Consider the following 55,688-nt stretch of genomic DNA (forward strand, 5'->3'; position numbering starts at 1 on the left):
CCACAGCCCACACGAGCGCATATGAGGAATGATGTAGCGGCGTACATGCATTATTACAACCTGGAAAGATTACATACGGCCAACGGTGATCGGTCACCGGTGGACTATGAAAACGAGCTGAGAAAAGTGTCCGGTTTTAGTTGACCAGTACAATCCACGACCATTTCATATGCGTATTTTTCGTATGACAACTCAACTTCAGCACCTTTCTTTGGATTTCCATTCTTGAAGCAAGCATGCAGACTCAGAAATTCATGGTCACCAGATAGCTCCGATTCCACATGCCAACCAAGCTCATCGAATAAATTGGCTTTTTCTTCGAAAAAATAAGACAAGCTCACATATTCAGATTTCTGCTCTTTCCCTTTCTGCCATTCATCCCCCTTTTTCGCAAAACCAACGATCTCAACTTTGCTTATAGCGAAAGTTTTGACAGCATCGGACGAGTAGCATCGAGCTCTTACCTTGCCGTCATTAACAGAAATTGGGGCAATCTCGCGAAGAGTGCCGGGTTGGCTTCCCCCGTGATATCGAACTTTAAGAACCTCGCCTGTTTCAATAGCTGCTTTTAAAGACATCTCAGCGTTCATCTAAGCCTCCACAAAAATATAACGCCTCAATAACCGGCGCAGCTTTGCTGCGTCCGGCGCCGTAGGCGCGTAGTTTATTGACTTGTTACATTCACTTTCTAAATGAATCATCTGGATGAATTGAGCTTATACCACCCTTTGATAGATAGCCTTCAAAGCGCAATAGCTCATCATGTGCTAGATCAGTGGGGGAAAAAGCGTGTGAAACGTAAAATTCATGATCCCAAGGGATATATCCCGAGGCTTTGAAGCAGTTTAAGACAAATTCTGAGCAGAATACTCTCTCCTCACTTGCCTTATCATAATTCGGTTTCTTATCACCACCATGAATATATTTTCGATGTTCTTTCCTAAGCTTTGGTAAAGCTAGAGCTCCACTCAAATCATACTTTATGCTCTTGTCTTTACATTCGTAAGTATATGACACCATCTCGGCAATACGATCTTCATTGAGGTATTGGCACCTTGAAATCACTATATATGTGTAGGAACCAATAAATTCATCGATATCTATATGCCTGACGGCACCACCGGCAGAATCTGCGACTAGGTCATTCCCAATATATAATCCGCAATGGACATATATACCTTTGGTGAACTTTTGAATCGCTTTTGTTTTTACTTTTCCCTTAATTTCATTAGGTGGGCTCTGACAACAAAAGAGAACATCTCCCGGCTGTAAAATATTTTTATCAACTAGCTGGGGATAGCTCTTGCATAGAATTAGCCCATCAATTAAATGCTCATTACCGTTTTGATCGAATTCAGAGATTTTTGCCATTAACTTCATACCACGTGAGGCTGGGAATGTAACGCCGTTGTTCAGCGGCAGACTTGGCAGAGCGAAGCGGTGACAAGGCTGTCCGGTGGAGGGCCATTCGGCCCGGAACGAACTGCAACACTTGGTTAGGCTATATGCTACAGATCCGATTCATGGTTTATACCGTCACTGACCGGAACATTATCGATATCATGGGGGTTTACGCCCGCCAAACACCCAACATTAAACCCATAAACATTTGGATTAGAGCGTGTTTGGTGGTGGGTGTAAATACCACAGTTCGAACAAAAATAGTGCTTTGCGACTTTTGAATGAAACTGATAGAGCTTGAGTTGCTCCGCGCCTTTAACGACACGTAGACCACTCAATGGCACATAGGCCATAACTGCGCCTTTGCGCGCGCAAATGGAACAATTACACCTTTTCGGATCCACAAGACCATCAGGCAGGTCGAGCTCAAGTTGCACCATGCCACAATGGCACGTAGCCCTGTGCCTGAGTTGTATCTCAACTCCGCCTACTTGTTTGAGCATTGCCATGGCCTCTTTTTAGCCTAACGCCCGCAGCACGCGCGGCTTTGTAGTGGAGGCGAAGCCGCAACGAAAAAGCCGTCGCTTTGCCTGCGATTGTTATATTTGCCTGACTGCATAGTTTTCAGCCTGTCTGTACGCGTCACGCAATGACTTAGGCAAAACACTTAATAGAGCTTCTTTTAGAAAAGATTGCGCAACATCGCTACCCTTTTTATCACTAAACGACCATGCATCTGCATTGTCATTGCTTGCAGCATACCGGATGATACTTTCCATCAGAGACCGAACCGAACTGAAGGCTTCATCTTTTTTCATTTTTTCCAGATTGCAGACCAGTGCAGTGTGTATATTTAACTCTTCTAGATTATCAGATGGCGTTACGTCTAAGAGCAAAAGCTCGTTTTCCCCACTGTACTGCCAGTTGGTTTTTGCTTCAAAAGCTTCTACTGCAGACACGAAGGAATTGTCACTGTAGCTCCAGCCTACACCGTCAATTTTCGTAACAGCCTGAAGATCAGGATATTTATGCTTAGGCCAATAGGCTCCATACCCACAACAAAATATGTCTATATGCTCTTTTGAACGGTGATGAAAATAACTAAGGGAACCTAGTATTTCAGTCTTACAAAAATTGGTATTCGGGTTACAAAAAAGAACTGCAACAAGGCAGCGTTTTTTGATCTTTGAATTTATGTCTGCCATCGCCTGTGACGATGCAGGGCTGACTCCGTCAAAAACAACCACCCGCTTTGGGGCTGCATTGAGTTTTTTATTCACGGAGTCAGCAATATCCTTGTACTGGATAGCGTCAATCATTGTCTCATAATCTCCAAAATATAACGTAGAGCTAACCGGCGCTGCGCGGCTTTATCGCGCAGCGTCCAGCGACTGAAAGGAGCGAGGTTGAGCGCCGGGTTAGGCCTCGGACAGTTGAGGGATGCAAGCATAAGAGTCAAAGGACTGTGCCTCGGCCTTAAAGGATTGATGAAGTGGGAACGACCGCCAAGTATCGGTATATGCCAGATTCAATATTGTGGTCAATTCGACATAGGTAAATACTGTGTCGAATCCTTCGCTGGCGATTGATTTCGCAAAATTCCACGCCCAAAGCTGCCAGGACGTAAGCCCCGCAGTTTTGCTTGGAAGAGGAACGCCCCTAATTTTTAGAAATGCCATCCAATCCATGTGAATTCCACCATTCAGGTCTCTTTGACGCTCACATTCGTACAGAAGGCGCTCAAAGCCCGCTCCGTAGGAAGAATTTATGCGCCTCGTGACGAGCGCGAGGCGGATGAAATAGGTAGTGTGTTCCCTCGTGAACCTTGATGACGGGTGCAGATGATCAACTTGCCAATCGGCTGATAGTGATGTCGGTTCAATTTCGTAGTACTTGTTTAGGAAGCGTCGAAATGCCTGTCGATAGCCTCTATAGCCATTTCGAACCCACAGTTCAGGTTCCAGATTTTCCTTCGTAACAACCAAAGCCGAAATCGGGCTAATGCGACCGATTCCTTCAATGGACCAGTTGTATTCCGTCGAGTGTCTCTGCAAACGTTCGCGTGTAGTAGCGATTAAGCACGTACCCATTCGATCTCGAAAGTCTTCAAGGACACTTTTCTGTTGAAGCTCCAAGAACCGACGAACATTTGCGGAAATAGTCATGGGAGAGGCCTAACGTTTGGTTAAGGGGCGGGCTTTAGCCCGTCCCAGTGAGCGAAGCGAACGATTTGAACCAGTTGTTAGCGGTTCTCCGAGAGTTCCACTGCTTTGCCATCACCGAACCCATCATGTACCCATACTTTCGCTGGAACAGCGTAACTCCAACCTCCAGCTTTCCACCAGCACTCAGCAAACCAATATTTTATAGTGTTGGCTGCCAAGGTGAGGCCGTTAAATTCTTCGTCAGAGAAATACCTTTCGTCGAATGGCTCCATATTTTCTAAGCCAACCGAAAGCTCCATGGCCCTGCCTGGAAAAATGGATGGGTCGCTGTGGTCTACTTTGTTATTTTCTCCACGGTAGTAGATCCACGCCGTTGGGATATCAAGACCATCTTCACCAAGAAATATTTGAACCTCTGCATCTTTCACAGAGTTTGGAACGGAAATAGAAAAAAGTTCTCTTAGTTCGTCAATAAGGTGTTGAGACGTACGTTCTAAGCAGCGACGGTAGCGTGCTTGAAATTGTTCTTTACTGAGGCCAAATGGAATCATGTGTTGATACCGCTAACGCCTAAGCACACGGGCGGCCACGTAGTGGACGTCCCAGCCGCCAACGGCGGCGACGTGCTGCGACTGGTTATGGATGCTGGAGTGGCACGATGAAACGGTAATTTGCATAGCCAGCCCCTGGCACCCTGATAAAAATACAGATGCCGATATTGGCAGTATCCCTTCTTACTGGCAACCCACAATACGAAGTACGTTTTGTGACTTACCTGCTAGCAGCACCGGAACGGAACTACTGAATATTGATACTTGGTGTTGCGCTAAAAAGGTAGTGAAGGTTACACATACTTACCGAAGCAAACGTTCACGATGCCTTGCAGCCATAACGCCGCTCAGCACGAGCGGCTTTGTAGTGAAGGCGAGGCCGAAACGGAAAAGCCGTCGCTGTGCCTGGCCTGGTTAAGTTGCATGTTGCTCAATCTTTAAATGAATGAGTGCCACACGGTCTCCGTTGTAATCAACCCGTTGCTCAATGCCGTAAGGCTGGAAACCAAGCTTGGGGTAAAAGAGCAAACCTGCTACGTTTCGATTAAAGCATGACACTGAAACTGTTTTCGCGCGATGCTTCTCGAACCCCAGTTTGAGCATATGATTGATTAAATAGCGACCCACCCCAGAGCCTCTGGCTCCAGAAGCTACAACAACGTTACCGATTGAGCATAGCCCTTTCTCCCACCGATAAAAATTCGCGAAGGCAACAACCTGCCCAGCGACTTCGACTACGGTTGAGTCTGAACGCTTTTCAATGCTCTGTCGCACCTCAGCTTCCGACAATGGGAAGGCAGCACTCGGATAGCAGTAAAAAAGTTCTTCTCGTGTTTCCGAGAGCTTACAAATCTCAGGAATGTCAGATTCAGCCACTTCTCGATGATGCACTGGATCCCTCCATGCAATTTAACGCCGCCAACACGCGCAGCTTTGTAGTGAAGGCGAAGCCGCAACGGAAAAGCTGTCGCCGTGCTTGGCTTGGTTATAAGCCAATGTATTTAAGGGCTGCATCAGCTTCAGTATAATCCTGAATAGATTGAGAGCTGGAAATGCGATCTCCGACTGAAACAAAATTATATCCCAGTGTTTCAGATGCCTTTTGATCCCAAGGGCCGTCGCAAAGTAGGTTATAGAATCTAAATGCTTAATACCTGCGGTCTTTTCGGCCAATCGCATAATCTCAGTCCTGCTATAGTGGTCCGAAGAAGAGACCAGCGGTATTGACGAGAAGTTTATCCCGGCAGCTACAAGCTTCATCCGCGCCGATTCACTCCAACCACCAGTCGCAAAGGCTACCGTGACATTTTCACGCGCGATGAGTTGGGATAAAAACTCATGTGCACCGGATATCGGGGCTACATCATGACACGCGATGTAATCTGCTACGCGACTCACGAACTGCTCTTTAACTTCCGTAGTAATTCGATCAGCGTCACTTTTGAGATCTAGTTCATCTATCACCTCGGCAAGAATACCGGAATCAGTCACATGTTTGTAGCGACTCCAATCAGGCCCTACCGTCACACCCAACACATCCTCGACAGCGGCTTGAAAGCACTCCGTATCGAAATCGTATGACTCAACCAATGTTCCGTCTATGTCAAACAAGACTAGGTTCACTACCCCTCCATCTTGGCTTATAACGCCGCCAGCACGCGCGGCTTTGAAATGGAGGCGCAGCCGCAATGGAAAGCCGTCGCCGTGACGGGCCTTGTTAGGCGAAGACTCATGAAACTGGGTCAAACAATACATTGAAAAATGTGCTCTATTGGAGTGGCTGTAACAACACCTGCTTTTGAAGATGCTCCCCACACAATTCCAGTAACTCGCATATCATTCACGCTCCAATTTCGACCCTGTTCTGAAACTTCTTGGTACCGAGTATTCCAGAGAACCGAGCCGCTTAGCCCTCCAGGAACCGAAAGGTGCGTCGCTGCCTCTGTAAGCGATGTAGCGTTGGCTGGATTCCAGGCCATGCAAATGTGGTATCCATCTTTAAAAGGTGGGTGTTCAGAGAACAGTTCTGGTGGTGGGTCTACTTCATGCAGGTAAGCACCTAGACCTTTTACATTATGTTGGCCCCACAAAGCCTGTGAGTCCGCTCCAGGAAACCCTTGTAAGTAAAGATACTCTCCCTCGACCGGCTGATGTTTTTTGTCAAATGAAGCTAGTGGTATGCTCTTTCCGTTATGTGAAATTCGGTTCCATGTTCTGGATGCATCTGCAATTGCAAAGTCGACTGGATGAGCTTTCAGTAAAAATGGGCGCCCGACATTTATACCGCAATCACCACCAAAAGGCGCATACCCTATCTTTCCTTTAGCCTGAAAATTCGCAACATGCTCGCATGTACAAATCTGCACAGCTCCATGCTTTTCAACAAACCAGCCAGTTCCATGATGGTCGCCAGGCGGGGTGCGATCATCTCCATCTGGAATAAAAAGTATCGGGCATATGAACTGGTCTACAAAATCCCAAGCCTGTTCAATAATGCCTTTAGGTGGAAGATGGGTTTTCAATTCATAGTTCCTTTGGGGCCAAATTTTTCAGTCAACAATACGCCTAACGTCTGAGCTAAGCGGCGCGGCTTTAGCCGCGTCCGGTGGAGGCCCGAAGGGCCGGAACGTACTTGAGCGACTTGTTAGGCTCATGCATCTCTACTGGCAGGCACTGGTCCGTTGAGCGCCATATCTGGCTTGGGCCTGTGTGTAACCATCTCCAGCGTCTGAAGAAAGCTGTCTAATGAGGCCGCTGCAGGAGAAGCCCTGAATACTTAGGTACTGTTCTGCAGATCTAACCGCCTGCTGGTTCCAGTCCACGTTCAGGCTATCAACGGCAGCGGTTGCATCTGCCTGCTATAGCCGTCGCCGAAATCGGAGGAAAGCTGTTTGATGAGGCCGCTCCGGGAGAAGCCCTGAAAGCTGAGGTACTGCTCGGCTGATCTAACAGCATTCTTCTGAGGGCCCGTAAGGTTATCGGCCCATGTAACGGGGACTACAAATACGAAAACAATAATAGCTACTTTGAATAGCTTCATGGTCATCTCTCCCTTTTTGGCAGTTGAGCCTAACGCCGCGTTCACCGGCTTGTCCGGTGCAACGCTTGGTTAGCGATCAATGTTTTGCACATAAATATAGCTGATGCTGGGCACAGCCCAGTGAACTGAGCCGAATTTGCTATAAAAGTCGGAGCTTGGCTTCTAGGTACAACCTCATAACCAAGCTGTGGAAAAAAATCGGCTGCCGTAGTTGTTAGAAGGTACAAGGAGTTAATGCCACTTTCACCTGCCCATGCTTCCGCTTTAGCAACTAATTTCTGGCCACAACCTACCTTGCGATAAGCCTTGCCCACGACCAAGGAGCGTAATAAACCAACATTCTCGTGTGACTCTATTCCAACAATGCCGATGATGCGACCATCAACGCGCACCCCGAATATTTTAGCTGATCGGAACTACGCAGGTCTGAAACAGGAAGTCCCTCGCCTACCAGAAGCGCTTCAATTTCATCATTCAATTCGATTGGTTCTATATTCATGACTTTTGACCGCTAACGCCGCAAGCAAGCGCGGCTTTGTAGTGTAGGCGAAGCCGCAACGGAAAAGCCGTCGCCTTGACTTGCATTGTTAAGCACTGAACCTCACCTGAAATCCTTGCTTGCTAGGGCTAAAACCTGAAGACTCGTAGAACCTATACGTCGCAGGATCTTTTGAGCCGGTCATAAGCCCAACTTTATAGCAGCCAGCCCGTTGCGCGAAGGCTTGTGCGTACTGCAGGATAGCTTTGCCCACACCCTGCCCTCGATATGCTTTAGAAACGATGACGTTTTCTATGATGGCGTAGGAGCGACCGGACCAACTCAGATTAGCGCAAATGTTCACAGTGCAGGTGCCGACCAAACCTTCTACGGCAAAAGCACCTACAACACACCCACCAGACTGGAGTATAGAAGCGAAGACGTTTTGTACTTCATCGTCGGTAGGTCTCGGTGACTTGGGTCGGTCATATTCGTCATATAGATCCAGCACCTCAACAATCTCTGCAATCTGTACTTGCCGAATCTCCATAGTGGCTCTCTTCATGCTTAACGCCTAAGCACACGGGCGGCCACGTAGTGGGCGTCCCAGCCGCCAACGGCGGCGACGTGCTGCGACTGGTTATGGATGCTGGAGTGGCACGATAAAACGGTAACTTGCATGGCCAGCCCCTGCCACCCTGATAAAAATACAGATGCCGATATTGGCAGTAACCCTTCTTACTGGCAACCCACAATACGAAGTACGTTTTGTGACTTACCTGCTAGCAGCACCGGAACGGAACTACTGAGTATTGATACTTGGTGTTGCGCTAAAAAGGTAGTGAAGGTTGCACATACTTTCCGAAGCAAACGTTCACGATGCCTTGCAGCCATAACGTCCCAAATCAGCCGCGCGGGTTTTGCGTCGGCTGAATTTGGTTGTTATGCGAATCTGTGCTGGAACCCCAAGAAGAAAAATCAAGTAGGGGCGGCAACTTGATCAAGCCAGCTTGAACCATAGCCATAAACACAAGCAGAATGGTTAATGAAACCATTTTTCTTTGTAGTTTCACAGCCTCCGAGTGCCTGCGTTCCTCCTCTTCGTACCTTTCCAGGGTACTGATAGCTTTTCCTGTCACCACGTACTCATGATTGAGATTGTTCAGCTCTCCTGACTCAACCAAAGAATCAAGATATAGCTCTAGTTTTTGCTGTTGTTCGTCAGCTGATGGATGAAGTACCCAATTCGTGGAATAGAGCTTCGTCATTAAATCGATTATTCCAATTCCATTATGTTCGCGATCGAGCTGATCATTCATCATAAACTCAAGCAATTCCATTCTCTTTTTCGTAACCAGCTTTCGCTTGTTGAAGAAATATTTATGGGTGGCTTCTATATACCGGACAACACTAATTTTTAGGTATTCGAGCCTTGACACGTGGTGGAATGCAAAATCAAATATGCTGTCATACGTTACAGTTGCAAGACCATAGTAGTGAGTTATTCTTAGCTCGTAATCTCCAATATCCTCCAAGGAAACCGAGTGTTCGTCTGAATACGAACGACCATCCCAGCGTAACCCGCTAAGCACATTTGCTTCGTATGCCGTTGCGATGAAGAATGGCTCGCCGTTTGTGTCCAACGATACAACAAAACAATTTACACGCGCTCCAGCATCTCCAGAGCGTGGAATTCTCGACTCACATGCTCTCGACAACAGTATAGGAAGCAACCAACGGTAGAAAATATTTCTAATCAAGCAAAATTCCCCACATATCCGAACTACTGCGCATAACGCCTTGCTCTGGGGCAAACCGAAGCGAAGCGTAGGTTTGAAGTATATTGACTTGTTATGCATTCGAGTCATAGTAAATATCGAATACATAAACACGAACCTGAATTAGCCGACTATCATCATCTTTAGACATAAATTCGTAGTGCCATTCACCCTCACTAATATTTTTCATATGCTTTTTAAATCGAGGATGAGATTTAAGTATTTCAGGCGTTTTCTCTAGTAGTTCAGTGAACTTTTTGTTGTGCTTATTAAATATAATGATAGAGGCTTTGCAGTCTCGCCAAGTAAGGTACCCGAGCAGTTGGTCTATCGCTTTGCTCAGCTCGGATGCGCCTCTCCATATTTTACACTCAGCGATAAATGCTGCTCTATTATCGCTTTCAATTTTTATATCTGTTTTTCCTAACTTTCTAAAAGCTTCACCAGTAGCTGCGCCTTTATAATGCCCATTTAAATGAGCAAGAATTATATCCCGTAGCTCTTCTTCATCATGAACGGCGTACGTTCTTGGAGTTGCCTCAAAGGTTGCGCCTTCATGTCTTATAACCGAGAGAATGTGCTCATAATCATCTACTGTTATTCCAGGCTCAGCTTTATAGCCAGATTGAGGAGGCGGAGGCAACGGTTTCACTAGGTTTTTCTTTATATCTATAGGCTTAAAGCTAGGTGCCGAGCTATTTCTTTTCATTGGAATATTAAGGAAGTCAGCGAGTCCATCGCGCTTATTCAATCTTTCTCTTCTGGCTTCCACAAGTTTTCTGACATTTATTTCAAGAGCTTCGTTATGCCCTTTAATCTGAGACAATTGGCCATTTATATAAAAACGAACCCCATCTAGGACATTGTCAAGATGCGCTTTTATTTGTTGTTGTGGCTCGTCGACAGGTTGTTGTATGACTATATCAAGATATCCAACACCATTCCTGTTAGGAGATCGAATATCTCCATGCGGAATAGTTGACCTCCACTGATTCGGCTTTAATTTCCATAACGAAGGATCTCCCGTATATGGAATGGATATAGTTACCTTAATTCCTGGCACCATTATTGGACCGCTGTCACCAAATGGATTTCGGTTACGATTATGGCTTACGTCAACCCTCACTTCTTGCTGATCCATTTCAGCTCTATCTTCATGCAGCTCTATAGGTCGAACATACAAATCATTAACAATGTGGGCTACTACATCATCAATGGGGGTTGCTAAAAATTGATCCTGACCAATAGCGTCAACTTTGTCTTTGGCTGTTCTTGCATGATGATCTAGGGTCGCACTAAGGTCACCATCCCAAAATAATGTGTTTTCCCTGCCTCGTCCGTACATCTACTTTTGAACTCCGTGTTTATGCATAACGCCCAGCTCACGCGCCGGTTTGTAGCCGCCAAGCAGCGTAAAAGCGGTCGCTGTGCAGCCGATTGTTATACAATCACTCAGTATTATTTTTGAAAAAAGCAGTGACTTTTTTCAAAACATATATATATATAAAAACCACCAAAACAATATAAGCACAAAGAACGACACCAATAACTAATTTATTGCTCAAGTAGCTTAAAAGAACAAAAATTCCATAGATAGCAAGGGCCCAATACAATAAACCCAAAATCTCATCAATCAACGTGAATTTTGATATGTAATATGCCATTTTCTCTTCTGCATATCAGATGCCTCATGTCTCGTGGGATCAGTTTAATTCATATTTTCTGTTGATCGCATCCATGAATTCATCATGATTTCGTTCAGCAGTAGATATAGCCTGAACATATTTTTCCAAGGGTTTTTCCAGTAGAAAATATAGCAGCTGCAAATCCCCTTTTCTTTGTAGGATGAAGTAGAGTTGCGGACTCTTCATTCGAAGTCTCATGGCTGCATGTGAAGAGCGCTGCATTAGCCCTTGCATCATAAGCAGACCGATGGGAGTGCCTATACCTGTAGCTGATGCACCTGCCGATACCCCAATACGTTTTGCAATCTGTTTATATGCTGCACTTGCTGCAATGGCAAAAGCAATTCTAGTAGCTACTGCCTCAGCAAGTTTTTTACCTATCACCATTCTCCCGGCTGTATAGCTAGCGCCTATACCCGCCTGCTCTGCCAATGTCGCAATCGCGTCTTCAGGAAAATATGAGTAATAGTGCTCAAGAACATAAACAATACTTTTGTAAAGAGGACTCCTTCGATCACTGGAGCCATACCTGAAAAAGTCCTCGAGCAAAGATACCATTGCCCTATTTTCATAGCCAATGTTAGCTATTCGACTATCGTTACCAAGCCCAAGTCCCTCTCCTGTTCGTTGTATGCCAAAAGCAACATCTTGCCCTACAGAGTAAACTCCTTTACCTAGAGCTACGGCAACATCAATTGAACTATCCATAAATGACATGACTTTCTCCCTTTTTGTATCATTTATATCGTGGCTTCAAAGACCACTTCGCTAAGACTACAATCCCAGCCGATTAATTGAACCCCGGCTAATTCAAAACCCAGGGCTTCTCCATCGTCTCTTGCATCCATGGCATTCATACCCGATAGGCAAACTGATCATGCGGACCACAGTCCAAGAATAGGCTTTATGGAGGGGGATCATAAACTGGTCGCCAGTTTGATGTGATGTCTATTTTTTTTGCTGCAGGCAGGCTACCGCAGGGCCGGTGCTCCATCACAGCTGTAGAATATGTCCAGATTGTCTGTAGGAATTAAAACAAGCAAAGTTGAATATTGCAAGACTTGCATGCAGGTGTGAGCTGTGAACTATTAGGGTTTGTGTGGTGTTTGTTGTGATGATGGTGCCCCGAACCGGACTCGAACCGGTACAGCCTTTCAGCCGAGGGATTTTAAGTCCCACAAATTAAACTTTTGCCATGCTTGATTACCCTTGATACAATGCATATAAATCAATGATTAGGGTCATTTATATATACAACTAGCATTGAACGGGATTGATCATTTTTTGGATTTTTCTCTTACATCTGCCGTTACATACCTAGCGATGTAAGAAACGAGGTACAGCATGGCTAAGGTATCGTTTACAGCAAAACGCATCAGAGAGCTCACTTGCCCAGCCGACAAGCGGCAGGCGTTCTTATGGGATACTACAGCGCCCGGGCTGGGCTTGCGCATCACGCCAACCGGAAAGCCCGCCTATGTATTCCAGAGCGTTTACCAAGGCAAAACCCTACGCATCACTATTGGCAGCCAGAGGCATGGTCGATCACCGACGCTCAGGGTAAAGCTCGGGAATTACAAAGACTGATTGATGAGGGGATCGATCCACGCGAGAAAAAACGGCAGACCCTGGCAAAAGCGGAAGCGGCCAAGGCAAGACAGACCGCCGAAGCCGTCACCGTGGCCGAAGTGTGGAAGGCGTATATTGCCGCCCGTTCGCATAAATGGGGAGAACACCACAAGAAAGACCATGCACGGCTGGCGCGCTCACCTGGCACCACCAAGACAGGCAAGCCAACCAATGCCGGTCCTTTGCATTTTTTCATGAGCAAGCGCCTAGCCGAGCTTTCCCCCACCATGATTGAGCACTGGGCATACGATGAAGGCAAGACCCGCCCCACAGCAGCCCGGTTAAGTTGGCGGCTACTCAAGGCGTTCTTGACGTGGTGCAGCAATCAGGACGAATACCAAGCCCTGACGCCTGACAATCCCGCAAGCACCAAGACAGCACGCGAATCACTGGGCACACCACAGGCCAAGACTGACTCACTAGAAAAGGGCCAGCTACCGGCGTTCTTTACCGCAGTGCAGGGCCTGAATAATCCGACCATCGCCGTCTACATTCAGAGCCTGCTACTCACTGGCGCAAGGCCCGGGGAATTGTTGGCGCTCAAATGGGCAGACGTTAATGGCAAATGGCAGAGCATTACGATACGGGACAAGGACTCAAGCAAAGGCGGCATTGAAGGCACCCGCACCCTACCCCTCACCCCTTACGTTCATCACCTGCTGGCAAGCTTACCCAAGCGTAGCGAATGGGTCTTTTCCAGTGCTACCAAGCGCCAGCCAATAAACCCACCCCATACCCGCTTAGCCGAAGCTGTGCAGGTAGCTGGACTGGATAGTCTGACCCTTCACGGTTTGCGGCGTTCGTTCGGCAGCTTATCAGAATGGCTAGAGCTACCGGCTGGCGTGGTGGCGCAAATCCAAGGTCACAAGCCTAGCGCAACAGCGGAACGGCATTACCGTGTTCGCCCGCTCGACCTGTTACGAGTTCACCATGAACGCTTTGAGGCGTGGATTCTGAAACAAGCGGGTATCGACTTTGAACCACAGCAACAGCCCGGCGCGTTGCGCGTGGTGGCAGGCGGGGAGTCGTGAGTATGCGAGCGCCCTATTTCCTAAAGACACCACGGCTTTTTGATGACGTTCCCGAATACACACCAAGCGTCAGCAAGGAAGAAGTACAACGCGCCATTAGAAATTATCGCGCCATTGAAAAGGCAGGCGGAAAACCCAGCGATAAATTAAAGCGCTTTGCTGATGCGGTATTTGATGCCATTGCAAATAATAAGTTTGATCACAAACCAGAACCGCACCGCAAGGATGCCGCAGACTCTGAGGATAATATTACTCTTGGGTTGCACGCTTGGTACTTGCGAGAATTCGACCCCCAGATAAAGGAGCTGTCTTGGGGTGCTGAGCGCGATGTTAGTCCCGCGTATATAGCCATAGAAGAACGGTTAAAAGGCGAATGGAAAGGTGTGCTCAATGATCATGAATTTATCAAATATTTCGGGACAAGTACCAAGACATTAGGACGCAAAATAAAAACAGCCTTGGAAGAAGGCTTTTATCATTCAAATGACGAGAATGCCGATTTCGTAAATTTGCAGGTTGCTCGATACCTTTGTCAGTGGGTGGGAATACCCGACAACGAGCAAAAGGAAACCGCCTGCAATATCGTGAGTGGATTTAAGGAGCGTTCCGGCCTCACCACTGCAATATCCCCCAACGCTATAGAGAAGCTTTGGCCCGAGCATACGGGCAGCGACTGGTTACCAAGAACGTGACCTAGCGGACAAGTTCGACTTTACGACTTGTCCATTATCGTCGAATACTGCGCATTCAATATAGCTCCATTGATTACTCAAGTGGAGCCAAGACCATGTTGCAGAACTATACCCCGCTCGACCAAGAGAGCCGCTCGGCCATCACCACACGCGAAGCGGCTTATCACCTAAATCGTCAAATGCAGACGCTCCATATATGGCTTGCAAGGAGAATGGCCCTGTTCGCCCCATTCGTGTTGCTGGCCGATTAGCCTGGCCGGTTGCTGAGATTAAGCGCGTTCTTGGCATGGGGGCGTGATATGAGAAATAACAAAAAACCCGGCTTTGGGGAAAGCCGGGCTCAGAAGAAATTTACCAATTCAGACAATCTTCATAATAGCACCATACCTGCCAGCATACCAACACTCGGCGAGATTATGAGTACCCGGGAATCAGCCATTGCACACCTATTCCCAGTAAAAGCTAAAAAGTGTGCCGAGTGCAAAAAGCCGCTTAACAAAAGAACTAGGCGACGAGTGGTTATATTTCGCACAGTCAATGGTCATCCGTGTTTGAGTGCATTCCAGTTGTGCAAAAAATGCAGGGCACAAGCAGAGGCCGACTCATCCAAGACGCCGGTTATATTACGTGATATGGCAGCGGCTGATTATATATTTACCAACGACAGTGTAGACGGGGTGCACTAATATGCGACTCCCCTTCTACTCTACCGTCACCTGTACCAGACCGGCTAAAAACATAGGTCTTAATGACTTATTGGCAATGGCTAGCGCCCCAAGCATTGGCCCCAAGAATGCCGCGGCTGCTATAACGCCGTTTCACTCTGACGGCAAAACCAAGGATCATGCTGAATCCGCACTTTATTCGTTATTAGTAATCGATCACGATAATGACCACTTAAATCGGGATCAACTATCAGGACGTTATGATGCTTTTGAATGTGCCTATTTGGCTTTTACAACGTCGAGTCATTTACTAGACGGTAAAGGTCGTCGCTGGAAAGTCATCATCATTTTAGCCGAAGCTGTTACCCATGCCCAATACATTGAATTGGCTGGAGGGCTGGCGCTAATGATGGGCGCTGATGACGCCCAGGCACGTGGAACACAGGTCTTTTACGCGCCTAATAAACTGTCGGCCAATTCGCCTTATGAGTTTATCGACTGCACAAATCGCCCCGCACTGGAGTCTAACCACTGGCTGGCAGAAGCCGCGATGGCATGCATGGAAGCGGCGAAGCCCCAAACCCCTGCTAAACCCCAACCAAAGCCGCGCAATGTGAGCGATGACAACGGCATCATTACCAAGATATGCGCTGCGTACTCCATGAACGACCTGCTTGAGAGCGCAGGCTATAAGAAACGCGGATCAAAATACCTAAGTCCTAACAGCAGCACTGGCGCGCCTGGCGTTGTCGTACTAGAGCGCGATGGCAAAGAGCTTGTCTATAGCCATCACAGCGCTAGTGATCCGCTAAGCCGTGAGAATCACAACGGCCATGCGCTAGATACGTTCGATGTGGCCGTAGCGCTTTTCTATGGTGGCGATGATCGGACCGCGCTTGCTGCTGAGGCCGCGAAGCTAGACCCCCAAGGGCAAAGGGATCGCCAGCGGGCTTTCATGGCTGAGCAGAGAGCGGCCGCGTTTGGCACACCAGCAGCGGCACCGCAAACCGACTTAGACCTAGCACACCAGTTAGCAGCCGAGATCACTCCAGAGAACGTGCTAACCGATCCGGTTGGCGTGTGGTATTGGTCAAATAATGGCGTGTGGTCATGTCAAGATGACCGTGCAGTTAAGCAATGGGTACAGAATTTTATTACGGGTAAGGTTGATCGAATCGGCAAGAGTAAAGTTGACAGCATTGCTGACTTATTTAAAAACCATACCTATAAAAGCCATCACGAATTCGATATTGGCCCTCCTGAATGTGTCAACGCTATTAATGGCGAGATTACGTTAATTAATGGCGCGTGGTCGGTACAGCCTCATAACCGTGAACATTACCGTACAACACAAATCCCTGTCAGTTATAACGCCAATGCTCCCGCGCCAAGATTCAATCAATTTATGGTTGAAATTTTTAATGGTGATAATGATGCATCTGATAAGCGTACCGCGCTATTAGAAATGATTGGCTATTCCTTAATGGCACATTGTCGACACGAGAAATTCATCATCCTAGTGGGCAGCGGTGCTAATGGTAAAAGCGTTTTATTAGCCGTTCTTGAGGCGCTGCTAGGCAGTCGTAACGTCGCTGGTGTTCAGCCTTCCCAATTTGGCCGCAGTTTCCAGCGCGCTCATTTGCATAGCAAATTGGCAAATATTGTTACTGAGATTAGGCAGGGTGAAATAATTGATGACGCAAGTTTGAAAGGGATTGTGTCAGGCGAACCAACGACCGTAGAGCATAAGTTTAAAAATCCCTTCGTTATGCGCCCATTTTCTACTTGCTGGTTTGGCACTAACCACATGCCACACACCCGAGACTTTTCGGATGCGTTGTTTAGGCGTGCCCTGGTGGTGGAGTTCAACAACCGCTTCAAGCCAGCGCTTGGCAACTGCGACCCACAACTAAAAGACAAACTGCTAGATGAATTACCGGGCATTTTACGCTTGTCCCTGGATGCTTACGCCAAAGCTGTAGCCAATGGCTTTACTACGCCAACGAGTTGTCAGAGCGCTAAAGAGCGATGGCGCTTGGAAGCTGATCAAGTCGCACAGTTTATTGAGTCGGAATGTGAGCCGGTAGCTGGGGAGCGTATTCCACCACAGCAGCTATTCAATGCATACCGCGTTTGGGCCGGTGATAACGGCATTCAGAAAAAGCTTACACAGCGCTCATTCTTAGATCGACTTGTATCACTCGGATACGAAAGGCAGAAATCTAGCGGCATCAGGTACATCTGTGGCCTTAAGTACCTTCGTGTCATTAGCCATTCTGGTGTGGTCGATAGGGACGGGAGGGACGCAAGGGACGGTGAAAGCGAGATAAGTATTAACTTTGAAAATCAATAAATAAAGGAATTATAAATTATGGAAATGAATATGTGTGTAGTAGGGGTAATGTCGGTTCAACCGTCCCTTGCGTCCCTTGCGCCCCTCTATACACACCTACCTAGACCGGCTAAGGCAACAGGGAAATACTATTTGCTCATAAATGCATATATACGAGCCATGTAAAAAACCATGCTGAGCAGGCGTGGCATGGCAGTTTGAACAAATCACACTGGGGTACTTGTGATAATTAGCGTGAACCAACCAACACTAAACGAAGGTGAAACCATGAACGAAGTAGAAAAACTAAACCAGAAAATCAACGATGCTAAAAACGCTGCGCGTGTTGCTGTTGAAAACGCCGCACAGGCACAGCGCGACTACGACGATGCTATCGAGACCGGAGATATTAGCCGCGCTGATGAAGCTTTGCAGGCCAAGGCCGCAGCCGAGCGCCAGCAACAGATTCACTCTGACCACGCCGCGGCGCTGGAGAGCCGACGCAAGGAAGCCGAGCGCACCGACCTCACGCCCGTTGCGCTGGAGGCCATGGACACCGCCCGCAATGCCGTCGATGCCGAGCGGGAAGCGTATCACCGTTTCACAAATGCGCTAGGCGAATTGCAAGGTGCTTCGGATGCGTTACGCAATGCCTATCGTGCCGGTGACAACGCACTAGAGAGCGCCAAGCAGGCGCTAAAGGATGCGCACCTATATGAGCATGATGCAGTGGAGCGTCCGCGCCTGGAGGTCAATATTGAGGCCATCCGCGAATTGGCTCTAAAAGCACCGCAAATTAAACAACACCATGAAGGCATTCAGCATATTGACCTTGCCTCTTTAAGGAAGCCATGGACACCACCCCACACAACAGAACCGGTTAAGGAGTATTGATATGGGTAAGCGATCACAGCGAGTAGCAGCAAGTAAACGAGCAAGCGCTGATAGTGGCCGTAAAAAGGCTCTCCACTTGTGGGAGACACAGCAGAGCAAGCCCAAAGGCAAAGGTTGGACGATGTGCTAGCCCAGCTCTCAAAGCGACAAAGTAAGCCCACTATGATGATGGACTGTGCCAGCGACCGAATACCGTTTGGTACCGTGCCGGACTCTAGCCCCGCTGCAACGAAACGACGACTATGGCCCAATGCATAAATGCCAAGCCGCCCAATTGAGGCGGCTTTTTTTTGATAATTCTCTTACATCTGCCGTTACATACCACTGATCGATAAAAAGGGCAGCGCAGAAAGATATATGTAAATGCTTGATTTTATTGGTGCCCCGAACCGGACTCGAACCGGTACAGCCTTTCAGCCGAGGGATTTTAAGTCCCTTGTGTCTACCAATTTCACCATCGGGCTGAACGTCGCTGGAACTGTGCCGGCGATTATTTTGTGGCATGGTGCAGAAAAGAGAATGGAGGCTGGAGTCGGAATCGAACCGGCGTACACGGAGTTGCAGTCCGCTGCATGACCACTCTGCCATCCAGCCTTAACTCTCTTTGCTTTATTACTTTAAATCAGACAAGTGTCTGATTTGGAGCGGGAAACGAGACTCGAACTCGCGACCCCAACCTTGGCAAGGTTGTGCTCTACCAACTGAGCTATTCCCGCAACGCAATCAAGTGGGGCGTATTATAGAGATGTGAGCCTAGGTGTCAACTGATTTTAGTAAATGATACTGCTTAAAGATTAACCACTTATATATCTTCACTCAGCAATGGCCAGGCCGCGCGCAAATACACAAACATCGACCAGAGTGTTAACAAAGCGGCGCCATAAAGCGTCATTATGCCGACCCAGGACAGGATTGAAAAGGGTGGTACCGCAATCAATACCAGGATTGCAATCATCTGCAGGGTGGTTTTTACCTTGCCGATCATCGATACCCCTACGCGGGTACGCTCACCGATTTCGGCCATCCACTCACGCAGGGCTGATATAACGATTTCCCGACCGATAATCACTACCGCTGGAATGGTCACCAAAGGCGTGGCGTAGGTTTCAACCAGTACCACCAGGGCCACTGCAACCATAAGCTTGTCGGCGACCGGATCCAGAAAGGCACCGAAGGGTGTATGCTGATCCAGTCGGCGTGCCAGGTAGCCATCCAGCCAGTCGGTCAGTGCCGCCAATCCGAAGATAGCCGCGGCTATCCAGGGTGACCAGAAGCCTGGGATGTAATAAATCGCTACAAACACCGGTATCAGACAAATTCTGAGCAGTGTCAGCAGATTAGGGATTTTCATGGAAAACAGCATGGATGCTGGTCCTTTTCAACTGTCGGGATGCAGGCACAACCAGATTTCCTGTGCCAACTTAGCGCTTATGGTAGAGACTTTTGCAATTTCTTCAATACTTGCATTCTCTATCTCCTTGATACTGCCGAAATATTTTAACAGTTCACGGCGGCGTTTCTGCCCAATACCGGGAATATCCTCCAAAAGAGAGCGTTTACGTACCTTGGCACGTCGTGCGCGGTGGCCGGTGATGGCGAACCGATGGGCTTCATCACGGATATGCTGAAGCAAATGCAGTGCGCCAGAGTCAGCCGGTATGACCGATTCTTCGCCTGTCTGGCCATTCACCAGAAACTCAAACCCCGCTTTGCGGGTGGTGCCCTTGGCGATGCCTATCACGGTCACTTCGGTGATCTGTAAGGATTCGAGTACCGTCATCGCCTGAGACACCTGGCCTTTACCACCATCGATAATCAGTAGATCCGGTAGTTTGCCCTCGCCTTTCTTCAGCCGGGTGTAGCGACGTTCCAGTGCCTGCTGCATGGCGGCGTAGTCATCACCGGCAGTAATACCCTCTATATTGAAATGACGGTAATCGGATTTGAGTGGTCCATTCTCATCGAACACCACACAGGACGCCACAGTGGCCTCCCCTGAGCTATGGCTGATATCAAAACACTCCATGCGCCGGATCGCCGTGTCAAAATCAAGCAGATCCTGCAGCGCCAGAAAACGGTTGCTGATGTTCTGTTTGCTTGCCAGGTGGCTGACTAACTGTTGATTGGCATTGGTTTGCGCTAAGCGCTGCCAGCCCGCTCTATCACTGCGCACCTTGTGGGTAATCTGAACCCGCTTCCCGGTTTTTTCAGTGAGTGCCTGGCTGATTACATCGGCATCTTCCAGTGCGAAGGGCAAAATAATACTGGCAGGTACTTCCCTGGCGCCATTCAGGTAGAACTGGGCAATAAAGGATGACAACAGCTCACTTTCCGAGCCTTCCAGCGACAGCTTGGGGTGGTAGGCTTTGCTGCCGATAATACGGCCGCCGCGAACAAACAGGGCATGTATGGAGATGCTGCCGGAGTTGATTGCACAACCAAACACATCCGCTTCCCCGCCGCTGCCGGATACATACTGCTGTTCCTGCACCTGGCGCAGCGCCGAGATTTGATCACGCAGTTCGGCGGCCAGTTCAAAATTAAGGCTGGTGGCTGCTTTATCCATACGCTCGGCCAGCTCAGCGGTTACCGCCTGGTTTTTACCTTCCAGAAACATGCTGGCATGGCGCAGGTCTTCGGCATACTGGGCTTTATCTATCAAACCCACACAAGGAGCGGTGCAGCGTTTAATCTGGTGCTGCAGACAAGGGCGCGAGCGGTTGCGGTAAAAACTGTCTTCACACTGGCGGATTTTGAACAGTTTCTGCAACAGATTCAGGCTTTCACGTACCGCGCCACCACTGGGGAAGGGGCCGAAATACTGGCCTTTGGCTTTTTTGGCGCCACGGTGAAAACGTACCGCCGGAAAATCGTCTGTCGCCGAAATAAATATATACGGGTAGGATTTGTCGTCACGCAGCAGAATATTGTAGGGAGGTCGCTGCGCCTTGATCAGATTTTGCTCTAACAGCAGGGCTTCGGTTTCGCTGTGAGTCAGGGTGACTTCTATACGACGGATATGTGAAACCAGTGCGCGGGTTTTGGTACCCTGCCCTGAACTGCGAAAATAACTGCTGACGCGGTTTTTAAGATTGCGCGCTTTGCCAACATAAAGGATTTTATCGTGTTTATCATACATTTGATAAACACCGGGTCGACTGCTCAGGTTAGCCAGAAAGGCTTTACTGTCGAAACTGTCCTGTTCCTGTTCCTGATCGGTAGCGCTCATCGGCTCAGGATTTTAACGCCAGACGCTTGTTGGCATTCATGTGCACATGCGTGGCTTCCTTGTGAATTTCCTGTAACTGCTCACGGGTTTCATCGGTAATACCGGCACCCCTGGACAGGGACACTTCAAGAAATACCCCGATTTCGGCGTAATAATAAATACGGGCATTAAATGAACGCGCCCGTTTCAACTTGCTCAGTGACATCTGCGCGCCATTCACCAGAATGGTATTGATATCGTTATCTGACAGTAACGGATGACGTTGCGCATCAACGGGGGGTGTTTCGGTCTGGCTGAGTCTTTTAGATCGATGCATGGATTGAATCCCGGGGTTGGTTTGTCACAGACCGTTAATCTGACACGGCCTGCAACTTTTTCAGCAATTACTTATCGCTTGCGGCCGCTGCATCTTTGGCAATCGCCTTTTTCAGGAACAGGCTACCAAAAACAGTAATGGCCACCACACCGACAATCACGGCCAGGCTGGGTGCAAGTGAAATCATGCTGTATTTATCAATGAACGACATAGAAAGTACCTTTGCTTTTTTAATGAAATGAGCCGGGTCTTGTTGCCCGTTGGGTCGCGATTATAGAGTATTAACGACCAGTCTCAAATCTTTTCAGCAAGCTGGAGGTATCCCAGCGTCCACCACCGCGCTGCTGCACTTCAGCATAAAACTGATCTACCAGGGCGGTAACCGGCAGTTGTGCGCCATTATTTCGCGCTTCATTCAGGGTGATGTTCAGATCTTTGCGCATCCAGTCCACGGCAAAACCAAAGTCAAACTCGCCTTGCAGCATGGTTTTATGCCGGTTGCTCATCTGCCAGGAACCGGCGGCGCCGTGCTGAATAACATCAAACACTTTTTCGCCATCCAGGCCAGACTTCTCAATAAAGTGCACGGCTTCTGCCAGGCCCTGCACCAGACCGGCAATACAGATCTGATTAACCATCTTGGCTAGCTGCCCTGCACCTGGGCCGCCAATCAGTTTTTGTGATTTGGCATAGCTGGCAATAACCGCTTCAGCTTGCTGATATACCGTTTCATCACCACCGATCATCACACTGAGTACGCCATTTTCTGCACCCGCCTGACCACCGGATACCGGCGCATCCAGAAAACCTATGCCTCGCTCTGTCGCCGCTTGATAGAGTTCCCGTGCTACTTCAGCCGAGGCGGTGGTGTGATCTACCAGAATCGAGCCGGCTTTCATTCCTGCAAGCACACCGGTTTCAGCCAGTGTGACTGAGCGCAGGTCTTCATCATTGCCGACACAGACAAACACCAGCTCAGCCCCTTCAGCGGCTTCTGCTGGTGTTAGACCTGAACGGCCGCCATGTTGCTTAACCCAGCTTTCCGCTTTAGCGGCAGTGCGGTTATACACACACACATTGTGACCTTTGGCGGCCAGATGTCCCGCCATGGGAAAGCCCATCGTGCCCAGGCCGATAAATGCTACGTTTGCCATGCTGTACCCCTGTTTAATGCTGTAACACTGCCACAATCGACTAAGCTGACTGTGTTGCTCCATGATCGGCAACAATACCGCGGATAATCGCGCTGACCATATTGGCCGAGTTAGTTGCAGCTGTTTCCAGAAATTCTTTGAAAGAAATATTCGACTCTTTACCAGCGATATCAGACAGCGCCCTGATAACGATAAACGGAATTTCAAAGCGATGACAAGTCTGAGCTATCGCTGCAGCTTCCATCTCTACTGCTTTGATTTCCGGGAAAGTTTTTCGCGTAGCTTTGACCCGCTCAGGCTCATCCATAAAGCTGTCGCCAGTGGCGATCAGACCATGCACGGTGGTCACACCAGCAAATTCATTAATGCATTTTTCCGCAATAGCTGACAACTCAGCATCAGGAATAAACGCCGGCGGCATACCCGGCAGCTGGCCAGGTTTGTAACCAAACACTGTCAGGTCGGCATCATGGTGCAGCACCCGGTCAGAGATCACCACATCACCCACTTTGAGTAATGGATCAAAGCCTCCGGCGGATCCGGTATTGATCACACAGTCAGGGTTGAATTCATGCAGCAGGATAGTCGTACCTATGGCAGCGTTGACTTTGCCTATGCCAGATTTCAACAGAATGACTTCCGCTCCATGAAGTGTGCCTTTGTGGAAATCGTAACCGGCCTGGTTAAAGAACTGCAAATCCTGCATGGCACTTTTCAGCAGTTCAATTTCCTGATCCATGGCACCTATAAGGGCGATGCGCAGGGGTTTGCCAGACTTGAGCCGGTTGGTCAACGTACGGGTAGTGCTTGGCTGATTTGTCATGTTGTATGCAAAGTATATTCTAGTTAATTATGCCCTCATGCTACCACGCACGGCAGATTTCGCAATGAATTCAGCACAGCATCTGTGGGTTTTCGGATAAATCAGCCAAACACCTCCAACCCAGCTTTTCAAACAACGTCAGAACCTCTTCATCCGGTGTTGCGGTGATATGAACTTTGCGCAATTCCTTAGGGTGTATCACCCTGAGTTCAGTTGCCATGAGTAGCATTCTATGTATTGAAAAATGTTCACGAAATAGCCGGTTATGTCGCCCTTCGCCATGATTGGTGTCGCCCACCAGCGGGTGCATAATATGTTTCATGTGCCGACGTATCTGGTGCTTACGCCCGGTTTCTGGCTTAACCTCTAATAATGAATACCGTGCTACCGGGTAGCGCCCGACCGCAATGGGCAACTCTACCTGCGCCAGAGTTCGGTAATGGGTGACCGCATCTCGCGGCGTTTTATCTTCATTGGCAAAGGGTTCCGAATAGCGATCCTTTTCATAACGCAGTGCGTAATCAATGCTACCCTCGGCTTCAGTCCAGCCGCGCACAACACAGAGGTAGGTTTTGCTGACCTGTCGATCAAGAAACTGCTGATGCATCACCTTGGCGGCTTCTTTGTCGTTGCGCACAAACAAAATGACCCCGGAGGTGCCCCGATCCAGTCGGTGAATCGTATGAAAGGTATCCTCTGGATAGCGTTGTTTCAGCATGCTGGTCAGATTGGGTGTGCTGGCTGGTGAAATCCAGCTGGGGTGAACCAGCAACCCGGCAGGCTTATGTAGCGCAATTAAGGTATCATCTTCATAGAGGATGTCGGGAAAGCAACTGATAGTATCAATACACACATTACAACTTCTAGTGACAGGGTTTGCGATAAATTGGAATTATTCCACATCAATCAGGTCAAAAACTTGAACTCAGGGTAATTTACCCTGATTATTAACCTTGTTCCAGATTCTAAAATAATGAGGATGACTATGGATAAAGTACAAGAACTGGGTTACAGCTCACAAGAGTCGGTAATCCGGACCAACAAGATGATCCGCAACACCTATATGTTGCTGGGTATGACGCTCGGCTTCAGTGCTGTAACAGCGGTCATTTCCATGATGATCAATCCACCTTTCATTGTCTATATCGGAAGTGTGTTGGTCAGCTTCGGTTTGATCTTTGTCCTGAACCGTAAACAGAATTCTGCTGCTGCTCTGCCGCTGATCTTTGCCTTTACCGGCTTGATGGGTTTCGGACTGGGTCCGCTGTTGAACCACTACCTGGCTATGGCTGGCGGTGGTCAGATCGTCATGACTGCACTGGGCATGACCGCCCTGACGTTTGTTGGCTTGTCAGCTTACGTCATGAGCAGCAAAAAAGACTTCAGCTTTATGGGCGGTTTCCTGGCTACAGGTGCCATCGTGATGCTGATCGCCATGGTTGTATTGCTGGTACTGCCGTTCTTCGGTGTACATATCCCGGCGCTGCACCTGGCTTTCTCGGCTCTGGTGGTACTGCTGATGGCTGGTTTCATCCTGTATGACACCAGCAACATCGTTAATGGTCACTACCAGAACTACATTATGGCAACGGTTGGTCTCTACCTGAGCATCTACAACCTGTTTGTACATTTGTTGCATCTGGTGGGTGTACTTAGCAGCGACTAGTTAGCAACAACCAGGCTCTATGCACTTCAGAAAACCCCGCTCTCTTTGCTAAGATGGCGGGGTTTTTATTTTATGGCGAGGTCCAGATGATTTTTACGCTGATCGTTCATGCATCACCGGTGCAAAACCAGGCACCCGAAACCGCGCTGCGTTTCGCCAAAGCGTTACTGGATGCCGGGCACACACTGCATCGGGTATTCTTTTATCGCGACGGAGTGATGAATGCTAACGGCCTGTCCAGCACACCACCAGACGAGCCCTGTATCACGACCGCCTGGCAATCGCTGGCAGAACAGCACCAACTGGATCTGGTGGTCTGCATTGCGGCCGCCATCCGTCGCGGCCTGCTTGATGACAACGAGGCCAAACGCTACGACAAACCCCACGGCAATCTGGCTGAAGGCTTCGAGCTATCCGGTCTGGGACAACTGACTGAAGCCGCTATACTGTCTGACAGAGTCATTACCTTTGGAGGTCGCGGATGAGCGAGAAGCCCTGCAAACGCTTTCTGCTAATCAGCCGGACGGCCCCTTATGGCTCTTCAGCGGCACGGGACCTGCTGGATGTTGCCCTCACCTGCTCGGTATTTGAACAGCCCGTCAGCCTGCTCCTGTTGGGTGATGCGCTGCTGCAACTGCTACCTGCACAAAACCCCGCAGCCATAGGCCAAAAAAACCTCAACGCCCTGCAAGCCTCACTGGAGCTCTATGATATAGATGCCATTTATACCGATGCGGCCTCTGTGGCGTTTCATGGCCTGGACCCGAAACAACTGATACTGGTGCCTGAAGTTTTACAGCCACAGCAACTGGCTGAGTTAATACAACTACACGATGTCGTGCTGACACTTTAAGGAGCGTTATGAGTAAAACACTGCATACGCTAAACACCAGTCCTTCTGATACGACGACCCTGGCTCATTGCCTTTCGGGCCTGTCGGACCAGGACGTGCTGCTGCTGATCGAAGATGGCGTTTATCTGACCCTGCCCGCACACCGGCACAGACTACCTGACACAATCACGGTTCATGCACTGGCTGCAGATCTGGAAGCGCGCGGTATTCAGGACCACGGAAAGGTTGTCTCCATCACCGACCCTGAATTTGTTAACCTGACACTGGCTTGTGAACGCGTGGTAAGTTGGTTTTGATGACAACAGATTTCCGCGCCTTGCTGGATGACGAAGGCTACCTGCTGCGACTGGATGACTGGTCAGAAGCCTTGGCCTGTGCTCTGGCTGAAGATAAAGGCATGCAACTATCAGATGAACACTGGGAAATCATTTGGGTTCTGCGTGACTTCTACCGCCGCTATGAGCATTCACCCGCTATGCGCCCATTATGTAAAGCCATCAGTCGTGAACTGGGAGCGGATAAAGGCCGTAGTATTCATTTATTGAAACTGTTTCCAGGCAGCCCAGCCAAGTTAGCAGCCTGTCTGGCCGGGTTGCCAAAACCAGACAACTGCCTATAAAACAAGGAAGCCCGCTGATTAGCATGGCTAGATGGCATTATTGAAGCTATAATCCTTGATAATCAAATTCTGAATCGACAGCCATTAACAGGTAGCTGAAAGGATCCTTAATCATGAGTTTAGAAGCCGCCGCCGAGCAAATAAAAATGCTCCAGGAAAGTACCAAGAATAACAAGCAGCGGAATGAGGCCGCACGTCGTGCCAATGAGGAAGAAGTTGTTTACCACCAGTGGGCTACCTTTCGTGTGAATCAGGAGCTGTATGGCATTGATGTCATGCAGGTTAAAGAGGTGCTGCGTTACGTTGAAATCACACCGGTACCCGGAGCCGACTACTCTGTGCTGGGTATTATCAATGTGCGCGGTAACGTGGTCACAGTGATAGACACCCGCCGCCTCTTCCATATGTCCGATGTACCTTACGATGACGATACACGCATCATTGTGGTAGAGCTGAACGATAAGGAAGTCATCGGTCTGGTAGTGGATAGTGTAGATGAAGTCATCAACCTACCGGCCAACCGTGTGGATCGCGCACCCAACCTGAGTGGTGATGAATCCGCGAAACGCTTTGTACAGGGTGTTTGCTACCACAACAACATTCTGATCATCCTGCTGGACCTGACCAAAATGCTGTTGAGCATTACTCCCATGACCGATGAGGATATGGGTTACTGAGGTTTCTTGCCCAAGGACTGGGCAAGCCTGACACCCAGCAGTTCCCTTCTAGCTTACGCCTTACCCCTGCGCTCGTGAAAATAAGCGGTTAAAGTTATTCTGTGTCACTTCAGCCACTTCCTCTACAGATACCCCCTTCAGATCCGCCACACACTGAGCTACTTCGACTACATAGGCGGGCTGATTCTGCTTGCCACGATAAGGTACGGGGGCAAGATAGGGTGAGTCTGTTTCAATCAATAGCTTATCCAGCGGCACCGCTCTCACCACATCTCGCAGTTCTTCTGCATTTTTGAAAGTGATAATGCCGGAAAATGAGATCATATAATTCATTTCCAGCGCCGCCTGAGCCATCGCTAAGGATTCAGTAAAGCAATGTAACACACCGGCAGATTTGGGATTACCATACTGATCAATCAGCTTCAGCGTATCTTCGCGGGCATCACGGGTATGCACAATAACCGGCAGATCCAACTCACCCGCCAGGCGCAGGTGCCCGGCAAAGCTCTCATGCTGGGCATCAATATGTTCTTTGGAATAATAGTAATCCAGCCCCGTTTCACCAATGGCCACCACTTTGTTGCGACTGGCGGCCAGACGTAAGCGTTGCTCATCATAGGGCTGTTCATCCACATGCAGAGGATGTACACCTGCCGATAGATAAACCTGCGAAAAAGGTGCTACTGCTGTCGCCATCTGCTCAAACTGTTCCAGGTCGATAGAGACACAAAGCATTTTGTGCACACCCCGCTCTACCGCAGCATCGACCAGCCCGGTCAATGTAGTATTCAGCTTTTCAATATTAATACGGTCTAAATGGCAGTGTGAGTCTACATACATAACAGCAGTTTTGAATCCTGTGTGGCTTAAATGGTGTAGGTACGTCGTGAACTATTCAGTGCCCCGGCGAGATAGTTCTCAATTTTACGCACCAGGGGCGCGTCATCAGCGGTCAATTGTATGCCTATACCCGGTACCCGGCCGCCTTGTGCTGCCTTGGGCGTTACCCAGATCACCTTGCCTGTTACGGGTATTTTCTCCTGCTCTTCCATGACGTTCAGCAGCATAAACACCTCTTCGCCTAACTGATAGGATCGTGAGGTAGGAATAAACAAGCCACCATGAGTCACGAACGGCATAAATGACTTATACAGATCTTCTTTGTTCTCTATCGCCAGAGAAAGAATACCGTGACTGATTCTGGGTACGATCGACATATTCAGATTCCTTTACATTATCGAACCAGCCCAACCCATTCAAGCAGCAGTGTTTCAAGCAACAACTGACGATTCGGGTTGTGACGTTCCATTAAGCTGATCCGCTCAGCCTGTAACTTATCAATTAATGCATAAAGTTTAACGACTGTAGTCTTTTTAGCAACGGCATTCAGCATTTTAAACATATCCGTATTGCTGATTTTCTGCATATCACCGTCTGCCTGCAAGCGTGCAATGTCTACCAGTAGACTGTGCATCCATTCCAGAAGTTGCAACAAGTCTTCTTTATAAAATTTTTCTGCCAGTGTCACTGCCGTTGTACGTGCTTTAAGCAGATCGACCAGTCCGGTCATAAACCCGGCTCTAAAGCTTATTCGGTCGTTCTGATAAAGCAGGCGAGCCTTGAGAGGTGCCCCCTGAGTAATCCGCAATAACTGTTCAGCGCGTTCCGCGTCTATATCTAATTGCTGAGTCAACCAGGGAATCGCCTCCTCAGGCTTGGGCATGGGAAACCCAACCTGCTGACAACGGCTACGTATGGTCGGCATAAGTTGTCCCGGCTGATGCGACACCAGTAATAACAAAGTGTTGTTACCCGGCTCTTCAAGTGATTTAAGCAAGGCATTGGCCGCATTGATATTCATGTTTTCGGCCGGTTCCATAACCACTACACGATAGCCACCCTGCTGTGCGGTATTATGCAGAAACTGCAACAGTTCGCGTACCTGATCCACCTTGATCGCTTTGCCCGCTTCAGCAGGATGCAGGTGAACCAGGTCAGGATGGTTACCACTACTAAGCAGCTCACAGCCACGACAAACACCGCAGGGTTGATGATTGTGTGGCTGATGACACAACAGCAGGTGTGCGAAAGCCTGGGCAAACTCAATCTTACCTGTACCTGTGTGCCCCGTAAGCAGGATGGCATGTGGCAGGCGTGATTCAGCATGCTGTCTGGCCAGCTTGTTCCATAGCGCATCGGCCCAAGGCACTACAAGCGGCTGATAGCTCATGCAGGATCTACTCCCAGGCGTTGCTGCAGTTGCTGGCTTATCTGCGCCTGAACCTGTGCAAGATCGACCGAGGCATCAATCACGGCAAAGCGTTCTGGCTCGGCCGTCGCCCGGTCCAGATAAGTCTGCCTGACCGCTTCAAAAAAACGTTGTTTCTCCGCTTCAAACCTGTCCGGCGTGCTGCGATTACGGGCACGCTCGAGTCCCTGCTCTACCGGCAGATCCAGCAACAGGGTAAGGTCCGGGCGCAGCGATGCCTGCACCATGCTCTCCAAGGTACTGATCAGTGACTGGGACACACCACGACCACCACCTTGATAGGCGTAGGTGGCATCGGTAAAACGATCGCACAATACCCACTGCCCCTGCTCCAGGGCCGGAATAATCAAGGAGTGCAGGTGCTGGGCACGCGCAGCAAACATTAATAGCAGTTCAGCCATTTCTGACACAGATTCCGCACGTTGTTGCAGTAACAGCTCCCGGATCTCTTCAGCCATGGCGGTGCCACCCGGTTCGCGCGTGACCACAACGGTTTTGCCGGCAGCTTTCAGGCGTTGATGGATATACTCAAGGTTGGTGGTTTTTCCAACACCTTCAACCCCTTCCAGGGTAATGAAGCAACCTCTCATTATTCGCTCCCTGTGGTTGGTGATGAACGATAATCACTGCGGCGATTGCGCTGATAACGGTTAACCGCATTATTATGTTCACGCAAGCTGCGTGAAAAATGATGGGTGCCATCGCCACGCGCAACAAAGTAGAGTTCATCGCCTTCCAGCGGATTAAGAGCCGCTACAATCGCCTCTCGCCCGACCAAGGCTATTGGCGTAGGCGGTAAACCATCAATAGTATAAGTATTCCAGGGGCTGGGCTGCTGCAGGTCTGAGCGACGGATACGGCCTTTATAACGATCTCCCATCCCGTAAATAACGGTTGGGTCTGTCTGCAAACGCATGCCAATATTCAGCCGACGAACAAACACACCGGCAATACGGCTGCGCTCGTCAGGAACACCGGTTTCTTTTTCAATAATCGACGCCATAATCAGCGCTTCATAGGCATTGTCATAGGGCAGTGACTCATCACGCGCCTGCCATTCCTGCTCGAGAAATACAGTCAGATCATTATGCGCCCTGCGCAGTATATCTATATCTTTTGCACCACGTTGAAACTGATAGGTTTCAGCCAGGAACATACCTTCTGCGGGCTGGGCAGTCTCAGCTCCCAGCATCGCCATGATTTCGGCTTCGCTGCTCTCAGCCAGCGTTGACTCTATACGCTCATCTGCTGCAAGTCCTGCAAGAAGCTGTTTGAAGGTATACCCTTCGATCAGGGTAAAATAATAGCGAACAACATCGCCACGATTCATCTTATCGATAACATCCAGCAAGCTACTTCCCGGATCTATGGCATATTCGCCTGCACGGATAGCGGTAATTTGCGGATGCATTCGCGTGTAAAGACGCAGTAAATCGGCATTCTTTATCCATCCACTAGCTTCAAAGCGACGCATAACCTGCTGAAAACTGCTACCAGCGGGCACACTGATTACCTGCTGTGCATCCAGAGGCAAAGGCTGGTGCAGACTTTTTTCAAAATCATCGTAAACGTACCAAGCGGCTGCAACAACCAATGCCATGGACAGGAGGAAAAGTAACGCCAGTTTTTTTAACATCAACAATAATTCTCTTTCAGCAAAACCTGAAGCCTTCGGGTCACCGGTCCAGGTATAAACGTTTGGTCATCCAACTGCGCCAGAGGCCAGACTCCGATTAAGCTGTTGCAGAAAAAAACTTCATCTGCAGCTAATAAATCGGTGCGGGTATACCGGCCAATTTCCGTATTAATTCCCACATTTGCAGCTAATTCAATCAGGTAGTTTCGCATAATGCCGGCAATGCCGTATCGAGAAAGATCTGGCGTTAGCAATTTGCCATCATACACCAAAAACAGGTTGCTCATGGTTCCCTCAGCCAGGTAACCATCAGCCCCACAGACAATGCCTTCCTGCACGGCCGGGTCATTCCACTCGGCGCGAGCGAGCACTTGTTCAAGACGATTTAAATGCTTAATACCGGCCAGTGCAGGCGCACAGGCTAGCTGCAGATCACACCAGCGTGCGCGAATGCCCTGCAAGGCGGGATTGCCGTAATACACAGGCAAGGGAAGTTGCTGCAGAATACGGGTTGGCTGAACGTCAGCTGGCATCATATAGCCCCGGCCACCAGAGCCCGCCGTGACAATGATTTTCACTACAGCATGATCCGCAGCAGGTAACTGCTGCAAATCATCGTACAGAAGGTGTTGCAGGCCATCTACAGGGATCTGCAGACGTTTACAGCCATTCAGTAATCGTTGCAAGTGTTCGTCCCACAGCAGCGGCCTACCCTGTGTAACTCGCAGTGTCTCGAAAACACCCTGACCATAGCTCACGCCCCGATCCTGAATAGCTATCGAAGCAGCTGACTTGCCATTAACTAAGGAGTTTTTAAGTTCTGCCATAGATTCCAGAGCCGTCTAAGACCATGCGCCCACAGCATAGCGCGCCACGGATGGCGCTTATGCAGAGCAGTTTTTTGCCCGTACATTGTGTACATGCGCTGCTCCCGGATCGATTTTCAGAGTCGACTGAAAATCAGGGTGCCATTGGTACCACCAAAACCAAACGAATTGGACATGGCCGTATCAATCTTGCAGGTTTGCGCCTGATGCGCGACATAATTCAGATCGCACCCCTCAGACGGGTTGTCCAGATTGATCGTCGGTGGAGCTACCTTGTCCCGTATCGCCAGCACACAAAATGCGGCTTCTACGGCACCCGCTGCACCGAGCAAATGCCCGATCATCGACTTGGTGGAGCTCATACGCACCTGTTTTGCTGCGCTGCCTAACACCAGCTTGGCGGCATTAGATTCAGCTATATCACCCGCCGGAGTCGATGTTCCATGCGCATTAATATAGTGAAGCTCCTCCGGATTCATACCGGCATCACGCATGGCATTAGTCATGGATAAGGCGGCACCGGCACCATTTTCTGGTGGGGCCGTCATATGAAATGCATCGTCACTCATGCCGAACCCGGACAGTTCACAATAAATATGCGCACCACGCGCCTTGGCGCTTTCGTAGGACTCCAGTACCAGAATACCGGCACCTTCACCTAGCACAAAACCGTCGCGGTCTTTATCCCAGGGACGGCTGGCTGCCTGAGGATCATCATTACGCGTTGATAATGCACGCGCTGCCGAGAAGCCAGCAATACCCAAAGGCGTTGTGGCCATTTCAGCACCACCGGCAATCATGATATCGGCGTCACCGTATTGAATCATACGCATGGCATGACCAATATTGTGCGTGCCTGATGTACAGGCGGTAGTAATCGCTATATTCGGACCGCGAAAGCCATACTTGATCGCCAGATTGCCAGCAATCATATTGATGATGCTGCCCGGTACGAAAAAGGGTGACACTTTACGTGGACCTGATTTATTCAGGATGTTGTGTGTATTTTCAATCATCGGCAAGCCGCCGATGCCTGAACCTATCGCACAGCCGATACGGGGCGCATTCTCTTCAGTCACTTCCAGCCCGGCATCTTCAACCGCCTGGATAGCAGCCACCATGCCATACTGAATGAACAGATCCATTTTGCGTGCTTCCTTGACGCTCATATAGGGTTCCAGATCAAACGCTTTAACAGGTGCAGAGAATCGAGTAGCAAACGCAGACGTATCAAAATGCTCGATATTCTGAGCTCCACTTTTACCGGCTAGAATACTGTCCCACGCCTCCTTTACAGTGTTACCAACCGGTGTTAACAGACCCAGGCCGGTTACAACCACTTTTTTGCGAGACATCTGTTCCTCCAGAAATTCAGGCCATTAACAGAAAAGCCGCACTATATAGCGATTATATAGGTGCGGCTTTTCAACTAAACCTCAGAGACTGACTGATTACTGGTGTGCGTTGATGTAATCGATCGCCAGCTGAACGGTAGTGATTTTTTCAGCTTCCTCGTCGGGGATTTCAGTTTCGAATTCTTCTTCCAGTGCCATCACCAGCTCAACGGTGTCGAGCGAGTCTGCACCCAGGTCTTCAACGAAGGAGGCACTGTTGACCACCTCTTCTTCTTTAACACCCAGCTGCTCAGCGATGATTTTCTTAACGCGCTCTTCAATATTACTCATATCTCTTCCTATATACTTGTAGACACCATCACATCCCAAGATGCGAGACGCAATTTTATTAGAACCAATGACACACAAGCAAGCGTGTCGACCGATTTAGTTATTGCTGACGGACAATTATCAACATATCAGCACAAAAAACAATTCTTTGTTGCCGATTTGCTGATTCAGGCCATATACATGCCACCATTGACATGAATAGTTTCACCTGTTACGTAGCTTCCACCCTCACTGGCGAGGAAACCAACTACAGCGGCAACTTCTTCAGGCTCGCCCAGGCGCGCCATAGGAATCTGCCCCTGCAAAACCGTTTTATGCTCCTCAGCCAACCCGGAGGTCATATCAGTATCGATAAAACCCGGCGCAACACAATTAACCGTGATATTGCGCGTTGCGATTTCGCGTGCGAGGCACGTGAAAAACCCTCCAGGCCAGCTTTTGCCGCTGCATAGTTAGCTTGACCGGCATTACCCATAGAGGCAACTACGGAGCTGATGCTTATGATACGTCCCCAGCGCGCTTTAGTCATCCCGCGCAGACAGCTTTTTGCCAGACGGAAGTTAGCACTCAAATTGGTATTAATGACGCTATCCCACTCATCATCCTTCATGCGCATCATGATATTATCACGCGTGATGCCAGCATTATTAACCAGAATTTCCACCGCACCGAAGCGGGTGGTGATCTCTTTCAGGACAACATCAATGGATTCTGAATTAGCAACGTCCAATACCAGGCCACAGCCCGGATTTTCAGCTGCAAGCAGGTAGCTACTGATTGCCGCCGCCCCTTTTTCACTGGTTGCAGTACCAACTACGACAGCACCCTGCGCGGCGAGGTTTTCAGCAATCGCTTTGCCTATCCCGCGTGTTGCGCCGGTCACCAGCGCCACTTTACCTTCAATACTCATAAGACTCCCTGAATCCACCTGTTTAGATTAGGCTTAATGCTTTCTCAAAACTCACCACATCGGTCAAAGACACAACGTCGAGTGATTTATTAATCTTCTTATTCAGTCCGGAAAGCACCTTACCTGGCCCACACTCAATGGTAACCAGTACGCCCCGATCAACCATTGCTGACACTGAATCAGTCCACAAAACCGGGCTGTATAACTGCGCAACAAGATTTTTCCGCAGACTTTCAACTGAATCGACAACCTGAGCTGTCACATTCTGTACCACCGGCACCATCGGCATATCCAGGGCTACTGATGTCAAAGCGGCCGCCATCTCTTCAGCAATAGGCTTCATCAGACTGCAATGCGATGGAACGCTGACAGGCAAGGCAATAGCACGCTTCGCTCCCGCCGCTTTACAAGCCGCCATGGCACGCTCGACTGCCAGCTTCTCACCGGCAATAACGACCTGTCCAGGGCAGTTATAATTTACTGGAGCAACCACCTCGCCTTCAGCAGCAAGAGCACAGGCCGACTTTACCGATGCATCGTCAAGACCCAATATGGCTGCCATGGCACCTGTACCTGCAGGCACAGCCTGCTGCATCAGCTCACCGCGAAGCTTGACCAGTTTCACACCAGCCTCCAGTGACATGGCACCCGCACAAACCAGTGCAGAATATTCGCCCAAACTATGCCCGGCCATCACAGCGGGTGTCGCACCACCTTGCTGCTCCCACAGGCGCCAGAGTGCAACACTGGCGGTCAGCAAAGCAGGCTGAGTAACCTCAGTAGAATTAAGTTGCTCTTCTGGTCCAGCCTGAACCAACTCCCAGAGATTATAACCCAAAGCCGTTGAAGCCTCTGCAAAAGTCTCTTCTATTACAGGGTGGGCTGCTGCCAGTTCAGACAACATACCAACCTGTTGAGAGCCTTGCCCAGGAAACACAAAAGCCAGCGCTTGCGACATAGTATCCTCATAACAACAGATCAAAGATGGATAGCCGATTATAGTTCCGGCTTTAAAAAACTATAGTGTACAACATTGTGCGCCGAGTTAAACGTTCAGGCAGGGTTCTGCTGTAACTGTTGTGCCAGTCTCTCAACAATTCGTGACGGCACATTCAGTCTCGCATCCGTGATCGCCTGTGCCAGAGCGGCCTCAAAGTGACGCTGCCCTGCACCTCCATGACTTTTAACCACCACCCCTTGCAACCCCAGCAAACTGGCACCATTTCGCTGACCGGGGTCAATTTGTTGCTGCAACTCTTTGAGCACAGGCTGTGCAAGCACACCCAGCAGGCGCCGGTACAGATTACGGGTAAAACTCTTGCGCAGCTTTCCTGCAATCAGACGCGCCAGGCCCTCGCTGCTCTTGAGGGCAATATTACCGGTAAAGCCATCACAAACAATTACATCGGCACGGTCACTGAAAACCTCATCACCTTCGATAAAACCGATATAGTTCAGATTGCCGCGTTCCTGAATCAGCCGAGAGGCCAGCTTGACCTGCTCATTACCCTTAATTTCTTCACTTCCAATGTTCAGCAGCGCAACGCGCGGCGCTGATTTACCCTCAACCGCCGATACCATGGCAGAGCCCATCAGCGCGAACTGCAACAGATGCTCTGCACTACAATTCACATTTGCGCCCAGGTCCAGTAGATAGCAATGATCCTGTTGCGTTGGAATAGCACTGATAATGGCTGGCCGGTCAATACCCGGAAGTGTGCGCAACAGGCTACAACCCAGCACCATCAAAGCCCCGGTATTACCCGCACTGACACAAGCTGAAGCCCTGCCATCACGTACCAGTTCCAGTGCTTTATACATAGAGGAATCGCGGAGGTGACGCAAGGCATAGGAGGGCTTGTCATTCATGGTAATGACGGATGCGGTATGGATAAGCGTGATGCGTTTGGATAAATACGAGGGACAGCGTGATAACAAGGGCTCAATCTGAGACTGGTCACCCACTAGCAAAACCGTCAGATCGGATTGCTGCTTTAACAAATTGATACAGGCAGGAACAGTAACGCGGGGACCGAAGTCCCCGCCCATCGCATCTACGGCAATGCTAAGGTGTTCAGACAAGCTTACTCTTCGTCTTGCTTGTTGATAACCTGACGACCACGATAGAAACCATCTTCTGTCACGTGGTGACGACGATGTGTTTCACCGGTAGTTGCATCAACTGCCAGAGTCGGACCGCTCAGCGCATCATGCGAACGACGCATATCGCGTCTTGAACGGGATTTTTTGTTCTGCTGTACTGCCATGGTATATAGCTCCTGATTAACGCTTGCTGGTCTTGTCTTTTAGCGAGGCCAGCACACTGAAAGGGTTAGGTTTTTCTTGCTGAAGACGAACTGTTCCACTATCGCCCCAGGATGTCTTGATTGAGCAGTCCTCGTGCATGGGCACGGAAGGCAAGCTCAGGATCAATTCATCCTCAACGATCGGTAACAACTCCACATCATCGTCTTCAACGAGTAGCGGGTCGTAGTACCGCGGCAGGTTTTTGGCCTGCTCATCATTGAGAACTACGGCCAGATTTACATCTGCCCTTACATCAATACCAACCGGCTCAAGGCAACGCTGGCAGGTCATAAACACCTGACCCCTGGCTTTACCTGATACGGTTCGCAGATGCTGTTCATCTACTGCAAAACTCAACGTTACATTTACTCTGCCCTGCTCGCTGCATAAAAAAGAAGCAAGGCGAGGCATCGCTGAAATTTCAGCGATGCCAGTAATTTGCGCTTCCCGCTCAGCAAGTTTGCGCGGATCAGCTTTTTTCGGTAATGGACCGTTCGACATAAGCGCGCAATTCTAGGCATTGCGATGGCGTCTGTCAAAGGGATTCAGGGGTTTCATTCAAGAAAAATGTCGATACTATAAGCAATAACTCTGAATACTCTGTGTAAAAGGCCTGAAAATGGACAAAACCCTCGTTTTAGCATCCAGCTCACCCTATCGTCGTGAAATTCTGGATAAGCTTGGTTTCGCCTATCGCTGCAAAAAACCCGATGTTGATGAAACCCCCTTACCCACCGAATCAGCAGAAGCATTGGTCGCCAGACTGGCTGAAAGCAAGGCCCGCTCACTAGCCGGACACTTTCATAACGCACTGATTATCGGCTCTGATCAGGTTGCTGTGCTTGATGGCCAGATTATCGGCAAACCAGGCACCAAAGCCAAGGCCGTGGAACAGTTACACAATGCTTCAGGACGCTGCGCAACCTTCCTGACAGGATTGAGCCTGTATAATACCGAAACCCGGCAGGCACAGGTCGACGTAGTCCCTTTCAAAGTATACTTTCGCCACCTCAGTGACACCATGATAGATCGCTACCTTGAACGCGAGCAGCCTTTTAATTGTGCAGGCAGCTTTAAGTCCGAAGCTCTGGGAATTGTATTATTTGACAAACTTGAGGGAGATGACCCCAACACCCTGATCGGCCTGCCCTTGATACGCCTGGTACGTATGCTGGAACAGGAAGGTATTGAGGTTCTGTAGTACTCATAAGTAGTACTAACGGACAGTACTAACCGGTCACTGCAAGCGCGGTGACCAGTACTCTACCATTTGGGTGGAAAGATGCTTGGCAAAAGACACGCCCAAGCGATCAACCAGTCTGTCAAAGGAGGATGGCTGATAGGTGTAGTCTACCAGACGATCGATTTTAACCAGTTCACGCGCAACATAGCTGGAACTACCTAATCCATCAATCAACCCCAGTTCCAATGCTTGTTCGCCGCTCCAGACTAGTCCGGTGAACAAGCGCGCTTCATCAGACAAACGCTCTCCACGACCCTGTTTCACTTCGTTGATAAATTGCCGGTGCGTTGTTTCCAACACAGATTCCCAAAACTCGGTTTCATCTTCTCGCTGAGGACTGAATGGATCAAGGAAGGCTTTATTCTCACCCGAGGTCATAATACGCCGCTCGATACCCATTTTATCGATCAAATCAACGAAACCGAAACCGGAGGCAGTCACACCAATGGAACCTACCAGACTGGCTTTGTCAGCATAAATTTCATCTGCAGCGACAGCTATGTAATAACCACCTGAAGCCCCTATATCAGCAATCACCGCATAGACTTTTTTGTCCGGATGCAGTCCTTTTAAGCGAACAATCTCATCATTGATATAGCCAGCCTGTACCGGAGCACCTCCTGGGCTGTTAATTCGCAGAATAATGGCCCGGCTCTGATTTGATGAGAAGGCTCGACGAAGGGCAGTAATAATATTATCTGCACTGGCATCTGCACCATCAGCAATAATGCCCCGTACTTCAATGAGAGCGACATGCGGTTGCCGGTCAACCGCCTCTTTAGCACCACTAAAATCACGCCCCATAAGAAAAAAGGCCAGCAGTGCGAACAAATAAATAAAGGTCAGCGACTTGAAGAAAATACCCCAACGCCGTGAACGACGCTGCTCGACATTCAGACTGGAGACAATTTTTTCAATCAACCGCCATTCTTTACTCTTCTCCGTCTGCGCAGACGCTTGATCCAGAGCCTGCTTTACCTTGGCATCTGCTTTGGGTTCTTCAGACAACAGCTCAGGCGGTGACTCTTTTTTATCCGGATCATCCCAATGATTATTACTCACGTACCACTCCTTAAAAGGGTTATTCAGCTGGCTTTATGACGCAGCAACCAGCTCCCAAGTTCCGCAAACTGATGCACTTCCAGTACCGGATTCCAGCGGGACAAACGGTCAATATGGTGTGCACCATAACTCACAGCCACTGTATCTATTCCTGCTCGCTGCCCCATCTCAAGATCATATTCTGTATCACCGATCATCAAGGCGCGCCGGGGATCAACATCTGTCACCAAAAGAATCTCTTCAAGCATACAAGGATCCGGTTTAGATGCGGTTTCATCGGCACATTTGGTGATTTCAAACAGCGGCGCAAGGCCGGTGTCGGATAGCACCCGATCCAGACCACGACGGCTTTTACCCGTTGCAACTGCCAGCCGAAACCCTTCACCCTGCAGCTGTTCAAGAGTATCTCTTACACCTGGAAACAGGTTGGATCGGGTGGGATCGGCTGACAAAAAATGCTGCACATAACGCTCACGCATAGCCAACACCAAGGTTTCATCCTGGTCCGGATATAGCATGCGGATGGCTTCAGGCAAACCCAGTCCGATGATATTTCTAACAGCAGCATCTTCCGGCACATCGATACATAGATCCAACGCAGCTGACTGCATGCTGCCGATGATACTGGCCTCGGAATCTATAATTGTGCCATCCCAATCAAAGATGAGTAAATCGTACACGCCTGCGTCCTCAGTTGCTCGGTTGCGGATTTTCAACTTTGATAATTTTAACGTGGCGATGCTTGGTATCCGGCAATTCCCAGTCAATGCGCTGCCCTACAGACAACCCCAGCAGGGCACTTCCGATAGGTGCAAAGATTGACAGGGTTTCAGGCTGTCCCTTTATCTCATGCGGATAGCAAAGCGTCAGGTGAAACTGACGGCCACTCTCTTCCACTTCAAAAGTCACTGTTGAGTTCATCCGCACTACATCATCGGGCATCTCATCTGCTTTAACCACGATAGCTCTGGCCAGCTCTTCACGCAAACTGTCATAGCTTGCATCACCCCGGTAGGGTGTTTTGTCCAGCATCCCCTCCAGCCTGTCAATATCCAGCTCAGTTACTTTGATCGGGGGTAGTTCTGACATTTTTATCTCCGTTAAAAAAACAAGGCCACCCACTTCGGATGGCCATGCTGATACATATTCACTTAAAAAAACAGGCTAGGTATAGATACGTCGATTAATGATTATGATCCATATCAACAGGTTCAGCAACTCTAGAATTACACACTTAACGCAAGCGCTCCAGTTCACTTATTAGACTCGCAGGTTCATCTGGCACCAGAGTAACTCTGACAACATCTCCCGTTGCATCAAATAGCACCATCACGCCATCAAACGCCTCATACCGGCGCACAAACACATCCCCTTCAGGTGTCCCCATATGTGCCACACGGAATTTGAAATCAGGTTCATAGTCCGAACGGACCTGGTTAAGCCGCGCCATGGCATCCATACCCGCCGGAGCATAACTTTCATACACCAGCACCACTACCGGCTTGCCCTGACCTATTACACTCAAATCCTTGGAGATGGGCTTCACACCCAGAAAGGACCACATCACCCAGCCTATCAGAACAAGGGAGACCAATATAATTGCCAGTTTTAATGATTTTGGCATGCCATATCCATATTATTAAAGCTAAGGGGTTACTTGTTCAGATGAACTCAGCGTCCAGGCAGCAGTAGCGCGACGGCTTGATTGATTTGCTTGATAGTTTCGTCATCGCCCCCACGATCCGGATGATGGCGCATTGCCATTCGCCGCCAAGCCTGCTTGATCTGTTTATCAGATGCATTTTCATCCAACTCTAACATCTCCAGCGCTTGTTGCTGCGCACAGGTTTCGGCTGGACTGCTCAATTTTGACCAAAAGCCAGCCAACATTTGTTCCAGCATGGCTTCACTGGTGTATTCCAGATGGCTTAGGTCCAGATAATAACGGCGTAACGGATCGTCAGTTATCAGCCCCTGTTGGCCTGCTTGATAGGGGAGTAAACGAATTGACAAGGTATGTATATTTAAAGACCACTGGCCTTTGGCATGCAGCTCATCACGCAAATGATACAGGCGATGAAACAGTAAAAAATGCATATGGAAGAGCTTCATCAAATCATGAAACCCATCAGCCTCCAGCTGGATATGCCCTTGCTGTTCCAGAGTTTTCAGCAATTCATGTTCGCTGATGCCTTCTGGCCTGCTTTGCAGCAGGTCCAGCAGGCTATCTGAACTGAGCCACTGCTGAGCATGGCTCATCGGAACCTCCGGTCCTTGCTTATCTGCAGCGGATTACGCATCAGCCAGTTCAAGCTTCTCAGGAGATACCAGCACACCATTATTATCCGCATAAACATACTGCCCCGGTGTAAAGGTCACGCCACCAAAAGTCAGGGGTACGTTCAGATCACCCAGGCCGCGCTTATCAGTTTTCATCGGGTGAGACCCCAACGCCTGAACCCCCAGATCCAGCTGACTGATCGCATTCACATCACGAATGCAGCCATAAATGATGATGCCTTCCCAGCCGTTTTTTTCGGCCTTTTCTGCCAGCATATCTCCGAGCATGGCTCGACGCATGGAAGCGCCTCCATCAACAACCAGCACCTTACCCTGCCCTGGCTGCGCCACTTGTTCACGCACCAGAGAATTATCTTCATAGGCTTTAATAGTGACAATTTCACCACCAAAGGCTTCACGCCCACCAAAATTGGCAAACATCGGCTCTACAACCTGGACTAATTCCGGAAACTGGTCACACAATTCTGGCAATAAATCTTCCACGTCTTATCTCCCTTATGGATTCGTATAAATTTGTTCAAAGTCTCGCTGATTTAGCCTGCAGATGCATCACAACTTTTGTACAACACTTAACAACGCCTGCACCGGATGTAGCAACATCTGATTATCCAGACGCTTTACCTGTGAACGACAGGAATAGCCTGTCGCCAACAACTGTCCTTTATGCGCCGGGCTATTAACGATTTCACTCCAGCTCAGTGCGTAAATCTCTTTGGATAATTTGTAATTCTGCGCTTCATGGCCGAAAGTTCCGGACATGCCACAGCAACCGGTTGAAAGCACTTCCAGCTCCTGACCCAGATAACCAAACAGGGTTTGCCATTGACGGATTGATGCAGCGGCAGAGGTTTTCTCGGTGCAGTGCGCCAGCAGCTTAAAGCTGTGCTGCGGCACGCTGCCTGTCAGTGGGCGCTGCTGAATCGCCTCCACCAGCCATTCCTGAATCAACATAACGTTGGGTAGGTCATCGCTGACATCCTTGTACTCTGAGCGGTAGGTCAATGTCATCGATGGGTCTATCCCCACCAGAGGCAGACCGGTTTCGTCCAGTGCTCGTAGCAGTGTGAGATTTTTCTCAGCCGCTTTGTTGAATGCCTGCATAAAGCCATGCACATGCAGGGGTTTACCATTGGGCATAAACGGAGCGACCAGTACGTTGAACCCCAGCAGACTGAGTAAATCGACCAGATCCAGAACCAGCTGCGTTTCAAAATAGCTGGTAAAGGCATCCTGAACGATCACCACACTACGGTCACGCTGCGCAGGTGTCAGAGACAGGATGGAGGCCTCCGTGGCCCAGTCGATAGAGCGCTCACGCAAGCCTTGACGCAAGCTATGGCGGCAAATAACCGGGCTATCCACCATACCAACCAGACTTTTCATGGCCGCGCGCATAAACGTATTACGCATCGCCCAGTTATAGGGCGCCGGAAAACGTGACAGGGATGGAATCATAAACTCCAGACTTCCTACCAGGTAATCCTTCATCGGACGCAGATAACGACCGTAGTAGACCTCCAGAAAACGGGCTCTGAAATCCGGTACATTCACCTTGATCGGACATTGTGCAACGCAAGACTTGCACGCCAGACACCCCATCATCGCCTCATGTACTTCATTGGAGAAATCATATTCACCACGATTTCGCCGAAAGGTATTCCTGACCCGAGCGGTTAAACCGGAAAAAACCGAGGCACCACGAATCTGCTCGGCTTCCTGATTAAGATCACTGCCCTGCTGACTCAGCAAGCGCAACCACTCCCTGATCAGGGAAGAGCGTCCTTTAGGTGAATGGATTCGCTCACGGGTTCCCTTCCAGGAAGGAGCACATGGCATCATTGGGATCATAGTTATAGCAGGCGCCATTGCCATTGCAGTTGATTGCGGATGCATAGGTATCCCGGACTTCAGCCGGGATTTGCCGATCTTGCTGTCCACGCGTAGGAACCGCATCAATTTTCAGCAACTCAGCACCCTGCTGAGTGACTGGCGTAGCAATTTTGCCCGGATTCATCTGATTGCGTGGATCGAACAGGGCTTTAATCCGCTGTAATTCCGGATACAGTGCGCCGAAAAACTCCGGTGCATATTCAGATCTGACCCCTTTACCATGCTCACCCCAGAGCAAGCCTTTGTACTGTTGGGTCAGGCGCACCACTTCATCGGTAATGCGACGAATCATCACTTCCTGCTCAGGGTCTTTCATATCCAAAGCCGGACGTACGTGCAACACACCAGCATCGACATGACCGAACATACCGTACTCCAGCTCGTGCTCATCCAGCACTCGACGAAAATCCATAATAAAATCAGCCAGATTTTCGGGTGGCACGGCAGTATCTTCAACAAAAGGCACGGGGCGCTTCGACCCTTCAGCATTGCCCAAGAGGCCAACGGCTTTCTTGCGCATGGCCCAAACCTTGTTGATTTCGGCTGCACCGTAAACTACAGAATAACCAAAGCTTTTGCCCGCTGCGCCACTGACTGAAGCCAGGTGCTGACACAGGGCATCCACCTTTTGTTTCAGCTCAGCTTCATCATCGCCGGTGTATTCAATCAGGTTAATACCACGGATAGCGGGTTCATCATCACGTTGTGGAAAATAGGCCCGCACGCTATCCCAGACGATATCGCCCATGGCAGATTCAAAACTTTTGAGTCAATGGTTTCGATTGAGGTAGGCTGCCAGTCCATCAGTGATTTGGCATCGCGCAGCGAGGATTCAAAACTGGTGTATTTTATATTCACCAGTGCGGCATATTTGGGGATCGGCAGTACATTGAGCTTGGCTTCGGCAATAAAAGCGAGCGAACCTTCTGCGCCACAAAGGATAGAGTTGAGATTGAAGCGCCCTGACTCATCGCGAATGTGCGCCAGATCATAACCGGTCAGGCAGCGGTTGAGTTTGGGAAAGCTCGATTCTATCAACACCTGGTTTTGTTGAAACAGATCATCCAGTTCACGGTGAATTTCACCGATTCGATCAGGTTGCTGCTTGATTTCAACCAGTCGCTCTTCGCTCAAAGCCCCAGAGAGCCAGCGTTCACCGCCCAGCCAGATACTATCCAGTTCCAGCACGTGGTCCCGGGTTTTACCATACAATACCGAGCCCTGACCACTGGCATCGGTATTGATCATGCCACCAATCGTGGCACGGTTGCTGGTAGACAATTCCGGAGCAAAGAACAGCCCATAGGGTTTTAGCGCCGCATTCAGCTGATCCTTAACCACACCGGCCTGGACCCGCACCCAGCGCTCATGTGGGTTAATTTCCAGAATACGATTCATGTATTTTGAACAATCGACAATCAAACCATCGGTCAGTGATTGTCCGTTGGTTCCGGTACCACCACCCCGCGCACTCAATACTATCGAGTGAAAACGCGGCTGATCAGCCAACCGGGCAATTTTTTCCAGATCAGAGACTTTCTTTGGATAGAGCACACCCTGAGGCAAAATCTGATAAATACTGTTATCCGTTGCCAGAACCACTCGGTTGGCATAATCCGGATTAAGATCGCCCTCAAAACCCTGATGACGCAGTGTATCGATAAAATCCATATACAGCGTCTGGACTGGATTGAGTTCAGCTAAGCGTGGAATCATGTAGCAGTGCCCCGTTAAAAACTATAGCTCATCATACTGGTACGCTATGATCCTGCATTGGAGCTCAAGGTTCAAATCAAAAAAGACTGTCGTTGAATAGTTTTTGTATATGTTATGTAGCACACAGGGTCATAATGCCGACACCCCATCACAATACCCAGCCCGGTAATTTGGCATTCAGCATCCGTTTGCTACACTAGGCATACAATTTAACCTCTGAGACATCATTCTCTAATGGCAACTCCTAAACATCTGGCTCTCGCCCTATCGTTACTGTTCAGTGGCAGCCTATTCGCCAGCCCAACCTTTTCACCGACCACTCAACTGCCTGCGGGTGAATGGATCGATTTAAGTGACGACCTGTGCGACGTTGCACAGCAAACGCAAAGCTATCTTTCTCAAGGCAATGCCTATGACCCTGCCGCGATTCATGGTGGCACAACGCCCTGGTTGCAAACACCGGCTGATCGCATCAAAGATACCTTAACCTTTGTCTGTGATGTGGTGAATGCAGACAAGCAGTCAGGTCGCGCTTCACGGCTTACCGATCCTGACTTTATTACCCGGCACTTTGAAATAGTGCGCTGGTCGCCTGATCAACAGCGAGCCAGCCAGCTCAGTGATGACAAGCCCTTGCTACAACGTTTACCGGCTGATCGGCTTTTATTGACTAAATACTATGTACGCCTGACCGATGGACAATCCCATCAATCCCCTGAAACACCGCATGCCCTGTATGGCCTGCCCTTTGATGAAGCCCAATTAAGCCTGGATGAAGCCGACGCTAAACAGAATCAGATCACTCGCTACCGCTACGGCAAACAAGAAATTGTGGCCAAAGAAAGCTCAAATGATCAAGCAGCTTATATGCGAAACCTTGCTCCGCCGCTTATCTGGTTGAGTAGAAGCGACCTGGAAGGTGCATTGCTTCAGGGCACAGCCGTGGTCGATGAGCCGAGTGGAGATCGCCGCTACTTTAATGTGCATCGAAATAATGGTATTGCCTATGATCGCACCCAGCGCCCCGAACAACAGCAGCGCTACTGGTACTTTAAAGAGGTTCCCGGTGTGCTGGGTTATGGTAAAGATGCCGACTACAAGATCCCCATTCGTCCGCAAGTGACTGTGGCTGGTGATATTTTTCAACTGGGCTTAGGGCGCTTAATTCTGCTAAGAACTGAGGAACATGGCGAGCCGGTATTCCGTTTAACGGTCCTGGCTGATACCGGTGGTGCCTTTCATGACAACCTGTATCAACTGGATTGGTTAAGTGGCTATTATCGCGACTGGGACGACTATTATCAGGCCAATCGGCATATCAGTGACTATGCCGATGCCTGGTTATTATTGAAGAAACAATAGAGCCGGAATCTGCGCGCCATTATCCTTGGCGCGCCAGGGTCTATCAGATTTAACTACATCGACCTGTCAGAAATCGCAATCAAACCAGGCTTCATTAAGACTTTACGCTTGCCGCGATGTTGTCTTCCAGTTGGTTCAACAGATCAACAATACCCGCTGAAATTTCGGACACCTGATCATAACAGCGTTCAGCGGCAGCAAAATCACCGGCATCCTTGTAGTTAATCGCCTCACGTACTTGAGCATGTAGCTGTTCATGCGGCTTTTCAATGGCTTTTAGTTCAGATAGCTGTCCATATTTTTCCAACCCGGCTGAGTAGTACCACTTTCCAAAAGCGCAATCATGATGTGAGACCGCTTCCTTGAGGGTCAGCGTGGCTTTACCGTCGAGAAAAGAACGCAGGCGTGTTTTCCAGGACAGATGTGCTGATTTAGCTGCACTGAGATCAACCCCCTTGACCAGGGTTTTGAAGTGCCCCAACTCATCATTGAGCTGCTGTACATGTTTACTGATCTGACCGGTAGCCGAGACAGTCTGATCGGCAAAGCTGTTGGTCCGACGCGCCTGCTCAGCAACCTTGTTGATATTGTGGTCCATATCCTGTGCAACCTGACTCTGCTCCTCAGCGGCTGTGGCAATCTGTGTATTCATATCTGAAATGACACTGACCGAGTTGACGATTTCAGCCAGCGCCTTGCCAGCATCATCAGCATGACCAACACAGCTGGCGACCTCATCATGGCTGCGCTGTATGACTTTAACGGCGGATTCCGACTGCTTTTGCAGCTGATCAATAATCACAGCGATGCTTTGGGTGGATTCCTGGGTACGTAAGGCCAGCGTACGAACTTCATCGGCTACTACGGCAAAGCCCCGCCCCTGATCACCGGCACGTGCGGCTTCGATGGCTGCATTCAAAGCGAGCAAATTAGTCTGTTCGGCAATGCCTTTAATAACATCCAGGATCTGACTGACTTTCTGACTCCCCTCTGCAAGATCAGCAATGACCTCACCTGACTCAGTCACCCGCTCAGCAACAACACGGATACTGTCAACCGTCTGATTGAGCATGGTGTGGCCATGGCCTGCTGACTTGTCGGCCTGACCAGCTGATTCGGCCGCCAGTGATGCGCTCTGCGCCACTTCCTGTACTGTGGCCGCCATTTCAGTAATGGCGGCGGCCAGCTGTTCGATCTCCTGTAACTGAATATTTGTCCCCCGGCTGGTGTCATACAGCGTGGTTGCCACCTGATCGGCACCGGTACTGACACGACTGGAGGTCTGGGTGACCTTATGCAGCAGCTCACCTATACCCAGAATAATTTCGTTATAAGCCATATAGTTCTGACCTATTTCATTGCGAGAGTTATCAATCTCTATAGGTACAGAGAAGTTGCCTTCCGCAAGAATGCGCAGGTGATCGCGCAGATTTTTTACCTGGCGCATCATCACTGTCAGGCCGAACATACGACCGAAAATCACAAATACCAATACCAGTGCAGATGAAATCATGGATGCTTTTAGCCAGTGCACTTGCGTTGGATCCAGCAGGGCAAGATAGACACACAAAATACTAAAGCCGGTAAGAAAAAACATGATGATATAGGAAAACAGAAACTGGGAGTCCAGTGTTCGCATCCCCAGAGCTGACAATATATTTTCAATCAGCTTACCGATGCGATAGCGAAAAGTGCGCTTTTGTTCGTTATATTTCAACATAGTGTATAGACCGATCAGTTTCAGGTTAAATACATGAATCTTATCTTATGTAGCTGAATTAATACAGATAACAGAAACGAATCACCCGGCAAAGGCCGGGTGATTATGGGGTAAGCGATTTTATTTAAAACGCCACTTAGAAAACCAGCGGTCTATCGCCCTGCTCGTCACGAATACGACTGGGCAGTCCCATTTCGTTCAGCAGCCCCAGGAAAGGCTGCGGCGGTAGCTGTTCAACATTGACCATCGTGCCGACATCCCAGTCACCCCTGGCAATCAATAGTGCGGCCGCCACAGGTGGCACACCCGCTGTGTAGGAGATACCCTGACTACCCACTTCATTAAAAGCGTCCAGGTGGTCAGCCACATTATAGATAAACACTTCTTTATCCTGGCCGTTTTTCGTCCCCTTGACCAGATCACCAATACAGGTTTTACCTGAGTAACCTGGTGCTAAAGATGAAGGGTCCGGTAATACAGCCTTAACCACTTTAAGCGGCACCACCTCCTGACCTTCCGCCGTTGTAACCGGTTGCTCTGACAGCAGTCCAAGGTTATTCAGCACGGTGAACACATTGATATAGTGCTCACCGAAACCCATCCAAAAACGCACATTGGGTACATTCAGATTCTGGGATAAGGAGTGCACTTCATCATGACCAGTCATATAGGTGGTTTGCTCACCTACAACCGGCAAGTCATCGGTACGCTTGACCTCAAACATTTTGTTACTGGTCCATTGGCTGTTCTGCCAGGACCAGACCTGCCCGGTAAATTCACGAAAGTTTATTTCCGGATCAAAGTTGGTGGCAAAGTAACGCCCATGACTACCGGCATTCACATCGATAATATCGATGGAATCAATGGAGTCAAAGTACTCTGACACAGCCAAAGCGGCATAGGCATTCACCACTCCCGGATCAAAACCCACACCCAGAATGGCGGTAACACCCTTCTGAGCACACAACTCACGACGCTTCCACTCGTAATTATTGTACCAAGGCGGCGTTTCACAAATTTTGTCTGGATCCTCATGAATAGCTGTATCCAGATAAGCAGCACCGGTATCGATACAGGCACTGAGTACAGACATATTGATGAAGGCAGTGCCTACATTAATGACGATCTGAGAGTCGGTTTCTCTGATCAAGGCCTTGGTGGCTTCCACATCCAGTGCATCCAGTGTGAAAGCGCTAAGCTTACCCGGCACTTTCAGACTGTTTTTTTGTTTGACACTGGCAAGGATCTGTTCGCATTTAGCTACATTTCGGGATGCAATAGCTATATCACCGAGTAGGTCATTATGTTGCGCACATTTATGAGCCACTACCTGGGCCACACCTCCAGCACCGATTATCAGAACGTTTTTCTTCATTTCTTTCCTCAACTCCACTTTTCACATGGGCCGAACACAAACCTCAGGAGAGGCTATGCACAAAATCGTCGAAACTAAATTCCTTGACCAGCTCGACACGGCCATCCTCATGGCGCACTGCAATGGCGGGCATTTGCACACCATTAAACCAGTTTTTCTTAACCATGGTATAACCGGCAACGTCCTGTATTGACAGACGATCACCTGCTTTGAGTTCATGATCAAAGTTAAATTCACCAAAAATATCGCCAGCAAGACAGGACTTTCCACAAATCATGTAACTGTGGGGCCCTCATTGGGACTCATGCGCGCGCTTTGTTGGTAGATCAGCAAATCCAACATATGCGCCTCGATAGAGCTGTCTACGACAGCCAGGTGCTTACCGTTATACAGGGTATCCAGCACTGTCACCTCCAGCGTCGCTGTATCAGTGATTGCAGCCTCACCCGGCTCCAGGTAGACCTGCACGGCAAAAGTGTCAGCAAAGCGTTTCAGACGGGCACAGAAGGCATCTATCGGATAACCCTCACCAGTAAAGTGAATACCTCCACCCAGACTGACCCAGTCTAGCTGATGCAACAGATGGCCAAAGTCGGCTTCAATGCGGGTGAGCATCTGATCAAACAGGTCAAAGTCACTGTTCTCACAGTTGTTATGAAACATAAAGCCGGAGATTTTATCGATTACCCTTTCAATTTGAACCGGGTCCCACTCACCGAGGCGGCTGTAAGGTCGTGCCGGATCCGCAATGATAAAGTCAGAACTGCTCACACGGGGATTGACGCGCAGCCCTCTGACAGCCTCAGATGAAACGTCACTAAAACGCTCTAACTGACTAATTGAGTTGAATATTATCTTATCGGAGTGAGCCAGAACTTCATCAATTTCATGAGCAGCATAGGCCACACTATAGGCATGAGTTTCACCGGGAAACTTCAGCTTTCCCAGTTTAACTTCATTCAGTGAAGAAGATGTGCTGCCATCCATGTAGCGGCTCATCAGATCAAACACCGACCAAGTGGCAAAGCACTTCAGTGCCAGCAAGGCTTTGGCACCTGATTGCTCGCGCACATAGGCAATCTTTTCCATATTGCGCAACAGTTTACTTCTATCAATCAGGTAATAGGGTGTTTGGATCATGTATAGCCATCCCCGCCTCTGCAAAGCCGTGGCTCTGCTCGGTATAAATTAAAAGGCGCGATTATAATTTAATCAAAGCGGAGGTTCGAGGAAAATAACATGAAAATTTCATGAATCCACACTGTTTTCCAGTGTTGGAATTTGACTGGACTGATTTAACAAACGCTTTTCAAGCGTTTCCTTCACCTCCAGCACTTCACTGACCGAATGCATTACCAGCTCATGACCACCACGACCAGCAACTTTGAGTGTACCGTATCCCAGTAAACGCCCAAGCAGAGACTGCTGCAGTGACACCCCATCGACTGAACGCAGCATCAGCTCATGTGTCGATACCCCCAACACACCGGATTTACTCATGATACGCACATTTGTCAGCGTGTAGCGTGTACTTAACTGTAAAACATACCGCCTGACACCATGAAACAGGAAATAGAGTCCAATCAACAGCAACAAATAGCCGGTCCACTGGGCAGGTACCGCAAATACCTGATCAAACAGCTCATTCATCATCGAGCGGTAGAGCTCCACCAGCGTCCAATCATCCCAAAATGGAATCATTGATGTAGCACTGCGGTATAATGTAAACAGCCACAGCGCAACCAGCAGATCAATACTCCCTCTTATAAGATAAAGTGGATTACGGCCGATTTTCAATACCAGCTTTTCATTCGTCAACATCGGATCTCTAATTTCCTGTTACGTGATCTATAACACTTGCTTATGTAATAACTGGTTCAGTTCACTGGCGTCAGCGTCAACTGATAAGCGCCCTGAGCAGTTTCATCATAACTTTTAGCAATAACACGGTATTCACCTGCCTCCATGTAGGATTGAATACGTGCATTCAGATCACCACCACCATCATCATCACTCAAGTAAAAACCATTACCTTCCAGCTCAAGATAGGTATCGATATCATCAGAGACCATATCAATCTGGTAATTTCCGGCTTCTGCAAGCGTCACTTGATAGACATCTTCTTTATCACTGGCCAACCTAGCACTTACAGTCTGATCAAGCTCCAGTGTCCCTGCCTGATTCTGGTATTCCATATCAGCTGCGTCACGAGAAACAACGGTCAGCGTATAAAAGCCAGCCTCTTCGCTGTATGAGCTCACGGTCAGTTGGTACTCTCCTGCTTCAAGATGTTCACGGATACGTGCATCAAGGTTGTTACCACCATCATCATCTTCAGTGCGATAGCCGTTTGATCCCTGCAACACCAGGAAAGAATCTATTTCATCAGATTGCATATCTATCTGATAAAAACCACTTTCTTCAATGGTCAGCACATAATGTCCGGTTTCATCTTGCTGTAACCAATTACGAATATCAGCGGGCACAGTAAGCAGATCAGTATCACTCAACTCCACTTCACGCAAATCCAAAGTAAACGGACCGTAGCTATCGGCATCCTGACCACTGACAACCAGCGTATAGTCTCCTGGCTGCTCTACGCGATAGCGCAACAAAGGTGCACTGGCAAGCAACTCAGCATTGCTATTGAATAAAGACAACATACCCTCAAGGCTGCCTTTCAGTTCAACTTCAACCAGCTTATCGGTATTTAATGGGAGTTGAAACTCACTGAAACGGCTACCATCCTTGCGATTAAGGGCACTCTGCGAAGTCAACTCACCGCGCTGAGATTCGCCTAACTGCAAAGTCGGAATAACTGGTGTATCGGGTACGGACTCCTCAACCACAGGAGCTGACGAGTTGACTTGCCAGCCAATCAAAACACCTACAGCCAGACTGCCCAAACCGGTTAAAACGAGAGGGGTACTTAACTTGCTCATAATTTATCCTTAAAGATCAGCAAACACCTTAACGGCAGAGAGCAACAACGGCGTGAGCAGAGCTGACGGCTGACTCAAGTAAAGGCACGCCTTCATGAGCCCAGGAACCACAGAAAAATACCCGTCGGTCCGGCTGCTGATGCAGTTGTTGCAGTTTTATCTGAGCCTGTTCTGTACCCGCATGGACTACTGCACGCTGCAGCGGGATTTGCGCCAAAACAGTCTTAGGCTCAGGATTATATAACGGATTCCAAGTCTGAAACACTGGGGAAGCGTTAACTAGTGAAGGTTCCACGGCATTAACCCAAACCGTAAACATCGGTTTTAATAAGCGTGCATCCATCTGAAAATTCAGAGCGGTCCAATCACTGCGCTGCTCAGGCATAAAGCGCTGATCCTGGTGCACCCAGAGCACGCCGGAATCGAAACGTATCGCCTGAAGTATTTCCAGCTCTTCCGCAAAGGCTTCTGGATCGAGAAAGTGCAAATGATTAGCCTGGGTAGCAACAATCACGCGATCATACAACCCGCCCTCTCCACGCTCATTCTCTACCTGCACCTTATCATCGCAATAGGTCACTCTAGTTACAGGGCTTTCAGCATGCAGAGTAACCCCCTCAGAAAGCGCCTTAACCAAGGCAGTAGACCCACCCTTAATACGACAAAGACTGTCATTGCGCATAATACTATCCAGTAACTGCAACAACTGTAAGGCTGGCCAGGCAAGCAAGTGCTTTTCATCACAGGTACAAATGGTTGTGAGTATCGGCAGCATCAACCCGCGCCAGAACTTCGGAGAAAAAGACTGCTTTTCAAGCACTTCTTCGAGTGTCAGGTTTGTCTTCTCCTGCTCTAACTGACGTGTCAATTGAACCAGTTGCCGCAACCCCAATCCGATCTGGATCGCATTAAAATCAAGATAGCGCCATGACCCAACAAACGGTTGATTTAAAAGAGGAAGTTCACCACTACGAAACCAGGTACTCTGGTTAAGCCAGCTACAGGAGGTGAAGGTTTTTATGGCAAAGAAATCGACCCCAACCTCCTTGGCTAGCGCGGTGGCATTAGGCCAGGCGTCCGGGCTCATAACACGCAAGGGAACATCTATTACACCCTGCTCAAATTCCAGGGTATGAGCAGCCATACCGAAGTCTTTTTCAGACTCAAAAACAGTCACCTCATGCCCGCGCTTGGTGCAACCATATGCGGCTGTCAGCCCAGCCATGCCACTACCAATAACTGCAATACGATAGGTCATTACCAACCCTTGTTAACGACTATAAATAATGGCCAGAATCAGCAAAACTAATCCACCTCAGCCAACTCAAGATTGATTCAGTGCCCAGACAACAGCCTGTTGTGCATGTATCAGTGTCGTGTCATAAAGAGGGATGACTGTATCGGCTTGATGTATCAGCAGCCCGATTTCAGTACACCCCAGAATAACGGCTTCAGCGCCTTCACCTACCATTCGCTCCATGACCTCCAGGTAAGCCTGACGGGATCCTGACTTGATCACGCCCCGGCACAGTTCGTTATATATAATCTCATGAACACGCTGGCGATCGGCGACGTCTGGGATAACCACCCGAATACCTTGCGCTTCCAGGCGCTCTCTATAGAAAGACTCTTCCATAGTGAATCGAGTTCCCAATAGCCCCACACTTGTCACACTATCTGCTTTTAGTGAAGCTGCTGTAGCATCGGCAAGGTGTAGAATCGGAATATTAACAGCCTGCGCTATTCGAGGGGCGACCTTATGCATGGTATTGGTACAGATCACCAGAAAATCAGCACCACCCGCTTCCAGGGAACGCGCCGCCCCTATCAATATTTCAGCCAGCCGATCCCAGTCACCCTGGTGCTGCAGAGCCTCAATCTCAGCAAAATCCACGCTATAAAGAAGTACCCGGGCGGAATGCAAGCCACCCAGCGCCTGTTTTACACCTTCGTTTACAGCACGATAATAGGTATTAGTCGATTCCCAACTCATGCCACCCAGCATGCCAATCATCTTCATACGGAACGTCCTTTGCCAGTTAACGCCTGCATCCGCCGAATCTGATCTTGCATAGTCGGCAGTGCTTGCTGGCGGAAATTAGATAAATCATCCAATGCCCCCTGCATCTCTTCAAAGGCCTGCTCGAGCACTTGCATATCCAGTTGTGCTGAGGCCGCACGCTGCTGAATACTGACCCCCTGTTGGCGTAAAGCCTGTGCTGTACCCGCTATCATCTCATTCGTAGTGTCATTGAGCGCATCGATATGATCAAGCACCAACTTCTGATTAGACAGAGCCAATGCCACCGTAACAGCAACCCGCAGTGCAGACAAGGTCACATTCAAGGCTCGATCAACCCCTCGGATCAGTTCACGATTATTGCGAATAATCACTTCTACAGCGAGTATGCCCTGCTGACATACGGCTTGTTGCTGCTGTAAATCCAGAATGCGCTGACGTAATGGAAACAGCAATTCTTCTTCAACAAAAACCTTATCATTACCAGGTAGTTCATTACTTTCTACATACTCACTAAGCTGTTCATCTACCATCTGCCCCAACAACGCAAAATGTTCCAAAGACCCCAGCGCGGTACGCATATCCTGCTGATCATGACTCAGGGTGACATTGTCTCGATGCAACCTGTCACGGCCGGACTCCAATCCCTTGATGAGTGCATTAAAAGTATCCTGCGCGGTTTCGAAACGCTTAAAATAACGTTTCACTGGTGACTGCAGCAACGACATCCGACTAAGAAAGCCAG

The 55,688-nt window shown here is 49.1% G+C and carries 67 protein-coding genes, 3 tRNA genes and 1 pseudogene (1 of these 71 running past the window's edge); 13 read left to right on the top strand and 58 right to left on the bottom strand.

The window, feature by feature from the left end; genetic code table 11:
• Nucleotides 1-144, top strand: a 144-nt coding sequence (locus LH51_RS19980; protein ID WP_144244217.1) for an IS3 family transposase, incomplete at its 5' end; no start/stop codon positions are given.
• Here the strand turns inward: LH51_RS19980 and LH51_RS08035 are convergent.
• From LH51_RS08035 to LH51_RS08110, 17 genes are all read right to left on the bottom strand, one after another.
• Nucleotides 105-590: a hypothetical protein gene (locus tag LH51_RS08035; RefSeq protein ID WP_036521365.1), complete on the bottom strand. Its 486-nt coding sequence runs from the start codon at nt 588-590 to the stop codon at nt 105-107. The two genes, LH51_RS19980 and LH51_RS08035, sit on opposite strands and share 40 nt — an antisense overlap.
• A 91-nt stretch (nt 591-681) precedes the next feature.
• Nucleotides 682-1,371 (bottom strand): hypothetical protein, encoded by a 690-nt coding sequence (locus LH51_RS08040; protein ID WP_144244218.1) that lies wholly within the window; start codon nt 1,369-1,371, stop codon nt 682-684.
• 137 nt (nt 1,372-1,508) lie between these two features.
• The gene (locus LH51_RS22465; protein ID WP_200881919.1) at nt 1,509-1,910 is read right to left on the bottom strand and encodes a GFA family protein; all 402 of its coding nucleotides are present in this window, start codon (nt 1,908-1,910) and stop codon (nt 1,509-1,511) included.
• Between the two features lie 90 nt (nt 1,911-2,000).
• Complete coding sequence (locus tag LH51_RS08050; RefSeq protein WP_036521371.1) at nt 2,001-2,720, bottom strand: hypothetical protein; 720 nt, start codon at nt 2,718-2,720, stop codon at nt 2,001-2,003.
• Nucleotides 2,721-2,819: 99 nt separating this feature from the next.
• Nucleotides 2,820-3,566, bottom strand: coding sequence for a hypothetical protein (locus tag LH51_RS08055; protein WP_036521373.1), 747 nt, complete (start codon nt 3,564-3,566; stop codon nt 2,820-2,822).
• Nucleotides 3,567-3,643: 77 nt separating this feature from the next.
• Nucleotides 3,644-4,117 (bottom strand): hypothetical protein, encoded by a 474-nt coding sequence (locus LH51_RS08060; RefSeq protein ID WP_036521375.1) that lies wholly within the window; start codon nt 4,115-4,117, stop codon nt 3,644-3,646.
• Between the two features lie 414 nt (nt 4,118-4,531).
• Nucleotides 4,532-5,008, bottom strand: coding sequence for a GNAT family N-acetyltransferase (locus tag LH51_RS08065; protein WP_081960732.1), 477 nt, complete (start codon nt 5,006-5,008; stop codon nt 4,532-4,534).
• 18 nt (nt 5,009-5,026) lie between these two features.
• Entirely contained in the window at nt 5,027-5,740 is a 714-nt protein-coding gene (locus tag LH51_RS08070) for an HAD hydrolase-like protein (RefSeq protein ID WP_160173699.1), read from the bottom strand.
• A gap of 119 nt (nt 5,741-5,859) precedes the next feature.
• Nucleotides 5,860-6,639, bottom strand: a complete 780-nt coding sequence (locus tag LH51_RS08075) for a hypothetical protein (protein WP_036521378.1) — start codon at nt 6,637-6,639, stop codon at nt 5,860-5,862.
• A gap of 138 nt (nt 6,640-6,777) precedes the next feature.
• Nucleotides 6,778-6,939, bottom strand: coding sequence for an Ltp family lipoprotein (locus tag LH51_RS24705; protein ID WP_200881920.1), 162 nt, complete (start codon nt 6,937-6,939; stop codon nt 6,778-6,780).
• Nucleotides 6,940-6,941: 2 nt separating this feature from the next.
• Entirely contained in the window at nt 6,942-7,202 is a 261-nt protein-coding gene (locus LH51_RS21340; protein ID WP_200881921.1) for an Ltp family lipoprotein, read from the bottom strand.
• A complete protein-coding gene (gene arsN2 / locus LH51_RS24710) occupies nt 7,199-7,549 on the bottom strand; it encodes an arsenic resistance N-acetyltransferase ArsN2 (RefSeq protein WP_052063583.1) in 351 nt (116 codons plus the stop codon). The genes LH51_RS21340 and arsN2 overlap by 4 nt, the downstream gene beginning before the upstream one ends.
• Nucleotides 7,510-7,656: a hypothetical protein gene (locus LH51_RS21345; protein ID WP_200881929.1), complete on the bottom strand. Its 147-nt coding sequence runs from the start codon at nt 7,654-7,656 to the stop codon at nt 7,510-7,512. Before LH51_RS21345 ends, arsN2 begins: the two co-directional genes overlap by 40 nt.
• Nucleotides 7,657-7,744: 88 nt before the next feature.
• On the bottom strand, nt 7,745-8,185 hold the full coding sequence (locus LH51_RS08090) for a GNAT family N-acetyltransferase (RefSeq protein WP_036521483.1): 441 nt from the start codon (nt 8,183-8,185) through the stop codon (nt 7,745-7,747).
• Between the two features lie 355 nt (nt 8,186-8,540).
• Entirely contained in the window at nt 8,541-9,395 is an 855-nt protein-coding gene (locus tag LH51_RS08095; RefSeq protein WP_144244219.1) for a hypothetical protein, read from the bottom strand.
• Between the two features lie 91 nt (nt 9,396-9,486).
• Nucleotides 9,487-10,758 carry a hypothetical protein gene (locus tag LH51_RS08100; RefSeq protein ID WP_036521381.1) on the bottom strand — a complete coding sequence of 424 codons (1,272 nt, stop codon included), beginning with the start codon at nt 10,756-10,758 and terminating at the stop codon, nt 9,487-9,489.
• Nucleotides 10,759-11,116: 358 nt separating this feature from the next.
• Entirely contained in the window at nt 11,117-11,815 is a 699-nt protein-coding gene (locus LH51_RS08110) for a hypothetical protein (RefSeq protein WP_036521383.1), read from the bottom strand.
• A gap of 701 nt (nt 11,816-12,516) precedes the next feature.
• Here LH51_RS08110 and LH51_RS08115 point away from each other — a divergent pair.
• The 4 genes from LH51_RS08115 to LH51_RS08140 all read left to right on the top strand — a co-directional run bounded on the left by LH51_RS08115 (nt 12,517) and on the right by LH51_RS08140 (nt 18,341).
• Complete coding sequence (locus tag LH51_RS08115; protein ID WP_200881922.1) at nt 12,517-13,758, top strand: tyrosine-type recombinase/integrase; 1,242 nt, start codon at nt 12,517-12,519, stop codon at nt 13,756-13,758.
• Nucleotides 13,759-13,760: 2 nt separating this feature from the next.
• Nucleotides 13,761-14,450, top strand: a complete 690-nt coding sequence (locus LH51_RS08120; RefSeq protein WP_036521384.1) for a hypothetical protein — start codon at nt 13,761-13,763, stop codon at nt 14,448-14,450.
• A 687-nt stretch (nt 14,451-15,137) separates the two neighbouring features.
• Nucleotides 15,138-17,468 (top strand): DNA primase family protein, encoded by a 2,331-nt coding sequence (locus LH51_RS19055; protein WP_052063585.1) that lies wholly within the window; start codon nt 15,138-15,140, stop codon nt 17,466-17,468.
• Nucleotides 17,469-17,735: 267 nt separating this feature from the next.
• Complete coding sequence (locus LH51_RS08140; RefSeq protein WP_036521389.1) at nt 17,736-18,341, top strand: hypothetical protein; 606 nt, start codon at nt 17,736-17,738, stop codon at nt 18,339-18,341.
• 377 nt (nt 18,342-18,718) lie between these two features.
• Here LH51_RS08140 and LH51_RS08145 read toward each other — a convergent pair.
• The 10 genes from LH51_RS08145 to LH51_RS08185 all read right to left on the bottom strand — a co-directional run bounded on the left by LH51_RS08145 (nt 18,719) and on the right by LH51_RS08185 (nt 24,716).
• Nucleotides 18,719-18,804 (bottom strand) — tRNA-Leu (locus tag LH51_RS08145).
• A gap of 57 nt (nt 18,805-18,861) precedes the next feature.
• A tRNA-Cys gene (locus LH51_RS08150) sits at nt 18,862-18,935 on the bottom strand.
• Between the two features lie 46 nt (nt 18,936-18,981).
• Nucleotides 18,982-19,057 (bottom strand) — tRNA-Gly (locus tag LH51_RS08155).
• An 86-nt stretch (nt 19,058-19,143) separates the two neighbouring features.
• Nucleotides 19,144-19,692 carry a CDP-diacylglycerol--glycerol-3-phosphate 3-phosphatidyltransferase gene (gene pgsA, locus LH51_RS08160; RefSeq protein WP_036521491.1) on the bottom strand — a complete coding sequence of 183 codons (549 nt, stop codon included), beginning with the start codon at nt 19,690-19,692 and terminating at the stop codon, nt 19,144-19,146.
• A gap of 27 nt (nt 19,693-19,719) precedes the next feature.
• Nucleotides 19,720-21,570 carry an excinuclease ABC subunit UvrC gene (uvrC, locus tag LH51_RS08165; protein WP_036521390.1) on the bottom strand — a complete coding sequence of 617 codons (1,851 nt, stop codon included), beginning with the start codon at nt 21,568-21,570 and terminating at the stop codon, nt 19,720-19,722.
• Nucleotides 21,571-21,574: 4 nt separating this feature from the next.
• A complete protein-coding gene (locus tag LH51_RS08170) occupies nt 21,575-21,886 on the bottom strand; it encodes a hypothetical protein (protein ID WP_036521394.1) in 312 nt (103 codons plus the stop codon).
• Nucleotides 21,887-21,953: 67 nt separating this feature from the next.
• Entirely contained in the window at nt 21,954-22,097 is a 144-nt protein-coding gene (locus LH51_RS21350) for a hypothetical protein (RefSeq protein ID WP_200881923.1), read from the bottom strand.
• Nucleotides 22,098-22,167: 70 nt separating this feature from the next.
• A complete protein-coding gene (locus tag LH51_RS08175; protein ID WP_327124570.1) occupies nt 22,168-23,103 on the bottom strand; it encodes an NAD(P)-dependent oxidoreductase in 936 nt (311 codons plus the stop codon).
• Nucleotides 23,081-23,863 carry a 5'-methylthioadenosine/S-adenosylhomocysteine nucleosidase gene (gene mtnN, locus LH51_RS08180; RefSeq protein ID WP_200881924.1) on the bottom strand — a complete coding sequence of 261 codons (783 nt, stop codon included), beginning with the start codon at nt 23,861-23,863 and terminating at the stop codon, nt 23,081-23,083. Before mtnN ends, LH51_RS08175 begins: the two co-directional genes overlap by 23 nt.
• Nucleotides 23,864-23,933: 70 nt before the next feature.
• Nucleotides 23,934-24,716 (bottom strand): pseudouridine synthase, encoded by a 783-nt coding sequence (locus LH51_RS08185; protein ID WP_235263613.1) that lies wholly within the window; start codon nt 24,714-24,716, stop codon nt 23,934-23,936.
• A gap of 132 nt (nt 24,717-24,848) precedes the next feature.
• Between LH51_RS08185 and LH51_RS08190 the strand changes: the two genes are divergently transcribed.
• The 6 genes from LH51_RS08190 to LH51_RS08215 all read left to right on the top strand — a co-directional run bounded on the left by LH51_RS08190 (nt 24,849) and on the right by LH51_RS08215 (nt 27,678).
• A complete protein-coding gene (locus tag LH51_RS08190; RefSeq protein ID WP_036521396.1) occupies nt 24,849-25,529 on the top strand; it encodes a Bax inhibitor-1/YccA family protein in 681 nt (226 codons plus the stop codon).
• A gap of 86 nt (nt 25,530-25,615) precedes the next feature.
• Nucleotides 25,616-26,014 carry a sulfurtransferase complex subunit TusD gene (tusD, locus tag LH51_RS08195; RefSeq protein WP_036521498.1) on the top strand — a complete coding sequence of 133 codons (399 nt, stop codon included), beginning with the start codon at nt 25,616-25,618 and terminating at the stop codon, nt 26,012-26,014.
• Nucleotides 26,011-26,382: a sulfurtransferase complex subunit TusC gene (gene tusC / locus LH51_RS08200; RefSeq protein WP_036521398.1), complete on the top strand. Its 372-nt coding sequence runs from the start codon at nt 26,011-26,013 to the stop codon at nt 26,380-26,382. The genes tusD and tusC overlap by 4 nt, the downstream gene beginning before the upstream one ends.
• Nucleotides 26,383-26,390: 8 nt before the next feature.
• Nucleotides 26,391-26,678 (top strand): sulfurtransferase complex subunit TusB, encoded by a 288-nt coding sequence (gene tusB / locus LH51_RS08205; protein WP_036521399.1) that lies wholly within the window; start codon nt 26,391-26,393, stop codon nt 26,676-26,678.
• On the top strand, nt 26,678-27,001 hold the full coding sequence (locus tag LH51_RS08210) for a TusE/DsrC/DsvC family sulfur relay protein (RefSeq protein WP_036521401.1): 324 nt from the start codon (nt 26,678-26,680) through the stop codon (nt 26,999-27,001). Before tusB ends, LH51_RS08210 begins: the two co-directional genes overlap by 1 nt.
• A 113-nt stretch (nt 27,002-27,114) precedes the next feature.
• Nucleotides 27,115-27,678 carry a chemotaxis protein CheW gene (locus LH51_RS08215; protein ID WP_081960734.1) on the top strand — a complete coding sequence of 188 codons (564 nt, stop codon included), beginning with the start codon at nt 27,115-27,117 and terminating at the stop codon, nt 27,676-27,678.
• 60 nt (nt 27,679-27,738) lie between these two features.
• On the opposite strand, the gene LH51_RS08220 is transcribed toward LH51_RS08215, so the two are convergent.
• The 13 genes and pseudogenes from LH51_RS08220 to LH51_RS08280 all read right to left on the bottom strand — a co-directional run bounded on the left by LH51_RS08220 (nt 27,739) and on the right by LH51_RS08280 (nt 37,813).
• Nucleotides 27,739-28,518 carry a TatD family hydrolase gene (locus LH51_RS08220; protein ID WP_036521402.1) on the bottom strand — a complete coding sequence of 260 codons (780 nt, stop codon included), beginning with the start codon at nt 28,516-28,518 and terminating at the stop codon, nt 27,739-27,741.
• A 26-nt stretch (nt 28,519-28,544) separates the two neighbouring features.
• A complete protein-coding gene (locus LH51_RS08225) occupies nt 28,545-28,895 on the bottom strand; it encodes a PilZ domain-containing protein (RefSeq protein WP_036521404.1) in 351 nt (116 codons plus the stop codon).
• A 17-nt stretch (nt 28,896-28,912) separates the two neighbouring features.
• Nucleotides 28,913-29,908 (bottom strand): DNA polymerase III subunit delta', encoded by a 996-nt coding sequence (locus LH51_RS08230; RefSeq protein ID WP_036521406.1) that lies wholly within the window; start codon nt 29,906-29,908, stop codon nt 28,913-28,915.
• Nucleotides 29,905-30,540: a dTMP kinase gene (tmk, locus tag LH51_RS08235; protein ID WP_235263619.1), complete on the bottom strand. Its 636-nt coding sequence runs from the start codon at nt 30,538-30,540 to the stop codon at nt 29,905-29,907. Before tmk ends, LH51_RS08230 begins: the two co-directional genes overlap by 4 nt.
• Nucleotides 30,537-31,583, bottom strand: a complete 1,047-nt coding sequence (mltG, locus tag LH51_RS08240; RefSeq protein WP_036521409.1) for an endolytic transglycosylase MltG — start codon at nt 31,581-31,583, stop codon at nt 30,537-30,539. Before mltG ends, tmk begins: the two co-directional genes overlap by 4 nt.
• Entirely contained in the window at nt 31,583-32,410 is an 828-nt protein-coding gene (gene pabC / locus LH51_RS08245) for an aminodeoxychorismate lyase (RefSeq protein ID WP_036521411.1), read from the bottom strand. The genes mltG and pabC overlap by 1 nt, the downstream gene beginning before the upstream one ends.
• Nucleotides 32,411-32,526: 116 nt before the next feature.
• Nucleotides 32,527-33,765, bottom strand: a complete 1,239-nt coding sequence (fabF, locus tag LH51_RS08250) for a beta-ketoacyl-ACP synthase II (protein ID WP_036521412.1) — start codon at nt 33,763-33,765, stop codon at nt 32,527-32,529.
• Between the two features lie 96 nt (nt 33,766-33,861).
• Nucleotides 33,862-34,095, bottom strand: a complete 234-nt coding sequence (gene acpP / locus LH51_RS08255; protein ID WP_010323864.1) for an acyl carrier protein — start codon at nt 34,093-34,095, stop codon at nt 33,862-33,864.
• Between the two features lie 167 nt (nt 34,096-34,262).
• A pseudogene (gene fabG / locus LH51_RS08260) lies at nt 34,263-35,005 on the bottom strand (3-oxoacyl-ACP reductase FabG).
• A 22-nt stretch (nt 35,006-35,027) separates the two neighbouring features.
• The gene (fabD, locus tag LH51_RS08265) at nt 35,028-35,963 is read right to left on the bottom strand and encodes an ACP S-malonyltransferase (RefSeq protein WP_036521414.1); all 936 of its coding nucleotides are present in this window, start codon (nt 35,961-35,963) and stop codon (nt 35,028-35,030) included.
• Between the two features lie 95 nt (nt 35,964-36,058).
• The gene (gene plsX, locus LH51_RS08270; protein ID WP_081960735.1) at nt 36,059-37,087 is read right to left on the bottom strand and encodes a phosphate acyltransferase PlsX; all 1,029 of its coding nucleotides are present in this window, start codon (nt 37,085-37,087) and stop codon (nt 36,059-36,061) included.
• Nucleotides 37,088-37,089: 2 nt separating this feature from the next.
• Nucleotides 37,090-37,272: a 50S ribosomal protein L32 gene (rpmF, locus tag LH51_RS08275; RefSeq protein WP_036521416.1), complete on the bottom strand. Its 183-nt coding sequence runs from the start codon at nt 37,270-37,272 to the stop codon at nt 37,090-37,092.
• A gap of 16 nt (nt 37,273-37,288) precedes the next feature.
• Nucleotides 37,289-37,813, bottom strand: coding sequence for a YceD family protein (locus LH51_RS08280; RefSeq protein ID WP_036521418.1), 525 nt, complete (start codon nt 37,811-37,813; stop codon nt 37,289-37,291).
• Nucleotides 37,814-37,931: 118 nt separating this feature from the next.
• Between LH51_RS08280 and LH51_RS08285 the strand changes: the two genes are divergently transcribed.
• Nucleotides 37,932-38,513, top strand: coding sequence for a Maf family protein (locus LH51_RS08285; RefSeq protein WP_036521420.1), 582 nt, complete (start codon nt 37,932-37,934; stop codon nt 38,511-38,513).
• 36 nt (nt 38,514-38,549) lie between these two features.
• Here LH51_RS08285 and LH51_RS08290 read toward each other — a convergent pair whose 3' ends face one another.
• The 9 genes from LH51_RS08290 to LH51_RS24725 all read right to left on the bottom strand — a co-directional run bounded on the left by LH51_RS08290 (nt 38,550) and on the right by LH51_RS24725 (nt 45,524).
• A complete protein-coding gene (locus LH51_RS08290; protein WP_036521421.1) occupies nt 38,550-39,617 on the bottom strand; it encodes a S49 family peptidase in 1,068 nt (355 codons plus the stop codon).
• A 23-nt stretch (nt 39,618-39,640) separates the two neighbouring features.
• Nucleotides 39,641-40,297: an HAD-IIIA family hydrolase gene (locus tag LH51_RS08295; RefSeq protein ID WP_036521423.1), complete on the bottom strand. Its 657-nt coding sequence runs from the start codon at nt 40,295-40,297 to the stop codon at nt 39,641-39,643.
• 10 nt (nt 40,298-40,307) lie between these two features.
• Nucleotides 40,308-40,706 carry a nucleoside diphosphate kinase regulator gene (gene rnk / locus LH51_RS08300; protein ID WP_036521425.1) on the bottom strand — a complete coding sequence of 133 codons (399 nt, stop codon included), beginning with the start codon at nt 40,704-40,706 and terminating at the stop codon, nt 40,308-40,310.
• Between the two features lie 145 nt (nt 40,707-40,851).
• Nucleotides 40,852-41,241 (bottom strand): hypothetical protein, encoded by a 390-nt coding sequence (locus LH51_RS19060; protein WP_052063586.1) that lies wholly within the window; start codon nt 41,239-41,241, stop codon nt 40,852-40,854.
• A gap of 47 nt (nt 41,242-41,288) precedes the next feature.
• Entirely contained in the window at nt 41,289-41,876 is a 588-nt protein-coding gene (locus LH51_RS08310; RefSeq protein ID WP_036521427.1) for a DNA-J related domain-containing protein, read from the bottom strand.
• A 33-nt stretch (nt 41,877-41,909) separates the two neighbouring features.
• A complete protein-coding gene (locus LH51_RS08315) occupies nt 41,910-42,401 on the bottom strand; it encodes a putative 4-hydroxy-4-methyl-2-oxoglutarate aldolase (RefSeq protein WP_036521430.1) in 492 nt (163 codons plus the stop codon).
• A gap of 66 nt (nt 42,402-42,467) precedes the next feature.
• Nucleotides 42,468-43,757: a (Fe-S)-binding protein gene (locus LH51_RS24715; protein WP_442934823.1), complete on the bottom strand. Its 1,290-nt coding sequence runs from the start codon at nt 43,755-43,757 to the stop codon at nt 42,468-42,470.
• Nucleotides 43,720-44,556 (bottom strand): FAD-linked oxidase C-terminal domain-containing protein, encoded by an 837-nt coding sequence (locus LH51_RS24720; protein ID WP_442934824.1) that lies wholly within the window; start codon nt 44,554-44,556, stop codon nt 43,720-43,722. Before LH51_RS24720 ends, LH51_RS24715 begins: the two co-directional genes overlap by 38 nt.
• Nucleotides 44,475-45,524, bottom strand: coding sequence for an FAD-binding oxidoreductase (locus LH51_RS24725; RefSeq protein WP_442934825.1), 1,050 nt, complete (start codon nt 45,522-45,524; stop codon nt 44,475-44,477). Before LH51_RS24725 ends, LH51_RS24720 begins: the two co-directional genes overlap by 82 nt.
• 234 nt (nt 45,525-45,758) lie before the next feature.
• Between LH51_RS24725 and LH51_RS08325 the strand changes: the two genes are divergently transcribed.
• Nucleotides 45,759-46,886 carry an MltA domain-containing protein gene (locus LH51_RS08325; RefSeq protein ID WP_036521431.1) on the top strand — a complete coding sequence of 376 codons (1,128 nt, stop codon included), beginning with the start codon at nt 45,759-45,761 and terminating at the stop codon, nt 46,884-46,886.
• 94 nt (nt 46,887-46,980) lie between these two features.
• On the opposite strand, the gene LH51_RS08330 is transcribed toward LH51_RS08325, so the two are convergent.
• From LH51_RS08330 to LH51_RS08365, 9 genes are all read right to left on the bottom strand, one after another.
• Complete coding sequence (locus LH51_RS08330) at nt 46,981-48,606, bottom strand: methyl-accepting chemotaxis protein (protein WP_052063587.1); 1,626 nt, start codon at nt 48,604-48,606, stop codon at nt 46,981-46,983.
• A gap of 136 nt (nt 48,607-48,742) precedes the next feature.
• Entirely contained in the window at nt 48,743-49,981 is a 1,239-nt protein-coding gene (locus LH51_RS08335) for a saccharopine dehydrogenase family protein (protein ID WP_036521433.1), read from the bottom strand.
• 43 nt (nt 49,982-50,024) lie between these two features.
• Nucleotides 50,025-50,258 (bottom strand): hypothetical protein, encoded by a 234-nt coding sequence (locus LH51_RS22470; RefSeq protein ID WP_235263614.1) that lies wholly within the window; start codon nt 50,256-50,258, stop codon nt 50,025-50,027.
• Complete coding sequence (locus tag LH51_RS08340; protein WP_235263615.1) at nt 50,255-51,121, bottom strand: carboxynorspermidine decarboxylase; 867 nt, start codon at nt 51,119-51,121, stop codon at nt 50,255-50,257. The genes LH51_RS22470 and LH51_RS08340 overlap by 4 nt, the downstream gene beginning before the upstream one ends.
• Nucleotides 51,122-51,229: 108 nt before the next feature.
• Nucleotides 51,230-51,802, bottom strand: coding sequence for a PH domain-containing protein (locus LH51_RS19065; RefSeq protein WP_052063588.1), 573 nt, complete (start codon nt 51,800-51,802; stop codon nt 51,230-51,232).
• A 56-nt stretch (nt 51,803-51,858) separates the two neighbouring features.
• Complete coding sequence (locus LH51_RS08350) at nt 51,859-52,923, bottom strand: hypothetical protein (protein ID WP_036521434.1); 1,065 nt, start codon at nt 52,921-52,923, stop codon at nt 51,859-51,861.
• Nucleotides 52,924-52,951: 28 nt separating this feature from the next.
• Nucleotides 52,952-54,181: an FAD-dependent oxidoreductase gene (locus LH51_RS08355; RefSeq protein ID WP_052063589.1), complete on the bottom strand. Its 1,230-nt coding sequence runs from the start codon at nt 54,179-54,181 to the stop codon at nt 52,952-52,954.
• Nucleotides 54,182-54,247: 66 nt separating this feature from the next.
• Entirely contained in the window at nt 54,248-54,943 is a 696-nt protein-coding gene (locus LH51_RS08360) for an aspartate/glutamate racemase family protein (protein WP_036521436.1), read from the bottom strand.
• Nucleotides 54,940-55,688: the 3' portion of a toxic anion resistance protein gene (locus LH51_RS08365; protein WP_052063590.1), read on the bottom strand. It continues 343 nt past the right edge of the window; only the last 749 of its 1,092 coding nucleotides appear in the window; the start codon falls outside the window, past its right edge; its stop codon occupies nt 54,940-54,942. The genes LH51_RS08360 and LH51_RS08365 overlap by 4 nt, the downstream gene beginning before the upstream one ends.

Origin of the sequence: Nitrincola sp. A-D6, assembly GCF_000764495.1 — a bacterium.
In the GTDB taxonomy this organism is placed as follows: domain Bacteria; phylum Pseudomonadota; class Gammaproteobacteria; order Pseudomonadales; family Balneatricaceae; genus Nitrincola.

Excerpts from the sequence above, each read along its gene's own strand:
- LH51_RS08115 (WP_200881922.1), top strand. The coding sequence starts at position 12,517 with ATGGGATACTACAGCGCCCGGGCTGGGCTTGCGCATCACGCCAACCGG.
- LH51_RS08330 (WP_052063587.1), bottom strand. The coding sequence starts at position 48,606 with ATGTTGAAATATAACGAACAAAAGCGCACTTTTCGCTATCGCATCGGT.
- fabF (WP_036521412.1), bottom strand. The coding sequence starts at position 33,765 with ATGTCTCGCAAAAAAGTGGTTGTAACCGGCCTGGGTCTGTTAACACCG.
- LH51_RS08190 (WP_036521396.1), top strand. The coding sequence starts at position 24,849 with ATGGATAAAGTACAAGAACTGGGTTACAGCTCACAAGAGTCGGTAATC.
- LH51_RS08310 (WP_036521427.1), bottom strand. The coding sequence starts at position 41,876 with ATGAGCCATGCTCAGCAGTGGCTCAGTTCAGATAGCCTGCTGGACCTG.
- LH51_RS08215 (WP_081960734.1), top strand. The coding sequence starts at position 27,115 with ATGAGTTTAGAAGCCGCCGCCGAGCAAATAAAAATGCTCCAGGAAAGT.
- LH51_RS08040 (WP_144244218.1), bottom strand. The coding sequence starts at position 1,371 with ATGGCAAAAATCTCTGAATTCGATCAAAACGGTAATGAGCATTTAATT.
- mltG (WP_036521409.1), bottom strand. The coding sequence starts at position 31,583 with ATGTTAAAAAAACTGGCGTTACTTTTCCTCCTGTCCATGGCATTGGTT.
- LH51_RS08225 (WP_036521404.1), bottom strand. The coding sequence starts at position 28,895 with ATGTCGATCGTACCCAGAATCAGTCACGGTATTCTTTCTCTGGCGATA.
- LH51_RS08285 (WP_036521420.1), top strand. The coding sequence starts at position 37,932 with ATGGACAAAACCCTCGTTTTAGCATCCAGCTCACCCTATCGTCGTGAA.
- mtnN (WP_200881924.1), bottom strand. The coding sequence starts at position 23,863 with ATGACAAATCAGCCAAGCACTACCCGTACGTTGACCAACCGGCTCAAG.
- LH51_RS08035 (WP_036521365.1), bottom strand. The coding sequence starts at position 590 with ATGAACGCTGAGATGTCTTTAAAAGCAGCTATTGAAACAGGCGAGGTT.
- LH51_RS22470 (WP_235263614.1), bottom strand. The coding sequence starts at position 50,258 with ATGATTTGTGGAAAGTCCTGTCTTGCTGGCGATATTTTTGGTGAATTT.
- LH51_RS08110 (WP_036521383.1), bottom strand. The coding sequence starts at position 11,815 with ATGTCATTTATGGATAGTTCAATTGATGTTGCCGTAGCTCTAGGTAAA.
- LH51_RS08120 (WP_036521384.1), top strand. The coding sequence starts at position 13,761 with ATGCGAGCGCCCTATTTCCTAAAGACACCACGGCTTTTTGATGACGTT.
- LH51_RS08325 (WP_036521431.1), top strand. The coding sequence starts at position 45,759 with ATGGCAACTCCTAAACATCTGGCTCTCGCCCTATCGTTACTGTTCAGT.
- LH51_RS08350 (WP_036521434.1), bottom strand. The coding sequence starts at position 52,923 with ATGAGCAAGTTAAGTACCCCTCTCGTTTTAACCGGTTTGGGCAGTCTG.
- LH51_RS08230 (WP_036521406.1), bottom strand. The coding sequence starts at position 29,908 with ATGAGCTATCAGCCGCTTGTAGTGCCTTGGGCCGATGCGCTATGGAAC.
- fabD (WP_036521414.1), bottom strand. The coding sequence starts at position 35,963 with ATGTCGCAAGCGCTGGCTTTTGTGTTTCCTGGGCAAGGCTCTCAACAG.
- LH51_RS19055 (WP_052063585.1), top strand. The coding sequence starts at position 15,138 with ATGCGACTCCCCTTCTACTCTACCGTCACCTGTACCAGACCGGCTAAA.
- LH51_RS08355 (WP_052063589.1), bottom strand. The coding sequence starts at position 54,181 with ATGACCTATCGTATTGCAGTTATTGGTAGTGGCATGGCTGGGCTGACA.
- LH51_RS08060 (WP_036521375.1), bottom strand. The coding sequence starts at position 4,117 with ATGATTCCATTTGGCCTCAGTAAAGAACAATTTCAAGCACGCTACCGT.
- pgsA (WP_036521491.1), bottom strand. The coding sequence starts at position 19,692 with ATGAAAATCCCTAATCTGCTGACACTGCTCAGAATTTGTCTGATACCG.
- tusB (WP_036521399.1), top strand. The coding sequence starts at position 26,391 with ATGAGTAAAACACTGCATACGCTAAACACCAGTCCTTCTGATACGACG.
- LH51_RS08100 (WP_036521381.1), bottom strand. The coding sequence starts at position 10,758 with ATGTACGGACGAGGCAGGGAAAACACATTATTTTGGGATGGTGACCTT.
- rnk (WP_036521425.1), bottom strand. The coding sequence starts at position 40,706 with ATGTCAGAACTACCCCCGATCAAAGTAACTGAGCTGGATATTGACAGG.
- rpmF (WP_036521416.1), bottom strand. The coding sequence starts at position 37,272 with ATGGCAGTACAGCAGAACAAAAAATCCCGTTCAAGACGCGATATGCGT.
- LH51_RS22465 (WP_200881919.1), bottom strand. The coding sequence starts at position 1,910 with ATGGCAATGCTCAAACAAGTAGGCGGAGTTGAGATACAACTCAGGCAC.
- LH51_RS21345 (WP_200881929.1), bottom strand. The coding sequence starts at position 7,656 with ATGAATATAGAACCAATCGAATTGAATGATGAAATTGAAGCGCTTCTG.
- LH51_RS24715 (WP_442934823.1), bottom strand. The coding sequence starts at position 43,757 with ATGATGCCATGTGCTCCTTCCTGGAAGGGAACCCGTGAGCGAATCCAT.
- LH51_RS08055 (WP_036521373.1), bottom strand. The coding sequence starts at position 3,566 with ATGACTATTTCCGCAAATGTTCGTCGGTTCTTGGAGCTTCAACAGAAA.
- uvrC (WP_036521390.1), bottom strand. The coding sequence starts at position 21,570 with ATGAGCGCTACCGATCAGGAACAGGAACAGGACAGTTTCGACAGTAAA.
- tusD (WP_036521498.1), top strand. The coding sequence starts at position 25,616 with ATGATTTTTACGCTGATCGTTCATGCATCACCGGTGCAAAACCAGGCA.
- LH51_RS08340 (WP_235263615.1), bottom strand. The coding sequence starts at position 51,121 with ATGATCCAAACACCCTATTACCTGATTGATAGAAGTAAACTGTTGCGC.
- LH51_RS24720 (WP_442934824.1), bottom strand. The coding sequence starts at position 44,556 with ATGGGCGATATCGTCTGGGATAGCGTGCGGGCCTATTTTCCACAACGT.
- LH51_RS08140 (WP_036521389.1), top strand. The coding sequence starts at position 17,736 with ATGAACGAAGTAGAAAAACTAAACCAGAAAATCAACGATGCTAAAAAC.
- acpP (WP_010323864.1), bottom strand. The coding sequence starts at position 34,095 with ATGAGTAATATTGAAGAGCGCGTTAAGAAAATCATCGCTGAGCAGCTG.
- LH51_RS08050 (WP_036521371.1), bottom strand. The coding sequence starts at position 2,720 with ATGATTGACGCTATCCAGTACAAGGATATTGCTGACTCCGTGAATAAA.
- LH51_RS08090 (WP_036521483.1), bottom strand. The coding sequence starts at position 8,185 with ATGGAGATTCGGCAAGTACAGATTGCAGAGATTGTTGAGGTGCTGGAT.
- LH51_RS08360 (WP_036521436.1), bottom strand. The coding sequence starts at position 54,943 with ATGAAGATGATTGGCATGCTGGGTGGCATGAGTTGGGAATCGACTAAT.
- LH51_RS19060 (WP_052063586.1), bottom strand. The coding sequence starts at position 41,241 with ATGCCAAAATCATTAAAACTGGCAATTATATTGGTCTCCCTTGTTCTG.
- LH51_RS19065 (WP_052063588.1), bottom strand. The coding sequence starts at position 51,802 with ATGTTGACGAATGAAAAGCTGGTATTGAAAATCGGCCGTAATCCACTT.
- LH51_RS21350 (WP_200881923.1), bottom strand. The coding sequence starts at position 22,097 with ATGTCGTTCATTGATAAATACAGCATGATTTCACTTGCACCCAGCCTG.
- LH51_RS08210 (WP_036521401.1), top strand. The coding sequence starts at position 26,678 with ATGACAACAGATTTCCGCGCCTTGCTGGATGACGAAGGCTACCTGCTG.
- LH51_RS08280 (WP_036521418.1), bottom strand. The coding sequence starts at position 37,813 with ATGTCGAACGGTCCATTACCGAAAAAAGCTGATCCGCGCAAACTTGCT.
- tusC (WP_036521398.1), top strand. The coding sequence starts at position 26,011 with ATGAGCGAGAAGCCCTGCAAACGCTTTCTGCTAATCAGCCGGACGGCC.
- pabC (WP_036521411.1), bottom strand. The coding sequence starts at position 32,410 with ATGGCAGAACTTAAAAACTCCTTAGTTAATGGCAAGTCAGCTGCTTCG.
- LH51_RS08335 (WP_036521433.1), bottom strand. The coding sequence starts at position 49,981 with ATGAAGAAAAACGTTCTGATAATCGGTGCTGGAGGTGTGGCCCAGGTA.
- LH51_RS08175 (WP_327124570.1), bottom strand. The coding sequence starts at position 23,103 with ATGGAGCAACACAGTCAGCTTAGTCGATTGTGGCAGTGTTACAGCATT.
- LH51_RS08220 (WP_036521402.1), bottom strand. The coding sequence starts at position 28,518 with ATGTATGTAGACTCACACTGCCATTTAGACCGTATTAATATTGAAAAG.
- LH51_RS24725 (WP_442934825.1), bottom strand. The coding sequence starts at position 45,524 with ATGATTCCACGCTTAGCTGAACTCAATCCAGTCCAGACGCTGTATATG.
- LH51_RS08170 (WP_036521394.1), bottom strand. The coding sequence starts at position 21,886 with ATGCATCGATCTAAAAGACTCAGCCAGACCGAAACACCCCCCGTTGAT.